Annotated in this window: 51 protein-coding genes, 10 tRNA genes, 1 other RNA gene and 1 riboswitch (2 of these 63 running past the window's edge); of the genes, 29 read left to right on the forward strand and 33 right to left on the reverse strand. The window is 71.1% G+C overall.

Going from position 1 to position 56,277, the window contains the following annotated elements; translation table 11 throughout:
- Window positions 1-233, forward strand: the 3' end of a protein-coding gene (gene trmB, locus J2N69_RS17470; RefSeq protein ID WP_230901620.1) for a tRNA (guanosine(46)-N7)-methyltransferase TrmB. 634 nt of this gene lie to the left of the window's left edge; 233 of the gene's 867 nt are visible here — the last part of the coding sequence; its start codon lies beyond the left edge, outside the window; its stop codon occupies window positions 231-233.
- A 44-nt stretch (window positions 234-277) separates the two neighbouring features.
- Entirely contained in the window at window positions 278-1,642 is a 1,365-nt protein-coding gene (locus J2N69_RS17475; protein WP_230901621.1) for a PrsW family glutamic-type intramembrane protease, read from the forward strand.
- Between the two features lie 52 nt (window positions 1,643-1,694).
- Here the strand turns inward: J2N69_RS17475 and J2N69_RS17480 are convergent, their stop codons facing one another.
- The 4 genes from J2N69_RS17480 to J2N69_RS17495 all read right to left on the reverse strand — a co-directional run bounded on the left by J2N69_RS17480 (window position 1,695) and on the right by J2N69_RS17495 (window position 5,612).
- Window positions 1,695-2,639: an aldo/keto reductase gene (locus tag J2N69_RS17480; RefSeq protein WP_230901622.1), complete on the reverse strand. Its 945-nt coding sequence runs from the start codon at window positions 2,637-2,639 to the stop codon at window positions 1,695-1,697.
- A 90-nt stretch (window positions 2,640-2,729) separates the two neighbouring features.
- Window positions 2,730-3,806 carry a M23 family metallopeptidase gene (locus J2N69_RS17485; RefSeq protein ID WP_230901623.1) on the reverse strand — a complete coding sequence of 359 codons (1,077 nt, stop codon included), beginning with the start codon at window positions 3,804-3,806 and terminating at the stop codon, window positions 2,730-2,732.
- Window positions 3,807-3,817: 11 nt separating this feature from the next.
- A riboswitch (cyclic di-AMP (ydaO/yuaA leader) is annotated at window positions 3,818-3,965 on the reverse strand.
- A 236-nt stretch (window positions 3,966-4,201) separates the two neighbouring features.
- Entirely contained in the window at window positions 4,202-5,359 is a 1,158-nt protein-coding gene (locus J2N69_RS17490) for a PP2C family protein-serine/threonine phosphatase (protein ID WP_230901624.1), read from the reverse strand.
- Window positions 5,360-5,538: 179 nt separating this feature from the next.
- Window positions 5,539-5,612: transfer RNA gene (locus tag J2N69_RS17495), tRNA-Met, on the reverse strand.
- A gap of 155 nt (window positions 5,613-5,767) precedes the next feature.
- Between J2N69_RS17495 and J2N69_RS17500 the strand changes: the two genes are divergently transcribed.
- From J2N69_RS17500 to J2N69_RS17525, 6 genes are all read left to right on the forward strand, one after another.
- A complete protein-coding gene (locus J2N69_RS17500; protein WP_230901625.1) occupies window positions 5,768-6,682 on the forward strand; it encodes an alpha/beta fold hydrolase in 915 nt (304 codons plus the stop codon).
- A gap of 51 nt (window positions 6,683-6,733) precedes the next feature.
- Window positions 6,734-7,480: a MerR family transcriptional regulator gene (locus J2N69_RS17505; RefSeq protein ID WP_230901626.1), complete on the forward strand. Its 747-nt coding sequence runs from the start codon at window positions 6,734-6,736 to the stop codon at window positions 7,478-7,480.
- Window positions 7,481-7,643: 163 nt separating this feature from the next.
- Window positions 7,644-7,913, forward strand: coding sequence for a chaplin (locus J2N69_RS17510; RefSeq protein WP_230901627.1), 270 nt, complete (start codon window positions 7,644-7,646; stop codon window positions 7,911-7,913).
- A gap of 23 nt (window positions 7,914-7,936) precedes the next feature.
- The gene (locus J2N69_RS17515) at window positions 7,937-9,139 is read left to right on the forward strand and encodes a helix-turn-helix domain-containing protein (RefSeq protein WP_230901628.1); all 1,203 of its coding nucleotides are present in this window, start codon (window positions 7,937-7,939) and stop codon (window positions 9,137-9,139) included.
- Window positions 9,140-9,263: 124 nt separating this feature from the next.
- Window positions 9,264-9,635, forward strand: a complete 372-nt coding sequence (locus J2N69_RS17520; protein WP_230901629.1) for a hypothetical protein — start codon at window positions 9,264-9,266, stop codon at window positions 9,633-9,635.
- A complete protein-coding gene (locus tag J2N69_RS17525) occupies window positions 9,632-9,769 on the forward strand; it encodes a hypothetical protein (protein ID WP_230901630.1) in 138 nt (45 codons plus the stop codon). The genes J2N69_RS17520 and J2N69_RS17525 overlap by 4 nt, the downstream gene beginning before the upstream one ends.
- Window positions 9,770-9,817: 48 nt before the next feature.
- On the opposite strand, the gene J2N69_RS17530 is transcribed toward J2N69_RS17525, so the two are convergent.
- From J2N69_RS17530 to J2N69_RS17545, 4 genes are all read right to left on the reverse strand, one after another.
- Window positions 9,818-9,890, reverse strand: a tRNA-Lys gene (locus tag J2N69_RS17530).
- Between the two features lie 177 nt (window positions 9,891-10,067).
- Window positions 10,068-12,368 carry a DEAD/DEAH box helicase gene (locus tag J2N69_RS17535; RefSeq protein ID WP_230901631.1) on the reverse strand — a complete coding sequence of 767 codons (2,301 nt, stop codon included), beginning with the start codon at window positions 12,366-12,368 and terminating at the stop codon, window positions 10,068-10,070.
- A 225-nt stretch (window positions 12,369-12,593) separates the two neighbouring features.
- Entirely contained in the window at window positions 12,594-13,163 is a 570-nt protein-coding gene (locus tag J2N69_RS17540; protein WP_230901632.1) for a hypothetical protein, read from the reverse strand.
- A 123-nt stretch (window positions 13,164-13,286) separates the two neighbouring features.
- Window positions 13,287-13,637, reverse strand: a complete 351-nt coding sequence (locus J2N69_RS17545; protein ID WP_194138288.1) for a metallopeptidase family protein — start codon at window positions 13,635-13,637, stop codon at window positions 13,287-13,289.
- An 83-nt stretch (window positions 13,638-13,720) separates the two neighbouring features.
- Here J2N69_RS17545 and J2N69_RS17550 point away from each other — a divergent pair, with 83 nt between their 5' ends.
- From J2N69_RS17550 to J2N69_RS17565, 4 genes are all read left to right on the forward strand, one after another.
- The gene (locus tag J2N69_RS17550) at window positions 13,721-15,271 is read left to right on the forward strand and encodes a metallophosphoesterase family protein (protein WP_230901633.1); all 1,551 of its coding nucleotides are present in this window, start codon (window positions 13,721-13,723) and stop codon (window positions 15,269-15,271) included.
- A gap of 80 nt (window positions 15,272-15,351) precedes the next feature.
- A tRNA-Glu gene (locus J2N69_RS17555) sits at window positions 15,352-15,424 on the forward strand.
- A gap of 39 nt (window positions 15,425-15,463) precedes the next feature.
- Window positions 15,464-15,538 (forward strand) — tRNA-Asp (locus J2N69_RS17560).
- A gap of 24 nt (window positions 15,539-15,562) precedes the next feature.
- Window positions 15,563-15,636: transfer RNA gene (locus J2N69_RS17565), tRNA-Phe, on the forward strand.
- A 246-nt stretch (window positions 15,637-15,882) separates the two neighbouring features.
- Here J2N69_RS17565 and J2N69_RS17570 read toward each other — a convergent pair.
- The 4 genes from J2N69_RS17570 to J2N69_RS17585 are packed head-to-tail and all read right to left on the reverse strand — an operon-like array spanning window position 15,883 to window position 19,217.
- Complete coding sequence (locus J2N69_RS17570) at window positions 15,883-17,004, reverse strand: ABC-2 transporter permease (RefSeq protein ID WP_230901634.1); 1,122 nt, start codon at window positions 17,002-17,004, stop codon at window positions 15,883-15,885.
- 33 nt (window positions 17,005-17,037) lie between these two features.
- Window positions 17,038-17,964 carry a cytochrome c biogenesis CcdA family protein gene (locus J2N69_RS17575; RefSeq protein ID WP_230901635.1) on the reverse strand — a complete coding sequence of 309 codons (927 nt, stop codon included), beginning with the start codon at window positions 17,962-17,964 and terminating at the stop codon, window positions 17,038-17,040.
- On the reverse strand, window positions 17,961-18,797 hold the full coding sequence (locus tag J2N69_RS17580) for a DsbA family protein (protein ID WP_230901636.1): 837 nt from the start codon (window positions 18,795-18,797) through the stop codon (window positions 17,961-17,963). Before J2N69_RS17580 ends, J2N69_RS17575 begins: the two co-directional genes overlap by 4 nt.
- Before the next feature lie 54 nt (window positions 18,798-18,851).
- The gene (locus J2N69_RS17585; RefSeq protein ID WP_230901637.1) at window positions 18,852-19,217 is read right to left on the reverse strand and encodes a hypothetical protein; all 366 of its coding nucleotides are present in this window, start codon (window positions 19,215-19,217) and stop codon (window positions 18,852-18,854) included.
- An 83-nt stretch (window positions 19,218-19,300) separates the two neighbouring features.
- On the opposite strand from J2N69_RS17585, the gene hrpA reads away from it, so the two are divergent.
- From hrpA to J2N69_RS17600, 3 genes are all read left to right on the forward strand, one after another.
- Window positions 19,301-23,299 (forward strand): ATP-dependent RNA helicase HrpA, encoded by a 3,999-nt coding sequence (hrpA, locus tag J2N69_RS17590; RefSeq protein ID WP_230901638.1) that lies wholly within the window; start codon window positions 19,301-19,303, stop codon window positions 23,297-23,299.
- Between the two features lie 94 nt (window positions 23,300-23,393).
- Window positions 23,394-23,468, forward strand: a tRNA-Asp gene (locus J2N69_RS17595).
- Window positions 23,469-23,732: 264 nt separating this feature from the next.
- Window positions 23,733-24,014 carry a DUF6274 family protein gene (locus tag J2N69_RS17600; RefSeq protein ID WP_230901639.1) on the forward strand — a complete coding sequence of 94 codons (282 nt, stop codon included), beginning with the start codon at window positions 23,733-23,735 and terminating at the stop codon, window positions 24,012-24,014.
- Window positions 24,015-24,513: 499 nt separating this feature from the next.
- On the opposite strand, the gene bldC is transcribed toward J2N69_RS17600, so the two are convergent.
- Window positions 24,514-24,720, reverse strand: coding sequence for a developmental transcriptional regulator BldC (gene bldC, locus J2N69_RS17605; protein WP_003949541.1), 207 nt, complete (start codon window positions 24,718-24,720; stop codon window positions 24,514-24,516).
- Between the two features lie 496 nt (window positions 24,721-25,216).
- Complete coding sequence (locus J2N69_RS17610; protein ID WP_230901640.1) at window positions 25,217-26,068, reverse strand: DUF8083 family protein; 852 nt, start codon at window positions 26,066-26,068, stop codon at window positions 25,217-25,219.
- A gap of 231 nt (window positions 26,069-26,299) precedes the next feature.
- Here J2N69_RS17610 and J2N69_RS17615 point away from each other — a divergent pair, with 231 nt between their 5' ends.
- Window positions 26,300-27,376, forward strand: coding sequence for a Leu/Phe/Val dehydrogenase (locus J2N69_RS17615; RefSeq protein WP_230901641.1), 1,077 nt, complete (start codon window positions 26,300-26,302; stop codon window positions 27,374-27,376).
- A gap of 284 nt (window positions 27,377-27,660) precedes the next feature.
- Window positions 27,661-27,912, forward strand: a complete 252-nt coding sequence (locus tag J2N69_RS17620) for a DUF3073 domain-containing protein (protein ID WP_127911525.1) — start codon at window positions 27,661-27,663, stop codon at window positions 27,910-27,912.
- Between the two features lie 89 nt (window positions 27,913-28,001).
- Here J2N69_RS17620 and purM read toward each other — a convergent pair whose 3' ends face one another.
- The 10 genes from purM to purS all read right to left on the reverse strand — a co-directional run bounded on the left by purM (window position 28,002) and on the right by purS (window position 37,778).
- On the reverse strand, window positions 28,002-29,075 hold the full coding sequence (gene purM, locus J2N69_RS17625; protein WP_230901642.1) for a phosphoribosylformylglycinamidine cyclo-ligase: 1,074 nt from the start codon (window positions 29,073-29,075) through the stop codon (window positions 28,002-28,004).
- A gap of 44 nt (window positions 29,076-29,119) precedes the next feature.
- Window positions 29,120-30,646, reverse strand: coding sequence for an amidophosphoribosyltransferase (purF, locus tag J2N69_RS17630; protein WP_127911523.1), 1,527 nt, complete (start codon window positions 30,644-30,646; stop codon window positions 29,120-29,122).
- Window positions 30,647-30,720: 74 nt separating this feature from the next.
- Window positions 30,721-31,557, reverse strand: coding sequence for an META domain-containing protein (locus tag J2N69_RS17635; protein ID WP_230901643.1), 837 nt, complete (start codon window positions 31,555-31,557; stop codon window positions 30,721-30,723).
- Window positions 31,558-31,609: 52 nt separating this feature from the next.
- Complete coding sequence (locus tag J2N69_RS17640; RefSeq protein ID WP_230901644.1) at window positions 31,610-32,410, reverse strand: maleylpyruvate isomerase family mycothiol-dependent enzyme; 801 nt, start codon at window positions 32,408-32,410, stop codon at window positions 31,610-31,612.
- A 9-nt stretch (window positions 32,411-32,419) separates the two neighbouring features.
- Window positions 32,420-33,058: a TetR/AcrR family transcriptional regulator gene (locus tag J2N69_RS17645; RefSeq protein ID WP_230901645.1), complete on the reverse strand. Its 639-nt coding sequence runs from the start codon at window positions 33,056-33,058 to the stop codon at window positions 32,420-32,422.
- Between the two features lie 5 nt (window positions 33,059-33,063).
- Window positions 33,064-33,891, reverse strand: a complete 828-nt coding sequence (locus tag J2N69_RS17650) for a M23 family metallopeptidase (RefSeq protein ID WP_230901646.1) — start codon at window positions 33,889-33,891, stop codon at window positions 33,064-33,066.
- A gap of 62 nt (window positions 33,892-33,953) precedes the next feature.
- Window positions 33,954-34,454, reverse strand: a complete 501-nt coding sequence (locus tag J2N69_RS17655) for a helix-turn-helix domain-containing protein (RefSeq protein WP_230901647.1) — start codon at window positions 34,452-34,454, stop codon at window positions 33,954-33,956.
- A 134-nt stretch (window positions 34,455-34,588) separates the two neighbouring features.
- Window positions 34,589-36,838: a phosphoribosylformylglycinamidine synthase subunit PurL gene (gene purL, locus J2N69_RS17660; RefSeq protein ID WP_230901648.1), complete on the reverse strand. Its 2,250-nt coding sequence runs from the start codon at window positions 36,836-36,838 to the stop codon at window positions 34,589-34,591.
- Window positions 36,835-37,515 (reverse strand): phosphoribosylformylglycinamidine synthase subunit PurQ, encoded by a 681-nt coding sequence (gene purQ / locus J2N69_RS17665; protein WP_127911518.1) that lies wholly within the window; start codon window positions 37,513-37,515, stop codon window positions 36,835-36,837. Before purQ ends, purL begins: the two co-directional genes overlap by 4 nt.
- A complete protein-coding gene (purS, locus tag J2N69_RS17670; protein WP_205037043.1) occupies window positions 37,512-37,778 on the reverse strand; it encodes a phosphoribosylformylglycinamidine synthase subunit PurS in 267 nt (88 codons plus the stop codon). The genes purQ and purS overlap by 4 nt, the downstream gene beginning before the upstream one ends.
- A gap of 352 nt (window positions 37,779-38,130) precedes the next feature.
- Between purS and J2N69_RS17675 the strand changes: the two genes are divergently transcribed.
- From J2N69_RS17675 to J2N69_RS17710, 8 genes are all read left to right on the forward strand, one after another.
- On the forward strand, window positions 38,131-38,457 hold the full coding sequence (locus J2N69_RS17675) for a histone-like nucleoid-structuring protein Lsr2 (RefSeq protein ID WP_127911516.1): 327 nt from the start codon (window positions 38,131-38,133) through the stop codon (window positions 38,455-38,457).
- 124 nt (window positions 38,458-38,581) lie between these two features.
- Window positions 38,582-38,653: transfer RNA gene (locus J2N69_RS17680), tRNA-Gly, on the forward strand.
- Window positions 38,654-38,732: 79 nt separating this feature from the next.
- Window positions 38,733-38,808, forward strand: a tRNA-Gly gene (locus tag J2N69_RS17685).
- A gap of 146 nt (window positions 38,809-38,954) precedes the next feature.
- Window positions 38,955-39,899 (forward strand): ABC transporter ATP-binding protein, encoded by a 945-nt coding sequence (locus J2N69_RS17690; protein WP_230901649.1) that lies wholly within the window; start codon window positions 38,955-38,957, stop codon window positions 39,897-39,899.
- Window positions 39,896-40,678, forward strand: coding sequence for an ABC transporter permease (locus J2N69_RS17695; RefSeq protein ID WP_230901650.1), 783 nt, complete (start codon window positions 39,896-39,898; stop codon window positions 40,676-40,678). Before J2N69_RS17690 ends, J2N69_RS17695 begins: the two co-directional genes overlap by 4 nt.
- Window positions 40,651-41,955, forward strand: a complete 1,305-nt coding sequence (locus J2N69_RS17700) for a sensor histidine kinase (RefSeq protein ID WP_230901651.1) — start codon at window positions 40,651-40,653, stop codon at window positions 41,953-41,955. Before J2N69_RS17695 ends, J2N69_RS17700 begins: the two co-directional genes overlap by 28 nt.
- A complete protein-coding gene (locus J2N69_RS17705; protein ID WP_127911513.1) occupies window positions 41,952-42,560 on the forward strand; it encodes a response regulator transcription factor in 609 nt (202 codons plus the stop codon). Before J2N69_RS17700 ends, J2N69_RS17705 begins: the two co-directional genes overlap by 4 nt.
- 23 nt (window positions 42,561-42,583) lie before the next feature.
- Window positions 42,584-42,656: transfer RNA gene (locus tag J2N69_RS17710), tRNA-Gly, on the forward strand.
- 58 nt (window positions 42,657-42,714) lie between these two features.
- Here the strand turns inward: J2N69_RS17710 and J2N69_RS17715 are convergent.
- From J2N69_RS17715 to ffs, 6 genes are all read right to left on the reverse strand, one after another.
- The gene (locus J2N69_RS17715; protein ID WP_230901652.1) at window positions 42,715-43,611 is read right to left on the reverse strand and encodes a phosphoribosylaminoimidazolesuccinocarboxamide synthase; all 897 of its coding nucleotides are present in this window, start codon (window positions 43,609-43,611) and stop codon (window positions 42,715-42,717) included.
- Window positions 43,612-43,752: 141 nt separating this feature from the next.
- On the reverse strand, window positions 43,753-45,240 hold the full coding sequence (locus J2N69_RS17720) for a N,N-dimethylformamidase beta subunit family domain-containing protein (RefSeq protein ID WP_230901653.1): 1,488 nt from the start codon (window positions 45,238-45,240) through the stop codon (window positions 43,753-43,755).
- Between the two features lie 171 nt (window positions 45,241-45,411).
- Entirely contained in the window at window positions 45,412-47,478 is a 2,067-nt protein-coding gene (locus tag J2N69_RS17725; protein ID WP_230901654.1) for an ICP22 family protein, read from the reverse strand.
- A gap of 314 nt (window positions 47,479-47,792) precedes the next feature.
- Entirely contained in the window at window positions 47,793-49,046 is a 1,254-nt protein-coding gene (gene purD / locus J2N69_RS17730; RefSeq protein WP_230901655.1) for a phosphoribosylamine--glycine ligase, read from the reverse strand.
- Window positions 49,047-49,994: 948 nt separating this feature from the next.
- Window positions 49,995-52,253, reverse strand: coding sequence for a DNA polymerase III subunit gamma and tau (locus J2N69_RS17735; RefSeq protein WP_230901656.1), 2,259 nt, complete (start codon window positions 52,251-52,253; stop codon window positions 49,995-49,997).
- Window positions 52,254-52,297: 44 nt separating this feature from the next.
- Window positions 52,298-52,396: signal recognition particle sRNA small type (ffs, locus tag J2N69_RS17740), an RNA gene on the reverse strand.
- Window positions 52,397-52,516: 120 nt separating this feature from the next.
- Here ffs and J2N69_RS17745 point away from each other — a divergent pair.
- Together J2N69_RS17745 and J2N69_RS17750 are read left to right on the forward strand one after the other, a co-directional pair.
- A tRNA-Ser gene (locus J2N69_RS17745) sits at window positions 52,517-52,601 on the forward strand.
- Between the two features lie 454 nt (window positions 52,602-53,055).
- Entirely contained in the window at window positions 53,056-53,271 is a 216-nt protein-coding gene (locus J2N69_RS17750) for a hypothetical protein (protein ID WP_230901657.1), read from the forward strand.
- A gap of 163 nt (window positions 53,272-53,434) precedes the next feature.
- On the opposite strand, the gene J2N69_RS17755 is transcribed toward J2N69_RS17750, so the two are convergent.
- Together J2N69_RS17755 and J2N69_RS17760 are read right to left on the reverse strand one after the other, a co-directional pair.
- Complete coding sequence (locus J2N69_RS17755; protein WP_127912645.1) at window positions 53,435-53,716, reverse strand: hypothetical protein; 282 nt, start codon at window positions 53,714-53,716, stop codon at window positions 53,435-53,437.
- A 271-nt stretch (window positions 53,717-53,987) separates the two neighbouring features.
- On the reverse strand, window positions 53,988-54,269 hold the full coding sequence (locus J2N69_RS17760; RefSeq protein WP_230901658.1) for a hypothetical protein: 282 nt from the start codon (window positions 54,267-54,269) through the stop codon (window positions 53,988-53,990).
- A gap of 283 nt (window positions 54,270-54,552) precedes the next feature.
- On the opposite strand from J2N69_RS17760, the gene J2N69_RS17765 reads away from it, so the two are divergent.
- Window positions 54,553-54,840 (forward strand): hypothetical protein, encoded by a 288-nt coding sequence (locus J2N69_RS17765; RefSeq protein WP_230901659.1) that lies wholly within the window; start codon window positions 54,553-54,555, stop codon window positions 54,838-54,840.
- A gap of 289 nt (window positions 54,841-55,129) precedes the next feature.
- Here the strand turns inward: J2N69_RS17765 and J2N69_RS17770 are convergent, their stop codons facing one another.
- Window positions 55,130-55,639, reverse strand: a complete 510-nt coding sequence (locus tag J2N69_RS17770) for a DUF5949 family protein (protein ID WP_230901660.1) — start codon at window positions 55,637-55,639, stop codon at window positions 55,130-55,132.
- A gap of 234 nt (window positions 55,640-55,873) precedes the next feature.
- On the opposite strand from J2N69_RS17770, the gene J2N69_RS17775 reads away from it, so the two are divergent.
- On the forward strand, window positions 55,874-56,277 hold the 5' portion of the coding sequence (locus J2N69_RS17775; protein ID WP_230901661.1) for a hypothetical protein. Its footprint extends 232 nt past the window's final position; only the first 404 of its 636 coding nucleotides appear in the window; it begins with the start codon at window positions 55,874-55,876; the stop codon falls past the right edge of the window.

Below are 56,277 nucleotides of genomic sequence, written 5' to 3' on the forward strand. Positions count from 1 at the left end.
CGGGCGCCCTCCTGCACTGCGCGACGGACTGGGAGCCGTACGCCGAGCAGATGCTGGAGGTACTCACCGCGCACCCCGACTTCGAGAACGCCCAGGAGGGCGGCGGCTTCGCGCCGCGCCCGGACTTCCGCCCCCTCACCCGCTTCGAGGGCCAGGGCCTGAAGAAGGGGCACGTGGTCCACGACCTGCTGTTCCGCCGTGTGGAGCAGCTCGGGACGGGCACCGGCAGGTAAAGGCGCCGTCGCGGCCACCCCCGTCCCTCGTTAGGGTCAACGACGTGGCCACCAGTCCTCCGTATCCGATTCCGCCCGAGGCACCCGCCCCGGGAGAACTCCGACGCGCCCACTGGTGGCAGCGGCGCGCGATACGCGTGGCCGGACTCGTCACGCTGCTCGCGCTGTCCGGCCTCGTCATCCTCGCCCTGGTCAGGAAGCAGACCGGCACCGAGGGCTTCCTCGTCGGGCTCGGCCTGGCCACCGTCCCCGTGCCGCTGCTCGTCGCCGCGTTCCGCTGGCTGGACCGGGTCGCGCCGGCGCCCTGGCGGAACCTCCTCTTCTCCTTCGCGTGGGGTGCCTGCGCCGCCGCGCTCATCGCGATCGTCGCGAACAGCTTCGCGATCCGCTGGATAGCCACCGCCACCGCCGACCCCACCAGCGCCGACACCCTGGGCGCCACCGTCATCGCGCCGATCGTCGAGGAGTCGGCGAAGGCCGCCGCCATCCTGCTCGTCTTCCTCTTCCGCAGACGCGACTTCACCGGCATCGTCGACGGCATGGTCATCGCCGGGGTGACCGCGACGGGCTTCGCGTTCACCGAGAACATCCTCTACCTCGGCAACGCCTTCGTCACCGACCAGCTCAGCCGCGAGAGCGGTGTCGCCTCCGTGACGGCGGCGACGTTCTTCGTACGCGTGGTCATGTCGCCGTTCGCGCACCCGCTCTTCACGGTCCTGACCGGCATCGGCTTCGGCCTCGCCGCCTTCTCCGCGGAGCGCCTGCGCCTGCGCCGCGTGCTGCTGCCGCTCGCCGGACTGCTGCTCGCCATGGGCATGCACGCCCTGTGGAACGGCTCCGCGGTCTTCGGCCAGGTCGGCTTCCTCGCCGTGTACGCGCTCTTCATGCTGCCCTCGTTCGGGCTGCTGACCTGGCTGGCGGTCTGGACGCGCCAGCGCGAACTGCGCGTGGTCCGCGCCGAACTGCCCGCGTATGTGGCGGCGGGCTGGCTCACCCCGCCCGAGCCGTACGCGCTCGGCTCGATGCGGGCTCGGGCGCTGGCCCGCGACTACGCCTCGTACACCTGGGGGAAGGCCGCGGGCCGCGCGGTCCTGGAGTACGAGACGTACGCGACGTCACTGGCGCTGCTGCGCCACCGGGGGCGCCGCGGCCGGGCGGGCGCCGACTTCGTCGTACGCGAGCGGGAGTTGCTCGAACAGCTCTGGGAGCGCCGCGAGCCGGCCCGCCCCGCGCTGGCGTACGCGGCCCGCGCGATCACCCCGGTCATGCGCCCCCTGCCGTACGCGGCGTATGCCCACCCGCACGGCGCGTACCACCCCGCTCCGTACGCCCCCGCCCCGTACGGCCAGCCGCAGCCCTACCCGGCACCGGCGTACGGCCACCCGGTCCACAACCCCTACCGCTCCTAGGCGCCCGAAAGTCCGGAAACCCGGAAGCCCGGAGGCCAGGGAGCCCGGAAGCCTACGCGGAGGCCGCCGTCAGCGCCGTCAGCTCGGCGTCCGTCAGTTCGAGGTCCGCCACCGCGAGCAGCGCCGGCAGCTGCTCGACCGTGCGGGCGGAGGCGATCGGCGCCGCCACGGTGGGCTGGGCCGCGAGCCACGCGAGGGCCACGGTCGCGACCTCCGCCTCATGCGCCTCGGCGATCTCGTCGAGCGCGGCGAGGACCCGGCCGCCCCTCTCGGTGCCCGCGTACTCCTCGGCCCGGCCGCTGCGCGCGCTCTCCACGCGCGTGCCGGGGCGGTACTTGCCGGTGAGGAAGCCGGAGGCGAGCGCGTAGTACGGGACGGCGGCCAGGCCGGAGCGCGAGGCGACCTCCTGGAGGCGGCCCTCGTAGGTGTCGCGGGAGACGAGGTTGTAGTGCGGCTGGAGCGCGACGAAGCGGGCGAGGCCCTCGCGGTCGGAGAAGTCGAGGGACTCCTGGAGCCGCTCGGGCGTGATGTTGGAGGCGGCGATGGCGCGCACCTTGCCGGCCGCGACCAGCTCGTCCAGCGTCCCGATGATCTCCTCCACGGGGACCGACGGGTCGTCGTAGTGCGTGTAGTAGAGGTCGATGTAGTCGGTGCCGAGGCGGCGCAGGGAGGCGTCGGCGGCGCCCTTGATGGTCTCCGGGGCCAGACCGGTGTACTCGGGGTGGGCGCCGACCTTCGTCGCCACGATGACGTCGGAGCGGTTGCCGCGGGCGGTCAGCCACTCGCCGATGAGGGTCTCGGACTCGCCGCCCTTGTTCCCCTCCACCCAGGCCGAGTACACGTCGGCCGTGTCGATGAAGTTGCCGCCCGCCGCGGTGTAGGCGTCGAGGACGGCGAAGGACGCCGCCCGGTCGGCCGTCCACCCGAAGACGTTGCCTCCCAGGGCCAGCGGGAAGACGTCGAGGTCGGATGAGCCAAGAGTGCGAAGAGAAGTCATACGTTCCTCAACGGACCCGGCGGAAACGGAATTCCGTCCGCTCCCCCAAAGGAACGTCAAGCAAAGGAACGTAAGCCCGCGGGCCCCGGGTCAGGGGTTGAGGCCCTTGCTCTGCAGCCAGGCGAGCGGGTCGACGGTGGAGCCGCCCGCGGTGTGCACCTCCATGTGCAGGTGCGGCCCGGTGACGTTGCCGGTCGCGCCCACCCGGCCGATGACATCGCCGGTGCTGACCTTCTGGCCCGCGCTGACGTTCATCGAGGACTGGTGGCAGTACCAGACCTCGGTGCCGTCGCTCAGCTCCAGGACCGTGCGGTAGCCGTACGCCCCCGCCCAGCCGGCTTCCTTGACGGTGCCGGTGTGGACGGCCTTGAGCGGGGTACCCGTCGGAGCGGCGAAGTCGAGACCGGTGTGGTGCCCGGAGGACCACATGGAGCCGGCGACACCGAAGTGGGACGTGATGGTGTACGAGGAGGTGGGCAGCGCGTAGCTCTTGGCGAGCTTGGCCCGGCGTTCGGCCAGGGCCTTGGCCTCGCGGGCCTCCCGCTCCTTCTTCTTCTTGGCGGCGGCCTCGGCGTCGGCCTTGCGCTCCGCCTGCCTCTGCTGGGCGGCGGCCTCCTCGGCGGCCTTCTTGACTGCGGCCTCCTCGGCCGCGCTGCGCACCGCGTCGTCCGCCTGGTCCTGCTGGTTCTCGGCCTGCTGCATGATGCGGGCGCGCAGGGCCTCGCCCGCGTCCGTGGTGCCCTGCTGGGCGTCGGTGTGGCTGACACCGGCCGCGGTGAGCGGGGCGGCCGCGGCGACGGTCTCGGCGCCCGCGGGGGCCGCGGAGTCATCGGAGAGCAGTGCGCCCACGCCGGGCAGGGACTCGGCCGCGGGCAGCGAGTCGGTGACGGCGCCCAGGTCGGGCATGGAGATGGAGACGGGCGGCTTGCCGTCCTGCGCGGTGGCCATGCCGCCCGCGCCGACGGCGGCGATGACGCCGACGCCCAGCACGGTGGAGCTGCGGGCGAGCCCGCCGCCGCCCTTCTTGTGCACACGGTGCCTGCCGCGGACGGGACGGACGGACTCCTCGGTGGGGTTCCATTCCTCCCAGGTCTCCGGGTCGTATCCACCGAAGTCGTCGTCATTCGGTATGTACGCGGCTTGGGGGGCAGGCCGGTTGGACGCCACTGGGGCGCACTCCTTTCCTTCCTTCTCGCCTACCGGGTTAGCTGACGGGTTCGGAGCAGGAAGGTCTCCTACGGACATCTGGCACGGATGCACAGGTGCCCGATTCACCCCAAGTTGGTGGTTCCCCGGCTCCCTTGCGGGATTAGGCGTGTGCGCACGGAGCCGCCTCTAGTGACGGCTGGGACGACCGCGCTGCGTTATCGAACGTTAATAGACAGCGGTGCCGTATTCCAAGCTGTTCCGATTGATCGTTAACGCTCACGGCCGGTACTTATCGGGGCAAGCCGACCCATAGCAGGGCGAGTTGACCCTGTATCAACCCACGAAAGCCGCGTACCGGAACTTCACATTCCCTTGACAGAACGTCAGTTGTCATGCGGACGGCTCCGCTTCGCTCACGGCCGGTGACAGGCCCCCTCCCCCGCGGGCTTCCCGTCCCCCGTGGCCGGCCGCCGCACCGCCAGCAGCGCCATGTCGTCCGTCGTCGCACCCCCGGTGTGCCGCCGTACCTCCTGCGTGAGCGTGGCGAGCAGCGTGTGCGGACCCTCGCGGCCGGGGAAGATCCGCCCGCCGAGCCGGGCCGCCGGGTCGTAGAAGGCCCCGGCCGCGTCGCGCGCCTCCGAGAGCCCGTCCGTGTAGAAGAGCAGCATCGCGCCCGGCGGGAACTCCGACTCGTCCGCCCGGTCCGGCCACGCGCCCAGTTCCCCCATGCCGAGCGGGAGCGCGGGCTCGCTCGGCGTGAGCACGCACAGCCGCCCGTCGCCCCGCAGCAGCAGCGGTTCCGGGTGCCCCCGGTTCACCAGCCGTACGCAGCCCTCGCCGACCCGGATCTCCGCGAGGACGGCGGTGGTGAACCCCTCGAAGGCGTCGAGCCCGTCCCGCCGGGTGCCCTCCCGCGCCAGGGCCCGCTCCAGGCGCTGCGCCACCGCCTCCAGGGTGGTCTCCTGCTCGGCGGCCTCGCGGAAGGCGCCGATGACGACGGCGACGGCGGCCACCGCGCCCATGCCCTTGCCCCGGACATCGCCGACGATGAGCCGTACGCCGTGCGGGGTGTCCTGCACGGCGTACAGGTCGCCGCCGATGAAAGCGTCGGCCTGCGCGGCCTCGTACCGCGCCGCCAGGTCCAGCCCGCCGATGCGGGGGTCGGGCTGCGGCAGGACGGCGCGCTGGGTGGCCTCGGCGATGGAGCGGGCGATGGCGAGCCGGTCGTTGCCGCGGCGCACGACGCGGTTGATGAAGACCGCCAGAGCCGCGACGGTGGCCACGGTGAGCAGTTCGGTGACGGCCTCGGCATGGCCGCCGGCGGAGTTGCCGTAGTGCAGCACGATGACCGCGGCCGAGGCCGCGACGCCCGTCAGGACGGTGCAGAGCAGCGAGTAGAAGGGGGCGGCGATCAGCGGGGCCGCCGTGAAGAGCGGGGCGGCCGTGAACGCGGGCGGGGTCAGGGCGTCGTACACGACCCCCACGACGAGGAGCAGGACGGGCAGGACGCGTACGAGTGTCCGCTCGTGCGCGGTGGCTCCGCTGCCCCCGGTACCTCCACGCTGCCCCACCGCTTGTCTCCCGCCGATCCCGCGCCCGTCGCCGCGCTGCACCCAGGTTTCCCGGCGCGGGGTGCGGGTGCGAGCTGGTGTGGGCCATACGGGTGACGGGACGGGTCGCGCCGGGGCCCGGAAACACCGAAGGCCCGGAGTCCGTGACTGATCACGGACTCCGGGCCTTCGGCCTTCAGTAGCGGGGACAGGATTTGAACCTGCGACCTCTGGGTTATGAGCCCAGCGAGCTACCGAGCTGCTCCACCCCGCGTCGGTGAACCCAACAGTACGCCATCCGAGGGGGTGAGGCGAACCAATAGCCTCCGGGTGCCCCAGCGGCGCCCATCGGCATCCGAGGCTCACGCGGCGGTGGCCCGGCGAAGGGGGCTTGACCCTGACCCAGCGTCAACGTTGGAGCCTCCTCGCATGACGGACGACAGCACTTCCACGGCCGGGTTCACGCCACCGGTCGGAGGGTTCCAGAAGATCGACGGGCGCCGCCTCTTCGTACACCGGACGGGCAGCGGCGGGCCCGCCGTCGTGTTCCTGCCGGGCGCGAGCGCGGTCGGCCTGGACTACGCCGGCGTGCAGCAGGGCGTCGCACGGTTCACCACCGCCGTGGTGTACGACCGCGGCGGCACGGGCTACAGCGACCCCCTCCCGCTGCCGCGCACCGCCGCCGAGGTCGCGGCGGAACTGTACGAGCTGCTGCGCGCCGAGGGCATCCCCGGCCCGTACGTGCTCGCGGCGCACTCCCTCGGCGGTGCCTACGCGCATCGGTTCGCCCAGCTGTACCCGGGGGACGTGGCCGGGCTGGTCTGGCTGGACGCCTTCCACCGCGACTGGGACGACTTCATGCCTGCCGCGGCGTCCCTGGCCGCGGCCGAGCGGATGGCACCGGACTCGGAGCAGCTCGAACAGATGCGCCCGGCCCTGCGCGCGATGCGCGCCGAGCTGCTCGCGGACCACCCGGAGCACCTGCGCCGGCCGCTGCTCGAAGCCAAGGACAGCGACGCCTGGCTCCGCTCCGGGGCCGCCGAGCGGACCGGCCTGGCCGCGCTCGCCGCCGAGCTGAAGGCCGGGCCGGACCTCCCCGACGTACCGGTGGTGGCCCTCACCGTGGTGGGCGACGACCCCGGCACGCGGGCGGCGGCCCCGGACCCGACGCTGCGGCAGATGAACGGAGCCAAGACGGAACTGGACGCCGCCCTGGTGAGCGCGGTCTCGTACGGGGAACAGCGCGTCCTCACCGACACCTTCCACCACCGGCTCTGCTTCGACCGCCCCGACGCCGTGGTCCAGGCGGTCCGCGACGTGGTCGGCCGGGCGGCCCGACCCTAAGATCGCCACGACCACGACCCGACCACGACCAGGCCCGGAGGTGCAGGAACGGTGCTGACGATCGGCCAGCTCGCCGCGGCGGCCGGCGTGACCGTGCGCACCGTGCGCCACTACCACCACTTCGGCCTGCTGCCCGAGCCCGAGCGCGACGCCTCCGGGTACCGCCGTTACGACGCGCAGGCCGCGGTGGACCTCATCCGCATCAGGACCCTCGCCGACGCCGGCGTCCCGCTGGCCCGCATCGACGCGCTGCTGCACGCGCGGCCCGCCGAGTTCGCCTCGGCCATCGCCGACATCGACGCCGAGCTGCGGCGCAAGATCGGCCGCCTCACCGAGTACCGCCGCCGGATCGCCCGGCTGGACAGCGGCGAACGGCTCGTCCTGCCTCCCGAGGTGGTCGCCGTCCTGGACCGGATGCGCGGCCTCGGGGTCAGCGAACGCAGGGTGCGCATGGAGCGCGACTCGTGGATTCTGCTCCAGGCCCTCGACCCGGCCTCCCTGCCGCGGCGGATACGGGACAAGAACGCCCGGTTCGACGACCCGGAGACGACCCGCCTGTATCTCGCCTGCGATCAGGCGGTCGACTGGGACCCGGACGATCCGCGGCTGGACCGGCTCATCGACGAACTGGACGCGTGGGAGACCGGCCACGAACGGGACGACGCTCCCTCGGGAAGCCCGAAGCTGGTCTTCTCCAGGATCTTCGTCGAGGCGTCCCCGTCCTGGCAGCGCATCATCGGAACACTGTCCGACCGCGCCGCCCAGCGCCGCAGGGCCGCCGCCGAGCGGCACGGCTGAGACCGCCAAGGCCCCGGACGGCCCCTGCCACAACCGCGCCCCGGCCGCACCCGGGGGACCACGAACGAGCGATTCCCTTACGGCCACCGGGCCACCGGCATGTCGCCGCCGTGCCCGCCGGGTGAGGCTCCAGGCAGGACGCACACACACTCGGAGGCACCACATGCTCATCCGCAGGCGCCCCCTGGGCGGACGCACGATCTTCGCGACGGCCGCGCTCACCGCGGTCGCCCTTACCGGCGGCACGCAGCCCGCGGCGGCCGACCCCCGCCCCGAGGACAACCTGGTGGCGGTGGTGAGCAACTCGCCAGGCCCCGGGAGCGGCAACCTCGTACAGGCCCCCGTGCAGGGCTCGTTCAACTTCTGCGGCAACACGATCAACGTCATCGGCGTGCCGAGCCCTGCGGTGGGCAACATCTGCGAACCGAACTGACCGGTTCGGCGTACCGTGACAGCGTGGCAACCGACGACCTGGGGCGAACTCTCCGACGCCTGCGTCGCCTGGCCTCCCTGACCCAGGAGGACTTGGCCGAGCGTTCGGGAATATCCGTCGACGTGATCCGGCAGCTCGAACAACGGCGTAAGCACTCGGCACGGCTGCCCACACTTCATGCCCTGGCCAACGGCCTCGGTGTTGAGCTGACGACCCTCCTGGGAGATCCGCCGGCCGTCTCCACCGGAGAGAACGACGGGCCGCGCTTCGTGGCGGTGCGGCGCGCCATCATGCCGGCGCTGTGGGGGGCGCAACCGGCCCCGCCTGGCCCCGACTTCTCACTGGCCACCCTGCGCGAGCGGATCGCGGATGGCTGGACGCAGTATCACGCCGCCGAGTTCGACACGGTGATGAAGGCGCTGCCGGACGTGATCTCCGAGGCGCGCGCCGCCACCCTCGGCGATGACGAAGCCGCCGGGTTCGCCGCGTTGGGCAAGGCCCTCCAGCTTGCCGGGCACGTCGCTGTGCGCATGGGCAAGACGGACCTCGCGCTCATCAGCCTGGAGAGGGCGATAGAGGCCGCGGGGCAGTCCTCCGACCCGCTCCTCCGCCCAATGATCGTCAACTCCGTCGCGTGGGCGTACCAGCGTCAGGGGCGCCTCGACGACGCCCTGAGCATCGCTCTCCACGCCGCCGATGACGTCCAGAGGGGCGGCCGCACGGACACCGCCGACGGCTTGAAGGTCTGGGGCGCACTGACCATGTCGGCTGCCACGTCTGCCGCGCGCGGCAACGACTACACGCGTGCGGCCGCGTTGATGGCGGGCGCCGAGGTCGAAGCGGCTCGTGTCGCCAAGCTGCCGCAGGGCAGCGACAGCCGGATGGTCAGCGTCTTCAGCCCGTCTTCGGTACGGATCGAACGTGTCCGGCTGGCCGTTCAGTACGGGCACCCCGAAGACGCCCTGGCTCTCGCCAAGGGAATGCGGCTGAGCAAGGACACCCCGCCGTCATGGCGGACATGGCTGCTGCTGGACGTGGCTCGCGCCCACACCGACCTCGGGGACGCGGCAGGGGCCGTGAAGGCCTTGGAGGCCCTGCGCCGGGTGGCTCCGACGTGGATGCAGCATCACACCCTGGCCGTGGCCATCGTGCGTGACCTGTGGGCGCTCCCCAACCATCCGGCGGGACTCCGCCCCCTGGCCGAGTTCCTGGGAGTCGGCGACTAGCGTCGCGAAAGTGGGACGTTCCATCCCTGTCACAGTGAGTGGCGAATCGATTCCATGAGTCGGGCAAGACCCCGGCGGCCGCGCGATCGGCCCCGGGGCGTGGCCGACCGACAAGGGAGTCGACATGGGCGACGTTACGATCCCGCTGCCCGGCGGGGGAAGCGGTTCGCAAACACTCCGGGTACCACCGATCGCACTGCCCGATCCGGCCGGACTCGCCGAGGATCAGGTGTGCGGCCGCCGCTGCGTCTGGTGCGCGGCCTGCCTCAACAACAACGAGGCCGTCGACCTCGGCGCCCGCCAGGTGGACGCCCACGGCAGCGGAGCCCACTGGTTCCCGCGCGGCTGCCGCCCCTGCGCCTACACCCACCTCTCCGAGGCATCCCAGGTGCACCGCAAAGCCTGCAAGGTGTGCTCCACCAGCCTCCCGTGGTGCCGCACGGGCCAGACCCTGTTCGGCGCGGCCATGCGGGCCGCCCGGCCGGTGCCGCGATGAGTGGGGCCGCCGTCCGGTACTGCTGGCGCTGCGACGAGCCGATCACCAAGGAGCATCCCGGCACGTCGGCCATGAAGGTGTCCATCTCGGCGGGCGGCGCAGTCGTCTGGCTCCACAAGAAGTGCCCGAGGTGAACACGACGAAAGCCCAGTCGGGACCCTCCCCGAACTGGGCTTTCTCCGTAGACCGTGTGGGACTCGAACCCACAACCAATGGATTAAAAGTCCACTGCTCTGCCAATTGAGCTAACGGTCCTCCGTGGTGCTCCCCCGAGCATAGCGGGACACGCCCCGCCATCCGATCGGGTATCGCCGTCGAAGGCGGAAGAAGTGTGTGCCGATGCCCGGGGCGGGCGTACGGACGCCGATGGGCCCACCCTCTGGAGAGGGTGGGCCCATCGGTTCAACTCGTCACCGCGCGAGGGCGGTTGACTCAGCCGTTGCGCTTCCAGCGCGGCTTGTCGTCACGGCGGCCGAAGGAGCCGGTGCCGGTGCCCGAGCGGTCGCGGTTGTACGCCGGGCGCTCGTGACCACCGGAGCGGAAACCGCCGGAGGGACGGTCGTCGCGACGGTCGCGGTTGAAGGGACGGTCGCTGCCGCGGTGGCCGCCGGCCGGGCGGTCGTCACGGCGGAAGCCGCCACGGTCGCCGCCGCGGTCATCACGACGGTCACGGTTGAAGCCGCCACCGGACGGACGGTCGTCCCGACGGAAGCCACCGCCACGGTTGTCGTCACGACGGTCGCGGTTGAAGCCACCACCCGACGGACGGTCATCCCGACGGAAACCACCACGGTCGCCGCCACGGTCGTCACGACGGTCACGGTTGAAGCCGCCACCGGACGGACGGTCGTCCCGACGGAAGCCACCGCCACGGTTGTCGTCACGACGGTCGCGGTTGAAACCGCCACCCGACGGACGGTCATCCCGACGGAAACCACCACGGTCGCCGCCACGGTCGTCACGACGGTCACGGTTGAAGCCGCCACGGTCACCACCGCGGTCGCCGCGACGGTCACGCTCGTAGTTGCCGCGCTCATCACGCTGCGGACGACGGTTCTCGTACGAGGACGAGGACGAGGCACGCTCCTCGCGGACCGGGCGCTCGGCGGTGGGCTGCTCGGGGACCGACGCGACGGCGGCCTCCACGACGGCCTCGGCCGCGGCTGCGGCCTCGGCGACGGCGGCCTCCGGGTCCTCGCCGCGCTCACGGGCGGCACGCGCGGTGAGGCGGTCGGCCTCCTCACGCAGCTCGGCGGCGCGGCGGGTGGCGCGCTCCAGCTCCTTGGTCAGCTCCTTGACCTCACGCTCGGCCTGGGCCGCGGCATTGCCCGCGGAGTCGGCCTGCACCTCGGTCATCGAGCGGGCGCCGGTGATCTCGGCGACCTCCGGGTCGAAGGTGCCGCCGCCGTTGATGATGTGGCGCGTGGCGTCGACGCCCGCGTCCTCCATCAGGCGGAAGATCTGGCGGCGCTGGTGCGGCAGCGACAGGGAGACGACCGTGCCGGAGCGGCCGGCACGGGCCGTACGACCCGAGCGGTGCAGGTAGTCCTTGTGGTCGCCGGCCGGGTCCACGTTCAGGACCAGGTCGATGCCGTCGACGTGGATGCCGCGGGCGGCGACGTCGGTGGCGACGAGGGCGTTGACGTAGCCCTTCTTGAAGTCCTCAAGAACGCGCGTACGAGCGCCCTGCGTCATGCCGCCGTGCAGCGCGTCGGCCTTCACACCGGAGTCGCAGAGCTGCTCGGCGATGCGGTCGGCGCCCAGCTGGGTGCGGACGAAGATGATCGTGCGGCCCTTGCGCGCGGCGATGGCGGCCGTGACGGGCGCCTTGTCGCGGGGCTTCACGATGAGGATGTGGTGCGTCATGGTCGTGACGTTGCCCTGGGCGCTGTCGACCTCGTGCGTCACCGGGCTGTTCAGGTAGCGCTTGACCAGCGTGGAGATCTCGTTCTCCATCGTGGCCGAGAACAGCATGCGCTGGCCGCCGGACGGAACCTGGTCGAGCAGCTCGGTGACCTCGGGCAGGAAGCCCAGGTCGGACATCTGGTCGGCCTCGTCGAGCACCGCGATCTGGGTGTTCTCCAGCGAGCAGGCGCCGCGGCTGATGATGTCGCGCAGGCGGCCCGGGGTGGCGACGAGGATGTCGACGCCGCGCTCCAGGGCGTAGATCTGGTTGCCCATGGACGTACCGCCACAGACGACCTTCATCTTGAGGCCGAGGACGTCGCCGTAGGGCTGGAGGGCGTCCGCGACCTGCATCGCCAGCTCACGGGTCGGGGTGAGGATGACGCCGCGGGGCTTCTTCTTCTCGGTGCGGCCGCTCTCGGCGAGGGTCGCCAGCATCGGCAGACCGAAGGAGAGGGTCTTGCCGGAGCCGGTGCGGCCACGGCCGAGGATGTCCTTGCCGGCCAGGGCGTCCGGGATGGTCGCGGCCTGGATCGGGAAGGGCGTGGTCACGCCGTTCTGCGCGAGCTTGCGGACGATGCCCTCGGGCAGACCGAGGTCGCCGAAGGTCATCTCGGGCTCGGCGTCGGCGTCGGCCTCAGCGGTGGCGTCGGCGTCGGCGTCGGGGGTGACCTCGGTGACGTCCTCGGCCCCGGAGACCGCGACGGCCTCGACGGCAGCCTCTACGACCTCGTTCTCGACGATCTCGACGATCTCGTTCGTGGCGATCTCGTTCTCGACGATCTCGTTCTCGGGCAGGACGGCGTGGTCAGAACTGAAAATGGACATGCGAAATGCGAAACCTTCCGGAGTCTCGGCACGCGCCCGTCAACTCCGTGATTTCGCAATGGACCGCCTCGATGCGGTCAGCCACGGCAAGGGAGAGTACGCGCCACGCGGCGCTCTTCTGTGTCGGCGCCGGGCAAATGGGATCAAACGATCTACCACCATACGCACCCCCCACCCCATATGGCAAACCGCCCCCACCAAAAGGCCTCCCACCTGCGCAGATGTCTACCGCGGTCCCGCCTCCGGCGACGGTTCCCGCTCGTCACCGTCCGCGCTCCGCCGCTGAAGCTGGGCGCCCTGCCCCGACCCGTCGGCCGAGGAGGAGGGCTCCGGGGTGGTCGGGGCCGGCGTCGGGGACGAGGAGGGCTTCGGCGGCTCGGGCTCCTCGGTCGTCCGGGTCGGGGTCGGCCTGGGCCGCGGCGGGAGGGGCTTGCCGGGCTGTTTCGTCGGCTTCGGGGCGGCCGGTGAGGGCGCCGCGGACTCCGACGGCTCCCCGGCCTCGGGGACCGAGCCGTCGCCCCCGGAGGCGCCGTCCCTCTCGCCCTTGCGCTTGGCCTTGCCTTTGCCCTTGCCTTTGGCCTTGCCCTTGTCCCGGCCCTGCCCGCGCTCACCGCCCGTGGCGATGTCGTCGCCCCGGGCCACCGGCCGGCCGTCGGACACGGCGGTCCCGCCGTCACCCGCGGAGCGCCCGGGCCGCGGCGCGTCCCCGTCGTCACCGATGCTCATGCAGCCCGCGGTCGCCGCGACGGCCACCGCGACCGCGGCCCAACGGACGGGAACGTACAACTGGCGCACGGCCGAGCACCTCCTGGGGCGCTGAGAACGGGGACGCACTGCCCAACTCCCGCGGCCCGCAAGAGGACACGGACGTCACCCGCTCCCGCACACCCGGCCGGACGCGCATCCGCGTCCGTACCCTCACCCGTACCCGAGCGCGTGCAGCCGGTCGTCGTCGATCCCGAAGTGGTGGGCCACCTCGTGCACGACGGTGATCTCCGTCTCGGCGACCACGTCCTCACGCGACTCACACATCCGGAGCGTGGGCCCCCGGTAGATGGTGATGCGGTCCGGCAGGACGCCCGCGTACCACTCGCCCCGGTCGGTCAGCGGCGTCCCTTCGTAGAGCCCGAGCAACTCGGGGTCGTCGGCGGGCGGCTCGTCCTCGACGAAGACGGCCACGTTGTCCATCAACCGCGTCAATTCCGGCGGAATCCGGTCGAGAGCCTCGCCGACCAGTTCCTCGAACTCCTCGCGCGTCATCTCCAGCACTCCCCCATTGTCGGCCACGCCGCTGTCCCCGTCCCGGCACACCTTCCCGCATACCTCCCGCTCCAATTGGGCATACGGGACCAATGGCTCGCGACGTCACGGTCGTCCCGCAGCGCGTACGAAGGGCGGTCCGCGCCCTCCTGGGCCACTACCGCGCCCGCCGCGCCCATCCCGTCAGCGAACTGATCAGCCCGCCGCACCCCTACACCCGCGCCCTCGGCCTGCTCACGGTCGTCCTGCTCGGCGCCTGGCTCGGCCTGCTGATCGTCGGCAGCGTGCGCGCGCCCGTCGGCCCGATGGACACCCGCATGACGCTCCGCCCGTCCCTCACCGGCGGCACGAAGATCAACGTCTCCCCGCTCGGCGCCCTGGAACTGCGCTCCCACATCGCCCCCATCCGCCTCGACGTGGACGTGGACCGCCTCGACCCCGTGCGCTCCCAGGCCCTCGTCGACCACCCGGAGCGGCTCTCGGGGCTCCAGGACGAGGTGGCGCGGGACGTCGGCCACGGCACGCTCGACCTGGCCGTCCGCTCCTGCGTCGCCGTCGTCTCGGGCGCGACCGCACTCGGCCTCGCCGTCTACCGCCGTCCGCGCCGCGCGCTCGCCGCGGGCGGTCTGGCCCTCGCCCTCCTCGCGGCCTCGGGCACGGCGGCGTACGCCACCTGGAACCCCAAGTCCGTCCTGGAACCGAAGTTCTCCGGCCTGCTCAGCAGCGCCCCCTCGGTCGTCGGCAACGCCCGCAGCATCGTCAGCGAATTCGACGTCTACCAGCAGGAGTTGGCACGCCTGGTCACCAACGTGACCAAGCTGTACGACGTCACGTCCACGCTCCCCGCGTACCAGCCGGACCCCACGACCATGCGGGTCCTGCACGTCTCCGACATCCACCTCAACCCGGCGAGCTGGAAGATCATCGCTTCCCTCGTGGAGCAATACGACATCAACGTCATCGTCGACTCCGGCGACACGATGGACCACGGCAGCGCGGCCGAGAACCCCTTCCTCGACCCGATCAAGGAGCTGGGCGTCCCTTACGTGTGGGTGCGCGGCAACCACGACTCGTTCACCACGCAGCGCTACCTGGAGCGCTTCAAGAACGTCCACGTGCTCGACGACGGCAAGGCGGAAACCGTCGCCGGCCTGCGCTTCGCCGGGATCGGCGACCCGCAGTACACCCCCGACCGCTCCGTGAGGCCCGACGGCGACTCCGTCCACCACATGGCCGGCATACGGCTCGCCTCGGCCCTGCGCGCCGAGCGGGCGGCCGGCACCCCGGTCGACGTGGCCATCGCGCACAACCCGACGACGGCGCGCGAGACGGACGGCGAGGTGCCGCTGGTCCTCGCGGGCCACATCCACCGCCAGCAGATGGAGGTCATGGACGGGGGCACGCGGCTGCGCGTCGAGGGATCGACGGGCGGCAGCGGGCTGCGGGCGGTCGAGGGCAAGTACCCCGACCCGGTGGAGGCGTCCGTGCTCTACCTGGACCGTACGACCAAGCGGCTGCAGGCCTGGGACGAGATCAGGCTGGGCGGCCTCGGCCTGACAAAGGCGGAGGTCAGCCGCCATCTCCCCAAGGAGAACCGGCCCGGGGCACCGGCCTCGCCGACCGCGCCGGGGCCCGCCGACTAAACCGTTTTGGCGATAGCTCCCCGCATCCCATATGCTTCTCACGTCCCCGACGCGCTGCAAAGCGCCCAGGTGGGCCCTTAGCCCTCATCGTCTAGTGGCCCAGGACGCCGCCCTTTCAAGGCGGTAGCACGGGTTCGAATCCCGTTGGGGGCACGCAACACCTTGTGCGAGACTAGTGCTCGCACAATGCTTGGTCCTGTGGAGCAGTTTGGAGTGCTCGCCACCCTGTCAAGGTGGAGGCCGCGGGTTCAAATCCCGTCAGGACCGCTTGCGATTCCACGCGGATCGCGTGGCTGGGTAGCTCAGTTGGTACGAGCGATCGCCTGAAAAGCGATAGGTCGCCGGTTCGATCCCGGCCCCAGCCACTTCCCCGAAGGCCCCGTCCCCTGGACGGGGCCTTCGCCGTTCCCGCCTACGCCCCCCGGACGGCAGGCCAGGCAACGACGGCCCGCAGTCGCCGACGCGTCGGAGGGGACGTGGGGGTATGTGCGCGCGGAGCACAGTGGTGGTCATCAGGGAACCGAAGCACCAAAGCACCCGCGCCAAGATGGCGAGCACGGACATACCCCCGCGGCCCCGCCCCACAGAAGAACCCCAGGCGCCCACCCGCACTACCCACCCCGCGCCCCGCCCCGCGAAGCCGCATGCACCGCCCCCACCCCCCGCCCACCCGGATGCCGATGCCGCCACACCCAGAACACCGCCGAGGACACCAACGCCCACCCCCCGAGCACCAGAAACGGAAACGCGTGCTGGTGCCCGCCGAAGTACACCGCCGTGTGCTGCGCGTTGACCGACGCCCCCGGCGGCAGCCACTGCCCGATGTGCCCCAGCACCGAAGGCAGCAGCGGCCACGACACCGCGCCCCCGGACGACGGATTCCCCAGCAGCACCATCAGCCCCCATGTCGGCAGCATCGCCCACCGCCCGAACAACGTGTTGAACATCGTGAAGACCATCCCCGACGCGAACAACGTCAGCGCCAGGATCAGCCACGACTCCACGAACGGCAGCCGCACCGCCCCCAGCCACCAGTCGACGACCGCCGCGATGACGAAGGCCCCCAGCAGCGCGTACAACGCCGTGAAGGCGATCCGCTCCGCCGGATTCAGCCCGCGCGCGTGCACGCTCAGCTGAATCGCCCCCACGAACCCGATGATCACCGCCGCCAGCGAGATGTAGAAGATGGCGAGCCCCCGGGGATCACCCTCCTGCAACGGCTTGATGTCCCGCACCGTGACCGGAACCCCCACCTCCTCGCCCACCTTCGGCGCGGTCTCGGACAGCACCTGCGCGACGGAGGCCCCGGACGCCCCGGAGACGTCCATCGTCACCTTCCGCTCGCCCACATCGAGGATCGCGAAGACCTTCTGCTCCTCCACGTCCCGCCGCGCCGCGGCCACGCTGTCGTACCGCCGCACTTCCAGCGAGGCGTTCAGCGCCTTCTCCATGCCGTCGAGGAAGGCCTTGCCGTGCGCGGCGTCCGGGGTCGGGGACCCGACGACCGCCGTGGGAACGTGATGAGGGGTCGGATTGGCCATCGAGTACGTGTACGAGCCCGCGAAGAGCCCCGCGGCGGCCGCCAGGATGAAGACCAGCACGAGGGCCGGCAGGAAGGGCGACCGCTTGAAGGCGTCCCACCGCTCCCGCCCCGTGGGCACCCGCCCATGCGCACCATGCGGCGGATGCCCCAGCGGCTGCTGACTCTGCTCTCCCGGCTCATGATCAGACATACGAACACGCTAAACCACGCATAAGAGACCTTCTCACCCAGAAGCTGACGAAACAGACTCCGAAGAAGCCGCCTCCGTCGCCGCCTCCGGCCCCACCTCCGTCTCCGCCTCCGGCCCCACCTCCGTCGCCGGCCCCGTCTCCCCTCTCCGCCGCCACCCCCGCACCCCGAGCACGCCTCCCACCAGCACCACTACCCCCACGAGCAGCACCGCATCCGGCACGGCCCGCCCGACACCCCCGGCCCACTGCTCCACCGCGAACGAATCGTCCACGTCCAGCAGACCCGGCAGCGCGGTCGTCCCGTCGTACACGAGGAAGAGCGTCCCGAGCGCGACGAAGAACAACCCCGAGAGCAGCGATGTCGTATGCAGCTCGAACCGCCCGACCCGGAACGCCCTCCCCCGCAGCCACCCGCGCCGCCCCAGCTCGAACCGCTCCCAGAGCAGCGCGAGCACGAACAGCGGCACGGCCATGCCCAGCGCGTAGACAGCCAGGAGCAGCCCCCCGTAGACAGGACTGCCGCTCACCGCCGCCACCGTCAGGACGCTGCCGAGGATCGGCCCGGCACAGAACCCGGCGAGGCCGTACACGGCCCCCAGCGCGTACACCGAGAACGCGGTGGTCGGCCGGATGCGCCCCGACAGCTCCGCCATCCTCCGCGAGGCGAAGCCCATCCCCACGACCTGGAGCGCGCCGAGCCCGATGATCAGCCACCCGGCGACGAGCACCAGCTGGTCACGGTGGCCGAAGAAGAACCGCCCGGCGTAGGACCCGGCGGCGCCCAGGGGGACCAGGGTGGTGGCGAGCCCGGCGTAGAAGATGCCGGTCCGCGCGACGAGCCGGGACGTCGAGTCGATCGAGTACGCGAAGAAGGCGGGCAGCAGCAGGGCGCTGCACGGACTGACGAGCGCGAGCAGCCCGCCCAGGAACGCGGCGAAGTACCCCACATCGGCGGTCACTCGGATCCCCCCTTGGCGCCGGTCTTGCCACCGGCCTCATCGCCACCGGCCTTGCCGCCCGCCTTATCGCCGCCCGCCTTGCCGCCAGCCGCGCCGCCGGCCCGCCCCGCCGCCGCCGCCTCGATCGCCTGCCGGAACACCTCATCCGGCTGCGCGCCCGAGATGGGCCGCCCGTTGACCAGGAAGGACGGCGTGGAGGTGGCGCCGAGGCCGTACGCCTCCTCCTGGTCCTTCCGCACGGCGGCCTTGGCCGCGTCACCGCCCGCGTCGGCGGCGAACCGGTCGAGGTCCTTGACCCCGGCCTCCTTCGCCAGCTCCTTCAGCCGCCCCTCGCCGAAGCCCTTCTCCTTGGACCCCTCGGCGTACGCTGCCTCGTGGAACTGCCAGAAACGCCCCTGCTTCCCCGCCGCCCACGCGCCGCGCGCGGCCCGCTCGGAGTCCGCGCCGAAGATGGGGAAGTTGCGCCATTCGATGCGCAGGACGCCCTTGTCGACGTACTTCTTCACGAGGCCCGGCTCGGTGTCGCGGGCGAACTTCCCGCAGAAGCCGCACTTGAAGTCCGCGTACTCGACCATCACGACGGGCGCGTCCGCGCGGCCCTGCGCGAGGGGGTCCTTGGCGTCGCGCCGGGCGAGCCTCTCCAGCTCGGGGTAGACACCGGCCTGCGGTGCGGCGGAGGGCGCGGCGCCCGCGGCCGCCTCCTTCGAGGTGGTGCCCGGGGAGTCGGCGGGCTTGGTGGCCGTGTAGGAGGCGGCGCCGAGCAGCACGGCGGCGACGGCGAAGCCCGCGCCGATGGCGATGTTCTTCTTTTTGTTGTTGTTGCTCTTCGGCATCAGGAGGTTCTCTCTGTTCCTGTACGTGGTGGAAGGGGCCCGGGTAGGGGGCCCCTACACGCGCAGGACAGAGAGATCCACAGGGGAAGGCGGCGTCAGCGGGGGCGGCCCGCGCAGCGGCGTCGGCTCGAGGACGGCCTGGTCGGCGCTCCAGGCGCCGGACGCCCCATGGGCCTCGTACAGCGCGGGCAGCAGTTCGTGCGCGGAGCCGGACCGCGGCGGCGACACGGGTTGCTGCCCGGCGTCCCCCTGACCGCCCTTGCCGCAGCCGGGCCGCTGGTCATGCCCTGCATACACGTGCGCCACCGTGGAGACCGGCGGCACGGCGGTGTCGGCCACCGCGGGCCCGCAGAACCCCCCCAGCACGACGAGCAGCACCGCCACCAAGGGGCACCACGCCGTACGCGCACGGGACAACATGCCCGGAATCGTACGTGCCGGGCGGTCCCGCCCGTGAAATCGGTTCGCCACTGCCGAGCGGCGGGTGAGATCCTGGACGGCGTATGTCTACGCAGCCCGCCCTCGCCCTCGACACCCTCGCCCCCCGCCTGTCCGGGCTCTCGCTCCGCGATGAGCACCGGATCGGCCGCCGGCTGGAGGGTGCGCGCCGCATCCGCAAGCCCGAGGCCCGCGCCGCCGTCCTCGCCGAGATCGCGGCGGACGTGGAGAAGGCCGAGGCGCGGATGGCCGAGCGCGGCTCCCGCGTGCCCGCGATCACCTATCCCGAGCAGCTCCCGGTCAGCCAGAAGAAGGACGAGATCGCCGACGCGATACGCGACCACCAGGTCGTGATCGTCGCGGGCGAGACCGGTTCCGGCAAGACCACGCAGATCCCCAAGATCTGTCTGGAGCTGGGCCGGGGCGTGCGCGGCATGATCGGCCACACGCAGCCGCGGCGCATCGCCGCCCGCACGGTCGCCGAGCGCGTGGCCGAGGAGATGAAGACCCCGCTCGGCGAGGCCGTCGGCTGGAAGGTCCGCTTCACCGACCAGGTGAACCCGGAGGGCACGTTCATCAAGCTGATGACGGACGGCATCCTGCTGGCCGAGATCCAGACGGACCGCGACCTGCGCGCGTACGACACGATCATCATCGACGAGGCCCACGAGCGGTCCCTCAACATCGACTTCCTGCTCGGCTATCTGGCCCAGCTGCTGCCGAAGCGCCCGGACCTGAAGGTCGTCATCACCTCGGCGACCATCGACCCCGAGCGCTTCTCGCGGCACTTCGGGGACGCGCCGATCGTCGAGGTCAGCGGCCGGACGTACCCCGTGGAGGTGCGCTATCGCCCCCTCCTCGAAGAGGACTCGGACGACTCCGACCGCGACCAGATCACCGCGATCACCGACGCCGTCGAGGAACTCCAGGCCGAGGGGAAGGGTGACATCCTCGTCTTCCTCTCCGGAGAGCGCGAGATCCGCGACACGGCGGACGCGCTGAACAAGAAGAACTACCGGTTCACCGAGGTCCTGCCCCTGTACGCACGGCTCTCGCACGCCGAGCAGCACCGCGTCTTCCAGCAGCACACGGGCAGACGGATCGTCCTCGCGACGAACGTCGCCGAGACCTCCCTGACCGTGCCCGGCATCAAGTACGTGATCGACCCGGGCACGGCCCGCATCTCCCGCTACAGCCACCGTACGAAGGTGCAGCGGCTGCCCATCGAGGCGATCAGCCAGGCCAGCGCCAACCAGCGCAAGGGCCGCTGCGGGCGTACGTCGGACGGCATCTGCATCCGGCTCTACAGCGAGGAGGACTTCCTCTCGCGCCCGGAGTTCACGGACGCGGAGATCCTCCGCACCAACCTCGCCTCCGTCATCCTCCAGATGACCGCGGCCGGCCTCGGCGACATCGAGAAGTTCCCCTTCATCGACCCGCCGGACCACCGCAACATCCGCGACGGCGTCCAGCTCCTCCAGGAACTGGGCGCGCTGGACCCGACCCAGAAGGACGTACGCAAGCGCCTCACCGAGCAGGGCCGCAAGCTGGCGCAGCTCCCGGTGGACCCGCGCCTGGCCCGCATGGTCCTGGAGGCCGACAAGAACGGCTGCGTGCGCGAGGTCATGGTGATCGCGGCGGCGCTCTCCATCCAGGACCCGCGCGAGCGCCCGGCGGAGAAGCAGGCGCAGGCCGACCAGCAGCACGCCCGCTTCAAGGACGAGACGAGCGACTTCCTCGCGTACCTGAACCTGTGGCGGTACGTCCGCGAGCAGCAGAAGGAGCGCGGCTCGTCGTCGTTCCGCCGGATGTGCAAGGCGGAGTACCTCAACTTCCTGCGCATCCGCGAGTGGCAGGACATCTATACGCAGCTGCGCACGGTCGCCAAGCAGATGGGCATCCACCTCAACGAAGAGGACGCCCCCGAGCAGCACGTCCACATCTCCCTCCTCGCCGGCCTCCTCTCCCACATCGGGCTGAAGGACGTGAAGGAGTCGAAGGACAGCGGCAAGGACGCCAAGGACCCCAAGCAGCGCGGCGGCCGGGGCGAGTACATCGGCGCCCGCAACGCCAAGTTCGCGATCTTCCCCGGCTCGGCGCTCTTCAAGAAGCCCCCGCGCTACATCATGTCCGCCGAGCTGGTGGAGACCTCCCGCCTGTGGGCCCGCGTCAACGCGAAGATCGAGCCGGAGTGGGTCGAGCCGCTCGCCCAGCACCTGGTGAAGCGCACCTACAGCGAGCCGCACTGGGAGAAGGACCAGGCCGCGGTGGTGGCGATCGAGAAGGTGACGCTGTACGGCGTCCCGATCGTCACCGACCGCAAGGTGAACTACGGCCGCATCGACCCCGAGGTCTCCCGCGACCTGTTCATCCGCAACGCCCTCGTCGAGGGCGACTGGCGCACGCACCACAAGTTCTTCGCCGCCAACCGCAAGCTGCTGACCGAGGTCGAGGAGCTGGAGCACCGCGCCCGGCGCCGCGACATCCTCGTCGACGACGAGACGCTCTTCGACTTCTACGACCAGCGGGTCCCGGCGGACGTCGTCTCCGGCGCGCACTTCGACTCCTGGTGGAAGAAGAAGCAGCGGGAAGAGCCCGAACTGCTCGACTTCGAGCGGTCGATGCTCATCAACGAGAAGGCCGGTGACGTCTCCAAGGACGACTACCCCGACGCGTGGCGCCAGGGGCCGCTGAAGTTCAAGGTGACGTACCAGTTCGAGCCGGGCGCGGACGCGGACGGCGTCACGGTCCACATCCCGCTCCAGGTCCTGAACCAGGTCACGGACGAGGGCTTCGACTGGCAGATCCCGGGCCTGCGCGAGGACGTGGTCGTCGAGCTGATCCGCTCCCTGCCCAAACCGATCCGCCGCAACTACGTCCCGGCGCCGAACTTCGCGAAGGCGTTCCTGGAGCGGGCGGTTCCGCTGCAGGAGCCGCTGCACGTCACGCTGGCCCGCGAGCTCCAGCGGATGGTCGGGGTGCCGGTCTCGCCCGACGACTTCGATCTGACGCGCGTACCGGACCACTTGAAGATCACGTTCCGGATCACCGACGAGCGGCGCAGGAAGCTCGCCGAGGACAAGGACCTCGAAGCCCTCAAGCTGCGGCTGAAGCCGAAGGCCCGCAAGGCGCTCTCGCAGGCCGCCGCCGCGACGGCCGAGCGCACCGGCGGTGCGGCCGTGGAGCGCACGGGGCTCACGGACTGGAGCATCGGCACGCTCAGCCGCGTGTTCGAGACCCGCAGGGCGGGGCAGCCGGTGAAGGCGTATCCCGCGCTCGTGGACGACGAGGGGCCCGCGGCAGACACTGTGTCCGTACGCCTCTTCGACACCGAGGCCGAGCAGCAGCAGGCGATGTGGAAGGGCACCCGCCGGCTCATCCTGCGCAACATCCCCGTGAACCCCGGCAAATTCGCCTCGGACAAGCTGACGAACCAGCAGAAGCTGGCCCTGTCCGCAAACCCGCACGGCTCCATGCAGGCCCTCTTCGACGACTGCGCGATGGCCGCCGCGGACAAGCTGATCGCGGACTTCGGCGGGCCCGTCTGGGACGAGGAGTCGTACCGCAAGCTCTTCGACAAGGTGCGCGCGGAGATCGTCGACACGACCGTGCGGGCGGTCGGACAGGTGCAGCAGGTGCTGGCCGCCTGGCAGGCCTGTGAGCGGCGCCTGAAGTCGGCGCGGAGCCCGGCGCTCCTCGCCAACCTCGCGGACGTACGGGAGCAGTTGAACTCCCTCATCAAGCCGGGCTTCGTGACGGAGACGGGCCTGCGGCGCCTGCCGGACCTGATGCGGTACATGGTGGCCGCCGACCGCCGCCTCCAGCAGATGCCGACCAACGTCCAGCGGGACACCACGCGCATGGAGAAGGTCCGCGAGATGCGGGACGAGTACCTGTGGCTGCTGGAGCAGCTGCCGCAGGGGCGGCCCGTGCCCAGGGAAGTGCTGGACATCCGCTGGATGATCGAGGAGCTGCGCGTCAGCTACTTCGCGCACGCGCTGGGCACGGCGTACCCCGTCTCGGACAAGCGGATCGTCAAGGCCATCGACGCGGTGGCGCCGTGAGCGGGCGGGCACGCAGGGTGAGTTCGACCGCCGGGCCTGCGCTGCTGTAGAGTCTCGTCTCGCAGCACAACGCACCAACAAGTGCCGCGAGCAAGGTCCTGTGGAGCAGTTTGGAGTGCTCGCCACCCTGTCAAGGTGGAGGCCGCGGGTTCAAATCCCGTCAGGACCGCAGTTGAGGAGAACGGGCCGCATCCCTTGCTGGAGCGGCCCGTTCCGCATTCCCGCACCCGGCGACCACTCCACCCGGCCAGGGGCCGCGCCCGCGGCGCAGCCGCGGAAAGACACAGCAAATCCCGTCAGGACCGCAGTCGAAGAGACGGGCCGCATCGATTCCGATGCGGCCCGTTCTCGTATGCGCATCTTGACTGCGTCACATTCCACCGGTACCCCGGACAGCAGGGAGTCGGCGGCAGACTCCCCCGGGAGGTGACGCATGTCCGCTTCGTCTGTTCCTTCTGCTTCGCCTGCTCCCGCTGCGGCTGTGCGGCACGAGACGCGTGCCCTGCTGCGCGCCCATCTCGCGGCGGCCACGAGCTACCGCCACCTGACGCGGCACTGCGCGATCTGCCACCGGCTCCTGAGGCTCGCCCTGGAGCCCTCCCCGCACCGCCCCGGCGAGCTCGAGGCGCCCGAGGCCGGCTTCGTCCTGGAGAGCCCCGTGGAGGGCGCGGGCGAGAGCACACCCGACGAGGACGAAAGTCCCGCCAAGGCATGACCAATGCCGCCGCGCGGCCCGCTCCCGCGGTGGGAGGGTGAGAGGCGGAGGCTCCGTCGCGCTCCCGAAGTCCCTTTAGCGCAGAGGCATATGACGCAACAAGGCGCGCGGCATGTGACGGGTGTCACCGAACAGGTTTGGGAAACACTCGAACTTACACCCTCCCTACAACCAGCCAATTTAATATGTGCAATTGCACCTCCCCCCGCCGCGCCGCCGCCGTATCCCCCACGGCACCCCACAGCACTCCCCGGAGACCACCAAGGACACCCCTCGGGCACCCCTTCGGCGCATAAAAAAATCGCGCTGGACCCGGCGGAGTCCAGCGCGATCGAACGACTCACCCATGCGGCTCAGGCGTGGGTCCCGTTGGGGCGAGACCCGCGTCGCGTGTAGCTATATGTCGGACGAACGGCCAGGTTGGGGGACCTGACAGCAGTGGTGCTCTTCGTCCGGGTTGTGCGGGTTACTGCTGGTTGAGCGGTACTTCCGGCGTACGTCAGGCCTCGCTGCGCTGCTGCGGGATACCCGCGAGCAGTGCGCGGACCTCAGCCTCGCGGTAACGGCGGTGTCCGCCGAGCGTGCGAATCGACGTGAGCTTGCCAGCCTTTGCCCAACGCGTCACCGTCTTCGGGTCGACGCGGAACATCGTGGCGACCTCAGCCGGGGTCAGCAGCGGCTCGGCATCAGGGGTGCGAGCGGTCATGAGCGGCCTCCTCGGGAGAACCGAACCTTCTCGGTTCATTCCTCTAAATTCTGCACCTTGACCCGCGTTGCCCGAAATGGCGGACGCGAGTCGAGTCGGTTATAGGACGAACGGCTTGTCCTCGGCACTACAACTACACCATCCGTCCAGCCACGTCGGCCAAACCGATGGAATTGCCCTCCCAGGTGTTCATCACCGACGGAAGCCGATGGACCATGCCATAGCGGACAGTCACGCCACCGTGACGATCAGTCACAGAGCGATCATGAGTCAACAGGACCCCCCATAGCGTGCAATGCAGAGCATTCCGCCCTTACTTGGGCGGAAGGAGCCCTCCCCGGACTCCTTGTCCTATTTTGGCATGAGGAGGGGCGATGGGCGCAAGGGCCCCGAAAGTGCGGTCCGTCACGCTTGACACAAAGGCCCGGATCGGGACCTACGTCCCGGCGCCCGCGAACGGCCGGAAGATGACGGCCCCTCAGAGCGACGCGCGGCCTCAGTTCGCGAACTGGAGGTCCCGGACCGCCCGCCACCGCTCCACGAGCCTCGCATACGCCTCGCCCGCCCCCTCGCCGTCGCCGTTGCGCAGGGCCTCGATCCCCTCGGCGACATCCGCGGCCGAGTGGTCCTCGTCCAGCTCGTCGGCGGGCAGGGCGTGCACGAGGCCGCCGTAGTCCAGCTCGACCAGGGAGCGCGGGTGGAACTCCTCCAGCCACCGGCCGACGTCCACGAGGCCCTCGATCAGCGGTGCCTCGTCCAGCGCGTCCCGCAGCGTCTTCAGACCGCGCGCCACCCGGCGCCGGGCCTGGACCATCGGAGTGCGGTAGCGAAGGACCGGCGGCGTGCCCGGCGCCTCCCCCTCACCCGGGTCGTAACAGCGCTCCTCGTCCGAGACGAGCACGAACCAGTGCAGCGGCACCTGCCACGTCGACGTACGAATCCACGGGCGCGCGTCGGGGTTGCGGGCCAGCCACTGCTCGTAGTCCGCGGCCGTCTGGCGGCGCAGCACCGGCGGGAGCACCGCGTCGAGTACCGGCAGGGGCAGCCGGTCGGCCAGCTCCCCCATCGCCTGCCAGCCGCGCAGCCGGGTCCGCCACGGGCAGACGCACAGCACCCCGTCGACCTCCAGGACGAAGGCGTCGCTGCTCTCGTGCACCGGCACGGGCACGGGCGGCGTCGGCACCAGGTCGGCGAGGGAGCGCCGCAGCTCGTCCTGGTACGAGGGGCGGTCCGGGCGGCAGGCGTAGCGCGCCCAGTGGCCGCGCTCCGGCTCCGGGAAGGCGGCCAACGGCTCGTAGACGCGCAAGTAGGAGGCGTACGGGACCGTCACCGATGACACCTTGGGCACGGCTGCTCTCTCCCCCGCGTTCCGGCCGGACAACCCAGAAACCACTGCCGATCGTGCCATGGCCGCGCTCTGCCGCGCCGCTCCGTCACGCGGTCCGCGCTCGGCGAGACGGGTGATCCTCGGCACGAGGCCCTCACGCGCGGTGGACAGGCTCTACTCTCATGCCCATCGGGCCCCCGCCACCCGTACGGGAGCCCGCCCACCGCCGCTACTCGACCGGGAGTCACCACCGTGACCGAAGCAGACAACGGCGTCCTGCACACCCTGTTCCACTCGGAGCAGGGCGGCCATGAGCAAGTAGTGCTCTGCCAGGACCGCGCCAGTGGCCTCAAGGCCGTCATCGCCCTCCACTCCACCGCCCTGGGCCCGGCCCTCGGCGGCACCCGCTTCTATCCGTACGCGAGCGAGGAGGAGGCCGTCGCCGACGCGCTGAACCTCGCGCGCGGGATGTCGTACAAGAACGCCCTGGCCGGGCTCGACCACGGCGGCGGCAAGGCCGTGATCATCGGGGACCCCGAGCAGATCAAGAGCGAGGCCCTGCTCCTCGCCTACGGCCGCTTCGTCGCCTCGCTCGGCGGCCGGTACGTGACGGCCTGCGACGTCGGTACGTACGTCTCCGACATGGACGTCGTCGCCCGCGAGTGCCGCTGGACCACCGGACGCTCCCCGGAGCACGGCGGCGCCGGGGACTCCTCCGTCCTCACCGCCTTCGGCGTCTTCCAGGGCATGCGGGCCTCGGCCCAGCACCTGTGGGGCGACCCGACACTGCGCGATCGCAAGGTCGGGGTCGCGGGTGTCGGCAAGGTCGGCCACCACCTGGTCGAGCACCTCCTGGCGGACGGCGCCGAGGTCGTGATCACCGACGTGCGGGAGGAGTCCGTGCGCCGCGTCCTGGACAAGCACCCGTCGGTGACGGCGGTGGCGGACACGGAGGCCCTGATCCGCACCGAGGGGCTCGACATCTACGCCCCCTGCGCGCTCGGCGGCGCCCTGAACGACGAGTCCGTGGCCGTGCTGACCGCGAAGGTGGTGTGCGGCGCCGCCAACAACCAGCTCGCGCACCCGGGCGTCGAGAAGGACCTCGCCGACCGCGCGATCCTCTACGCGCCGGACTACGTGGTGAACGCCGGCGGCGTGATCCAGGTCGCCGACGAACTGCACGGCTTCGACTTCGAGCGGTGCAAGGCGAAGGCGGCGAACATCTTCGACACCACGCTGACGATATTCGCTCGCGCAAAGCAGGACGGCATTCCGCCGGCCGCGGCGGCCGACAGGATCGCCGAGCAGCGGATGGCCGACGCCCGCTGAGACCGCGTCCGCAGGGCCCGCCGACGCGGTGGAGGAGACAAGACTCACCCCCGTCGGCGGGTCGCCCGGCAAGAAGAGGTTAAAATCGCAGTTGACCAGCGAGGACAGGGCTCCTCGCGGGTTCTGCGCCGAGGCGCGTCCTGCGGGCGACGTACCGTATGGCCGCAGGAGCAGGTACCGTGGAAGCCCTACGGACCGGTCTCTCCGAGGAGAGTCCGTCCTAGATCATGAACGCGTGTCAAGACTCTGGGGCCGTCGAGCCCCGTATCCGAGGGGGTCGAGCCATGGGGCGCGGCCGGGCAAAGGCCAAGCAGACGAAGGTCGCCCGCCAGCTGAAGTACAGCAGCGGCGGGACTGACCTGTCGCGTCTGGCCAATGAGCTGGGCGCTTCGACTTCGCAACAGCCGCCGAATGGCGAGCCGTTCGAGGACGACGAGGAAGACGACCCGTACGCCCAGTACGCGGATCTGTATAACGTCGACGACGACGAGGACTCCGACGAGTCCGGTCCGTCGTCGCAGCGCCGCGGCGCTTGACCTCGTTGTAGCGACTGCACTTCACCCGGTCCGGGGTGGTCACCACTCCGGACCGGGTTTTGTGCTGCCGTGGACCCTCCCGCATCGGGCTACTTGGCGTAGTCACCGATCAGGGCGGCGCCCGTCGCGTGGTCACCGCGGTCGGTGATCTCGCCCGCGACCCAGGCCTCCACGCCGCGGTCGGCGAGGGTGGTGAGCGCCGCGTCCGCCGACTCCTCGGGGACGATCGCGATCATGCCGACGCCCATGTTCAGCGTCTTCTCCAGTTCGAGGCGCTCGACCTTCCCCTGCTTGCCGACCACGTCGAAGACCGCGCCGGGGGTCCACGTCTCGCGGTCGACGATCGCGTGCAGGCCGTCCGGGATGACCCGCGCGAGGTTGGCCGCGAGGCCGCCGCCGGTGATGTGGCTGAAGGCGTGGACGTCCGTGGTGCGGGTGAGCGCGAGGCAGTCCAGCGAGTAGATCTTGGTGGGCTCCAGGAGTTCCTCGCCGAGCGTGCGGCCGAACTCCTCGACGTGGCGGTCCAGCGCCCAGCCCGCGCGGTCGAAGACCACGTGCCGCACGAGCGAGTACCCGTTCGAGTGAAGACCGGAGGCCGCCATGGCGATGACCGCGTCACCCTTACGGATGCGATCGGGGCCGAGGAGGCGGTCGGCCTCGACCGCGCCCGTGCCGGCGCCCGCGACGTCGAAGTCGTCCGGGCCGAGCAGCCCCGGGTGCTCCGCCGTCTCGCCGCCGACCAGCGAGCAGCCGGCGAGGACGCAGCCCTCGGCGATGCCCTTGACGATGGCGGCGACGCGCTCCGGGTGGACCTTGCCCACGCAGATGTAGTCGGTCATGAAGAGCGGCTCGGCGCCGCACACGACGATGTCGTCCATGACCATCGCGACGAGGTCGTGGCCGATGGTGTCGTACACGCCCATCTGGCGGGCGACGTCGACCTTCGTGCCGACCCCGTCGGTGGCGGAGGCGAGCAGGGGGCGCTCGAAGCGCTTGAGCGCGGAGGCGTCGAAGAGCCCGGCGAAGCCGCCGAGGCCGCCGAGGCCCGCGACCTCCGGGCGCTGGGTCTTCTTGACCCACTCCTTCATCAGCTCGACGGCGCGGTCGCCCGCCTCGATGTCGACGCCCGCGCTTGCGTAGCTGGCACCAGTGGTCTCAGACATGACGGTGAGAACTTTCGTGTCGTACTGCTCGTACTGCGGGTGTCTTACGGGCGGCGGATCGCGTCGGCGGCGGCGGTGCCCGCCGGTCCCGCGGCCAGTTCCGTCTCCAGAAGCTGCTTGCCGAGCAGTTCGGGGTCGGGCAGCTCCATCGGGTACTCGCCGTCGAAGCAGGCGCGGCAGAGGTTCGGCTTGTCGATGGTCGTGGCCTCGATCATGCCGTCGATGGAGATGTACGAGAGGGAGTCGGCGCCGAGCGAGGTGCCGATCTCCTCGATGGTCATGCCGTTGGCGATCAGTTCGGCGCGCGTCGCGAAGTCGATGCCGAAGAAGCACGGCCACTTCACGGGCGGCGACGAGATCCGGATGTGGACCTCGGCGGCGCCGGCCTCGCGGAGCATCTTGACCAGGGCGCGCTGGGTGTTGCCGCGGACGATCGAGTCGTCGACGACCACCAGGCGCTTGCCCTTGATGACTTCCTTGAGGGGGTTCAGCTTCAGCCGGATGCCGAGCTGGCGGATCGTCTGCGAGGGCTGGATGAAGGTCCGGCCGACGTAGGCGTTCTTGACCAGGCCCGCGCCGAAGGGGATGCCGGAGGCCTCCGCGTAACCGATCGCGGCGGGGGTGCCGGATTCGGGGGTCGCTATGACCAGGTCGGCCTCGACCGGGGCTTCCTTGGCGAGCTTGCGGCCCATCTCGACGCGCGAGAGGTAGACGTTCCGCCCGGCGATGTCCGTGTCGGGACGGGCCAGGTAGACGTACTCGAAAACGCAGCCCTTGGGCTTCGCTTCTGCGAATCGGGACGTTCGCAGGCCGTTCTCGTCGATGGCGACGAACTCGCCCGGCTCGATCTCGCGGACGTAGGAGGCGCCGCAGATGTCGAGCGCGGCGGACTCGGAGGCGACGACCCAGCCGCGCTCCAGGCGGCCGAGGACCAGCGGGCGGATGCCCTGCGGGTCGCGGCCCGCGTACAGCGTGTGCTCGTCCATGAAGACGAGGGAGAAGGCGCCCTGAACCTGCGGGAGGATCTTCATGGCGGCGTCTTCGATGGTCAGCGGCTTGCCGTCGCCGTCCACCTGCGCGGCGAGGAGCGCCGTGAGGAGGTCGGTGTCGTTGGTGGCCGCCACGCGTGTGGTCCGGCCCTCCTGCTTGGGCAGCTCGGCGACCATCTCGGCCAGCTCGGCCGTGTTGACGAGGTTGCCGTTGTGCCCGAGCGCGATGGAGCCGTGCGCGGTGGCACGGAACGTCGGCTGGGCGTTCTCCCAGACGGAGGCGCCAGTCGTCGAGTAGCGGGCGTGACCGACCGCGATGTGACCCTGGAGCGAGCTGAGAGAGGTTTCGTCGAAGACCTGGGACACGAGGCCCATGTCCTTGAAGACGAGGATCTGGGAGCCGTTGCTGACCGCGATTCCCGCGGATTCCTGGCCCCGATGCTGGAGGGCGTAGAGCCCGAAGTACGTGAGCTTTGCGACCTCTTCGCCCGGAGCCCAGACACCGAAGACGCCGCAAGCGTCCTGGGGGCCCTTCTCGCCGGGAAGCAGATCGTGATTGAGTCGACCGTCACCACGTGGCACATCATCGAGTGTAGGCGAGATCGACCACTGGTCCGAATTGGGGATACGACCCTTGTACGGACGGTGACAACGGCCTACTTGGCGGCGCCGCTCGCGTTGATCACCGTGCCGTCGGCGGCGGTGAGTTTCAGGGTGTCCCGCTCGATCACGTAGCGCGCCGGGCCGTCGAAGAGCTTCAGGAGCCTGCGCTCGGTGGCCATCGTCGCGCCCGGGCACATCTTGCGGGTGGTGGCCGGGACGCCGAAGGTGATGCGGCCGTCCTTCGCCTCTGCCTCGGCGGTGACGTCGTTGCAGCCGAGGTTGCCGCGCACCTTGCCGTCCTCGCCGAAGGTGAGGTGGACCTTGTCGGCCACGTCCTTCGGCAGCGGCGCGGCGCTCTTGGCGTCGCCCACCGCGCGCACCGTCCACTTGGTGCCGGTGAGCGGGGTGTCGGGCTCATCGGGCCGTGAGGTGAAGGCCATGCGGTCTCCCTTGGCGGTGGTGAGGGTCATCCGGGCGCCGTCGACCTTCGCGGTGAGCTTCTCCTTGCCGAGGGCGCGCAGGACGCTCTTCTCGAACCTCATGCGGTTTTCGTCCGTGCAGGCCCGCTTCGTCAGGAGCGGTTCGCCGAACTCCACGGTGTCGCCCTTGATCGTCACGTCGGCGCCGACGGAGTTGCAGCCGAAGCTGCCGCCGGCCCGCCCGTCCTTGCCGATCTTGAGGTGGGCGTCGCCCGGGGCCTCGTACTTCTTGCCGTCCAGGGTGAGGCTGTCGACGGTCCAGCGGACGCCGGTGAGGGGCGGCCCCGGCTGCACGGAGCGGCCGCCGGAGCCGGTTTCGGAGCCGGCTCCCGACTCGGTGCCGCATGCGGTGAGCAGCAGCCCGGCGGAGGCCAGCGCGGTCAGGGTCAGGGTCAGACGCTGCGTGTGCATGGCGATGTGACGGAACAAGTGGGGGTGTTGGTTCCATACGCCCCCCGTTGGGCTACCCCATGATCGGCAGCAGTCCCGACAGGTCGGCGCGCTCCCCGCTCGCGCTGACCTTCGCCGCGTCCAGGGCGCTGGTCCAGTCGGTGCGGCCCGTGGCGAGGCGGACCCAGGTCAGCGGGTCGGTCTCGACGACGTTCGGCGGGGTGCCGCGGGTGTGCCGCGGGCCCTCGACGCACTGCACCACCGCGTACGGGGGAACGCGCACCTCGGTGGAGGCCCCCGGCGCCTTCAGCGCGAGCGCGTCCGCGAGCAGGCGGGCGCAGGCGGCGAGGGCCTGGCGGTCGTACGGCACGTCGAGGCCCGGCACGGCGTCGTTCAAGTCGTCGGTGTGGACGGTGAGTTCGACGGTACGGGTGACCAGGAAGTCGCCGAGGGTCATGGCGCCGAAGCGGGAGGGCACGAGGCGCTCGTCGGGGGCGGCGGCCAGGGACTCCTCGACGCCGGTGAGCGTGCGGGTGAACAGCTCGTCGAGGTCCGCGCCCGCGGTCTCCGCGAGGGCGCGGGTGTCCTCGTCGACCTGGGCGGCGGCGGTGACGGTCACGAACGGCCAGTCCATGAGCGCCACTTCGTGCCGCGCCGGTTCCGGGACGCTCAGGTAGCGGTGGACGGTGCCGAGCACCATCGCGATGTGGGCGGCCAGTTGGTGGACGGTCCAGTCGCCGAGCCGGGTGGGGCGGGCCAGCTGGTCGGGCGTGAGGGTGCGCACCGCCTCTCGTACGGCGCCGAACTGGGCGAGCACGGCGGTGCGGATCTTGGCGGAGTCGTACGTACGCGTGCGCTTCTTGGCCGGTGGCATGGGCCGAGCCTAAGCGTTCCCGGGGTACCCCTGAAGTCCCTTTTCCACCAGATCGAAGGCGCGTTCGGCGGCGTCGGCGCAGCCCTTCGCGATCTCGTCGAGCGAGTCGCCGGCGATGGCGCGCCGGTGGTTCTCCATGATGAGCGCGTTGCGGGCGCCGGTCAGCTGGGCGGCGGCGACCCGGGCGAGGAGCATGTCACCTGTCTCCTCCGCCAGGGCGTCCGCGAGGAGCTGGATGCTGCGCATGTGGAAGATCACCATGCGGTGCGCGAGGGTCGGTGTCTCGTTGACGAGCTGGCGCACCTTGAGGGCGCGCGGGTCACCGCTGAGACCGATCGACGGGTCACGCTCAGCGATCTGGGCCAGGAACTGGCGGCGCACGGCGGCCACCGCGGACTCGCCGGGCCGGCGCTCGCGCACCGCGCGGGCCGGGTCCGCGGCGTGCTCCTCCATCGGGCCGACGATCACGCCTTCCTTGGTGCCGAAGTAGTTGAAGACAGTCATCTTCGACACGTCGGCCGCTTCCGCGATCTGGGCCACGGAGACGTGGTCGAAGCCCCGCTCGGAGCAGAGGTCCACGGCGACGCTCCAGATCCGCGCGGCGGTCTGCCTCTTCTTGCGCGCGCGCAGCCCCAGCTCCTCAGTCATGCGGGTCACGGTACCGGGGTGACGTCCTCGCCCACCGCGAACGTCTCGCCGCCGCCGGGCACCCCGATCCCGCGCCAGCTGAACGGCACGCCCCGCGCCGTGTCCAGGTCGGGTCCGTCCATCAGCTGGAAGTGCAGGTGCGGCTCGGTGGAGTTGCCGGAGTTCCCGCAGCGGGCCAGCAGTTGCCCGGCGGCGACCTCGTCCCCCGCCCGCACGGCCAGCGAGCCCCGCTGCACGTGCGCGTACACGGCGTACACCCCGCCGCCGAGGTCGAGGACGACGTGGTTGCCGACGATGCGCCGCGCTCCGCCGAGCGTCCTGCCGATGCCCTCGATCAGCCAGAAGTACAGGACCCCGGCGAGGGAGCTGCGGCTGAGGTGGTCGCGCTGGCCGTCCTCGGCGTGCACCACGGTGGCGTCGGCCACCGCGAGCAGCGGTGCCCCGAAGGCGGGATAGGCCTGGCCGCGGCGGGCGACGGGCCAGAACCAGACGGGGGTGGGACGCCGGGGCCCCTCCTCCGGCTCGGCCGTGATGTCGATGGCGTACGTCTGGCCGAGGCCGTGCGTACCGTGGCTCGGCACCTTGTCGGCGGGGCTGTTCAGCGCCGACCAGCGGCCGGTGACGGGCGGGTCGACCTCTACGGGGGCCGGGGGCTCCGCGACGATCTCCCGGCTGACGGCCCTGCGCCGGGCGAAGCCGATCGCGAGGACGGCGACGATCGGGACCCAGCCCGCCCAGTACGGGTACGGCAGCTCCACGAAGAATCCGGCGACCACTTGGACGAAGACGTACAGCACCAGCAGGCGCTGAAGCATCCCGGTGAACTTGCGCATACCTATGGACATATCGTTCCCCCTGCTGCGGTTGGTGCGTCTGCTGCGGTCGGTGCGGTCGGTCAGGGACGCGCGGCGGAGAGCATTACGAGCAGCGGCACGACCCGCCCCGCCGGAACCTCGTGGCGACCGCGTCCTGTGCTGTGCAGCCAACCCGCGCCGGTCAGTTGGCGCAGGTGGTGGTAGATCTGGCCGGTCGTGCCGATGTCGTCGAGCGCGGCAAGCTCGGCGGCGGTGCTGGTGCCCGCGAGGATCTCCCGCAGCAGCCGCAGCCGCACGGGATTGCCGAGCGCGGCGAACGAATCGGCCGCCTCGGACCAGTCGTCCTCGAACAGCGACTCGGTGAGCCGGCCGTACTGCCACTCGTACCGGTGCCCGGTGGGCACGCGCACGGCCCCGGTGAACAGGACGGCACCATCCGCGTCCCGCGCCACCGGGTGTCGTGCCTTCAGCGCGTCGAGGGCCCAGAAGTCGCCCTCCTCCACGGCGGGCACGGCCGGGCCCACGCTCTCCAGCTCCGCCATGCGCCGCTCGAGCTCGGCGACGCGTGCCTCAAGATCCATGTGTGGAGCTTACGTAATTACGTAATTTCGATCAAGGCCAACTTTCACCGCAGCCGACCCCGGGCACGACGAAGCCCCCGCCCGGACCGTGCGGTCCGGACGGGGGCTTCCCGGCGGGGAGGAAAGGCAGACCGTCAGGCGAAGAGCCCCGGAATCGTCCCCTCGTGCGCCTCGCGCACCTCGCTCAGCGGCAACGTGAACGCGCCCTGCACCTCGATCGCGTCACCGTCCACCACACCGATGCGCGTGACGGGCAGGCCCCGCGCCCCGCACATGTCGGTGAACCGCAGCTCCTCGCTGCGCGGCACCGCGACGACCGCGCGCCCCGCCGACTCGGAGAACAGGAAGGTGAACGCGTCCAGACCGTCCGGGACGATCAGCCGCGCACCGAGACCGCCGCGCAGACAGGATTCCGCGACCGCCTGCACCAGACCGCCGTCCGACAGGTCGTGCGCGGCGTCGATCATGCCGTCACGGGAGGCCGAGATCAGGATCTCCGCGAGCAGCTTCTCGCGGCCCAGGTCGACCTCGGGCGGCAGTCCGCCGAGGTGGTCGTGGACCACCTGCGACCAGGCCGAACCGCCGAACTCCTCGCGGGTCTCGCCGAGCAGGTAGAGGAGCTGGCCCTCTTCCTTGAACGCGATGGGCGTGCGGCGGGCCACGTCGTCGATCACGCCGAGCACGGCGACGACCGGCGTCGGGTGGATGGCCGCCTCGCCCGTCTGGTTGTAGAGCGAGACGTTGCCGCCGGTCACCGGGGTGCCCAGCTCCAGGCAGCCGTCGGCGAGGCCGCGCACGGCCTCGGCGAACTGCCACATGACGTCCGGGTCCTCGGGCGAACCGAAGTTCAGGCAGTCCGAGACCGCCAGCGGCTTCGCACCGGAGGCGGCGACATTGCGGTACGACTCGGCGAGCGCGAGCTGTGCGCCCTTGTACGGGTCGAGCTTCGCGTACCGGCCGTTGCCGTCGGTGGCGATGGCGACACCGAGGCCCGTCTCCTCGTTGATCCGGATCATCCCGGAGTCCTCGGGCTGGGCGAGGACGGTGTTGCCCTGCACGAAGCGGTCGTACTGGTCGGTGACCCAGGACTTCGCGGCCTGGTTCGGGGCGGCGACCAGCTTGAGGACCTGCTCGCGCAGCTCGTCCGCGTCGGCCGGGCGGGCCAGCTTGTTCGCGTCGTCGGCCTGAAGGGCGTCCTGCCACTGCGGGCGCGCGTACGGGCGTTCGTAGACCGGTCCGTCGTGGGCGACCGTGCGCGGGTCGACATCGACGATCTTCTCGCCGTGCCAGAAGATCTCCAGGCGGTCGCCGTCGGTCACCTCGCCGACGACGGTGGCGATGACGTCCCACTTCTCGCAGATCTCCAGGAACCGGTCGACCTTCTCCGGCTCCACGACGGCGCACATGCGCTCCTGCGACTCACTCATGAGGATCTCCTCGGGAGTGAGCGTGGAGTCGCGCAGCGGTACGTCGTCCAGCTCGACCCGCATGCCGCCGGAGCCGTTCGACGCCAGCTCCGAGGTCGCGCAGGAGAGACCGGCCGCGCCCAGGTCCTGGATGCCGACGACCAGCTTCTCGGCGAAGGCCTCCAGGGTGCACTCGATGAGGAGCTTCTCCTGGAAGGGGTCGCCGACCTGCACGGCGGGACGCTTCGACGGCTTCGTGTCGTCGAAGGTCTCGCTCGCCAGGATCGAGGCGCCGCCGATGCCGTCGCCGCCCGTGCGGGCGCCGTACAGGATGACCTTGTTGCCGGGGCCCGACGCCTTCGCGAGGTGGATGTCCTCGTGCCGCATGACACCGATGGCACCGGCGTTGACCAGCGGGTTGCCTTGGTAGCAGGCGTCGAAGACCAGCTCGCCGCCGATGTTGGGCAGGCCCAGGCAGTTGCCGTAGCCGCCGATGCCGGCGACGACGCCGGGCAGCACGCGCTTGGTGTCGGGGTGGTGGGCGTCGCCCATCCGCAGCGGGTCCACGACCGCGACCGGACGGGCGCCCATCGCGATGATGTCGCGCACGATGCCGCCGACGCCGGTGGCCGCGCCCTGGTAGGGCTCGACGTACGAGGGGTGGTTGTGCGACTCGACCTTGAAGGTGACGGCGTAGCCCTGACCGACGTCCACGACTCCGGCGTTCTCGCCGATGCCGACGAGCATGGCGTCGTTGGCCGGGACCTTCTCGCCGAACTGCCGCAGGTGGACCTTGCTGCTCTTGTACGAGCAGTGCTCGGACCACATGACGGAGTACATGGCCAGCTCGGCGCCGGTCGGGCGGCGGCCGAGGATCTCGCGGACGCGCTCGTACTCGTCCTCTTTCAGGCCCAGTTCGGCCCAGGGCAGCTTGACGTCGGGGGTCTCGGCTGCGTGCTTGACGGTGTCCAGAGTCATGCGGTGACCAGCTTCTTCAGGATCGAGGTGAAGAATCCCAGGCCGTCGGTGCGGCCGGTGCCGACCAGCGGCTCGACGGCGTGCTCGGGGTGCGGCATGAGACCGACGACGTTGCCCGCCTCGTTGGTGATGCCGGCGATGTCACGGAGCGAGCCGTTGGGGTTGCCGTCGAGGTACCGGAAGGCGACGCGGCCCTCGGCCTCCAGCATGTCCAGGGTCCGCTCGTCGGCGGTGTACTGACCGTCGATGTTCTTGAGCGGGATCGAGATCTCCTGGCCGGCGGTGTAGTCGGCGGTCCAGGCGGTCCGGTCGCTCTCCACGCGCAGCTTCTGTTCGCGGCAGATGAAGTGCAGGTGGTTGTTGCGCAGCATCGCGCCCGGCAGGAGGTGCGTCTCGGTGAGGACCTGGAAGCCGTTGCAGATGCCCAGAACGGGCATTCCGGCCTTCGCCTGCTCGATGACGGACTCCATCACCGGCGAGAAACGCGAGATGGCACCGGCCCGCAGATAGTCCCCGTAGGAGAACCCGCCCGGCAGCACCACGGCGTCGACCTGCTTGAGGTCCTTGTCCTTGTGCCACAGCGGCACGGCCTCGGCGCCCGCCACGCGGACGGCGCGCTGGGTGTCGCGGTCGTCGAGGGTTCCGGGGAAAGTGACGACGCCAATTCGAGCGGTCACTTCTCGCCCTCCGCCTTCTCGTCCTCCACCTTTACGACGAAGTCCTCGATCACGGTGTTGGCGAGGAAGGTTTCCGCCATCTCCTGGATACGGGCGAGGGCGGCGTCGTCGACCGGCCCGTCCACCTCCAGTTCGAAACGCTTTCCCTGACGTACGTCGGAGATGCCCTGGAAACCGAGGCGCGGCAGTGCACGCTGCACCGCCTGGCCCTGGGGGTCGAGGATCTCCGGCTTGAGCATGACGTCGACTACGACGCGTGCCACTGGCACTCCCGGTGTGTGGTGCTTGCGTGTGCTGCTTGCAAGGTGCTGAGCAGGTCCCTTCAGACTACCGGCACAAAATTTCTACTCGCGTAGATTCGTAGAAAGCTACGTGATGGCGGTCACGTTCCGGTGATCCGGCAGGTATCGAAGGGGGTACCTTCACCAGGAATCCAGGAAAAGATCACGGATCGACATTGCGCCCTGACACGCGGAGATATTCGGACGGACTTCCCGATTCAATGCCCGGCACTGTACAAAGGAAATGGCAATAGTCGATACTTTCCCAAAACAGCCGGACAGTCGGCGTCACCGCACGTCAGCGTGGTGGAGCCGCACGAAGGGACCGATATTCGTGGCGCAGCGTGTCGTAGTCACTCTCTTTGACGACATGGACGGCGGGGAAGCGGCGGAAACGGTCGCGTTCGGTCTTGACGGCAAGTCGTACGAGATCGACCTCAGCCAAACCAACGCCAAGAAACTCCGCACGGCGCTCGCCCCCTTCCTGGAGGCGGCCCGCAAGCAGTCGAAGTCCGGGAAGGCGTACCGGCACACCGCCGTCTCCCCCGACCCGTCGGCCGTACGGGCCTGGGCCCGCTCGCACCAGATGGACGTGCCGCCGCGCGGCCGCATCCCCAAGCGGGTCTACGAAGCCTTCGAGGCCTTCGAGGCGGCCCACTGACCCGGGGCCCCGTCCGGTCCCCGAGCCCCTCGCGGCAACCGACTTGCGCTGCACCCCCGCTGGTCAGCTAGAGTCTGGAGCACGCCGAGGGGCAAGGCCGAAAGGCCGGACCTCACGGAGTCGTGCGGGTGTAGTTCAGTAGTAGAACATCCCCCTTCCAGGGGGAAGGCGCAGTGTGCAATTCCTGTCACCCGCTCCGCATCGCTTCCCGACCAGTCACCTGGTTGCGGTAAGCTGGTGCTCGCGCCGATCAGTGAGAGCTGGTCGGAGGCAATGCGAACGTAGCTCAGTTGGTAGAGCGCAACCTTGCCAAGGTTGAGGTCGCGAGTTCGAACCTCGTCGTTCGCTCCAGTGAGAAGGTCCCGGTCGATCCGACCGGGACCTTTTTCGTGCGCGACGAGCCGGGCACCCCATGACCGACGGGTTCTGACATTTGTCATGAGGGCCGGTGACAACGCGCACTGCTCCCGCGCCCCGGGCCGGGAGACGCTCTACCCATGACTGACCAAGTGATCGACGTGACCGATCTTCGGCGCGTGTACGGGGGCGGTTTCGAGGCGGTACGCGGAGTCTCCTTCGGCGTGGGCCGCGGCGAGCTGTTCGCGCTGCTCGGCACCAACGGCGCCGGCAAGACCTCCACCATGGAGCTGCTCGAAGGCCTCGCGGCACCCGCCGGCGGACGGGTCCGGGTGCTCGGGCACGACCCGTACACCGAACGGGGCGCGGTGCGGCCCCGCATCGGCGTGATGCTCCAGGAGGGCGGCTTCCCCGCCGAGCTGACGGTCACCGAGACCGTGCGGATGTGGGCCGGCTGCACCAGCGGGGCCCGGCCCCCGGCGGAGGCCCTGGAGATCGTCGGGCTCGGCAAGCGGGCCGGCGTACGCGTGAAGCAGTTGTCCGGCGGCGAGAAGCGGCGGCTCGACCTGGCCATGGCGCTCATCGGACGGCCCGAGGTGCTCTTCCTCGACGAGCCCACCACGGGGCTCGACGCGGAAGGGCGCCGCGAGACCTGGGAGTTGGTCCGCGCACTGCGGGACAACGGCACGACCGTGCTGCTCACCACGCACTACCTGGAAGAGGCCGAGGAACTCGCCGACCGGCTCGCCATCCTGCACGAGGGGCGGATCGCCGCCGAGGGAAGCGTCGCCGACGTGGTCGCCGCGCAGCCCTCCCACGTCTCCTTCGACCTGCCCGAGGGGTACTTCGTCGGCGACCTGCCGCCCCTGGCCGCGCTGGGCGTGAGCGGACACGAGATCGCGGGGCGGCGCGTGCGGCTGCGTACGCATGAGCTGCAACGCGCCGCCACCGGACTGCTGTTGTGGGCCCGGGACGCGCGGGTCGAACTGGGGGCGCTCGACGTGCGGGCGGCCTCGCTGGAAGAAGCGTTCCTGCGGATCGCGCGGGACAGCGAGCAGGCCGGGACCAAGGAGATGGCGGTATGAGCACGGTGGCCGTGACGACGACTCCGGCGGGGCGGATGCGGGCGCTCGCGCGCGCCGAGCTGACGCTCCTCGGCAGGAGCAAGGGAACGCTGTTCGCGGCGATGTTCGTGCCGTTCGTGCTGCCGGTCAGCATGCGGCAGGCCGCCACCGAGATGGACCTGAAGGGCACCGGGCTCTCCGTCGGCACCGTCGTGCTGCCGAGCGCCCTCGGCTTCTCGCTGCTCTTCGCCGTGTACGCCACGCTGACCGGCGTCTACGTCGCCCGGCGCGAGGAACTGGTGCTCAAGCGGCTGCGCACCGGCGAGCTGCGGGACACCGAGATACTCGCGGGCGCCGCGCTGCCCTCGGTCACGATCGGCATCGTGCAGTGCCTGGTGCTCAGCGCGGGCTGCGCGGTGCTCCTGGACGCCGGGGCGCCGAGCGCGCCCCACCTCGTGCTCCTCGGCATCGTCGCGGGCCTCGTGATGTTCGCCGCGCTGGCGGCCGTCACCGGAAGCTTCAGCAGGTCCACCGAGTCCGCCCAGGTCATGAGCATGCCGCCGATCTTCGTGTCGATGATCGGCTCCGGGCTCTTCATCCCGTTCGAAGTCATGCCCGACAAGGTCGCCGCGGTCTGCGAGCTGCTCCCGCTCTCGTCGGTCATGGAACTGATCCGCGGCGGCTGGGCCGGCCACCTCTCGACGGGCGACGCGCTCGGCGCCCTCGCCACGGCGGTGGCCTGGACCCTGCTGTCGGTGTTTGCTGTACGACGATGGTTCCGCTGGGAACCCCGGCACTGAGGGAGGCGGTCCGCGTGGTGGGCCGGATACGGGCCTGGCAGCGTGGCTGGCAGGCCCGGAGCAAGATCGAGAAGGTCGAGTTCCAGAGCATGGTCATGTGGCACGCCATGCCCTGGCTCTTCTTCCTCAGCTGGGGCTCGGTGCCGCTGGGCCTGAGCCTGGCCCATGAACCCGCCGCGCAGATCACCGGCTGGACGCTGATCGCGGTGGCCGCCGTGCAGAGCGTGCACGTCAACCGGTCCCTGCGGCGGTCGGTCGACCACTACCTGAAGCGGGCGGACCTGCCGCGCCGCGACCTCGCCGTCTCCGGTGCCCTGCTGGCCCTCGCGCTGGGGCTCGTCCTCGTCCTCGAAGCGGTCGACGGCGTCACCGACGGGATGATCGGCTTCACGACGCTGTACTTGGTCGTGCCGTTCGGCCAGGCGCTCGCCTTCGCCGTGCCGGTCCGCAGGTTCCTGCTCCACATCGCGCAGATCGACGTCTTCGTCGTGGCCGCGCTCGCCGCCGTCGGCGTACGCGACGCGCGGCTCGCGGGGTTCGCCGGCCTCATCGCGTTCGCCGGCCTCCTGACGCTGATCTCCGCGCGCTGCGGCGCCTGGACGCTCTCCGTGATGTGGGAGGCCGACCGGTCCCGCGAGGTGGAGGCGCGGCTCGCGGTCGCCGAGGAGCGGCTGCGGTTCGGGCGGGACCTGCACGACGTCATGGGCCGCAACCTCGCCGTCATCGCCCTCAAGAGCGAGCTGGCGGTGCAGCTCGCGCGCCGCGGGCGGCCCGAGGCCGTGGACCAGATGGTCGAGGTGCAGCGGATCGCGCAGGAGTCGCAGCGGGAGGTGCGGGAAGTGGTGCGGGGCTACCGCGAGATCGACCTCGGGGTGGAACTCCTCGGCGCGCAGGGCGTCTTGGAGGCGGCCGGCATCACCTGCCGGGTCACCGGCTCGGCGGCGGGGCTGCCCGCTCCCGTGCAGTCCGCGCTCGGCTGGGTGGTGCGGGAGGCGGCCACCAACGTGCTGCGGCACGGCGACGCCACCCGGTGCGACATCACCCTGGCGGTGACGGATGACCGTACGACACTGACCGTCGAGAACGACGGCGTGCCCGATGCCGTGCCCTCGGGCGGTGGCTCGGGCCTCGCCGGGCTCCGGGAACGGCTCGCCGAGGTCGACGGCACCCTCGACTTCGCCGCCCGGGACGGCCGCTTCCACCTGATCGCGGCGGTGCCGCCCCACCCCGGGAGCGCGGCGCCCGCACCGGCCGACCGGAGCGAGGTCCTGCTGTGAGCCTGCGCGTCCTGCTCGCCGACGACGAGCACCTCATCCGCGGCGCCCTCGCCGCGCTCCTCGCCCTGGAGGACGATCTCGCGGTCGTCGCCGAGGCGGCCACCGGACCCGAGGCGCTCGCCATGGCGCGGGCCCACCGCCCCGATGTCGCCGTGCTCGACCTCCAGATGCCGGGCGCCGACGGTGTGAGTGTGGCCACATCCCTGCGGGACGAGCTGCCGCACTGCCGGACCATGATCGTGACGAGTCACGGCAGACCGGGACATCTCAAGCGGGCCCTCGCGGCAGGCGTACGCGGCTTCGTGCCGAAGACGGTCAGCGCCCAGCGGCTCGCCGAGATCATCCGCACCGTGCACGCCGGAAACCGTTACGTGGACCCGGAGTTGGCCGCCGACGCCATCTCCGCCGGAGACTCGCCGCTGACCGCGCGCGAGGCCGAGGTCCTCGAACTCGCCGCCGACGGGGCGCCGGTCGCGGAGATCGCCGAGCGCGCCGCGCTCTCCCCCGGGACCGTCCGCAACTACCTCTCCTCGGCGGCCACCAAGCTCGGGGCGGAGAACCGGCATACGGCGGTGCGTCTCGCACGCGAGCGAGGTTGGGTATAGTGGTCCTCGCGTTACGGCGCAACGCGGACGTAGCTCAGTTGGTAGAGCGCAACCTTGCCAAGGTTGAGGTCGCCAGTTCGAACCTGGTCGTCCGCTCAGATGAAAGGCCCCGCTCCTCGGAGCGGGGCCTTTCGCGTTCTTCCCTCGCGTACGGCTACCAGGACGTCCCGGTCAGCCGCTCGTACGCCTCGATGTACTTGGCGCGGGTGGCGTCCACCACGTCCTGCGGCAGCGGCGGCGGTGGCTGTTCGCTCTCGCGGTCCCAGCCCGAGGCCGGCGAGGTCAGCCAGTCCCGTACGAACTGCTTGTCGAACGACGGCTGGGCGCGGCCCGGCTCCCACTGGTCGGCGGGCCAGAACCGCGAGGAGTCCGGCGTCAGGACCTCGTCGCCGATGAACAGCGCCCCGTCCTCGAAGCCGAACTCGAACTTGGTGTCGGCGAGGATCAGGCCGCGCTCGCGCGCGATGTTCCGGGCCCTGCTGTAGACGGCGAGCGTCGCCTGGCGCAGCTGCGCGGCGGTCTCCGGGCCGACCTGGCGGGCGACGTCCTCGTAGCTCACGTTCTCGTCGTGCTCGCCGACGGCGGCCTTCGCGGCGGGCGTGAAGATCGGGCCGGGCAGTTCCGAGCCGTTGACCAGGCCCTCGGGCAGCGCGAGGCCGCAGACGGTGCGGGTCTGGTTGTACTCCAACAGGCCCGAGCCGGTGAGGTAGCCGCGGGCCACGCACTCGACCGGGACCATCTCCAGGGACTTGCAGACGAGGGTGCGGCCCTCCCAGTCGGCGGGGGCGCCCTGCGGCAGGTCGGTGGAGACGACGTGGTTCGGGATGATGTCCGCGAGCTGGTCGAACCACCACAGGGAGAGCCGGGTGAGGACGCGGCCCTTGCCGGGGATCTCCGAGGGCAGCACCCAGTCATAGGCGGAGAGCCGGTCGCTGGCGACCATGATGAGCTGGCCCGCCTCGTTCCGGTACAGGTCACGCACCTTGCCGGTATGGAGGTGGACCAGGCCCGGCACGTGCAGCGGCTCGGGCTTTTCTACGAATCCGGACACGGTTCCCTCCAGTGTTTCCGACCAAGTGATGTCGATTCTCCCGTATCGAGGAAGAGGTCTTGGCCAGGGGTCGGACCCGGGCCGTGCGGGGGCCCCGGGGGCGGGGCCGGATCGGGCCCCGGATCGGCCCTGCCGGAATGATCAGTCCCGCTTGCAGATGCGGTCCAGAAGGTTGGCCGTGGCGCGCTGTACCCGTGCGTCGACGTGACCCGGGCGGTCGAGCGCCGGGGACCAGGCGAAGGTGCCGGAGGCGAAGACGAGGGCGCCCGAGGGGGCGCGGTAGAGCGAGGACTCCTGGTGGCGCGTGACGCCCTCCGCGTCCGCGTACGGCGAGTGGGCGAGCAGGATGCGGCCCTGGTGCTCGGGGAGCGCCGTGCGCGGGAAGTAGCGGTCGGCCTCGCCCGCGACCAGGCCCTCGATCTCGTCGCCCTCATGCGCTCCGGTCGCCTCCCACAGCCAGTGGTCGGCGTTGCGGACGACCAGGGGGTGCGGTTCGGGGACGCGGCCCGCGTACTGGATACCGAGCAGTTGCTGTTCGGCGGTGTTGTCGCCGTCCCGCTCGCGCCAGAGCGCGGACTTGCCGGGGCCGCGGCGCTTGCGGCAGGTCAGCAGGCGGTCCGGGACGCCGGACGGGGAGGGGCCCAACTCCACCTGCCAGTACATGGTGTTGGCGGAGAGGAAGACCAGGGAGGTGCCGCCGTCGCGGGCCAGTTCCGTGGTGCGGCGCATCGCCGGCGACCAGTACTCGTCGTGGCCCGGGAAGACCAGGCCCCGGTAGCGGGTGGGGTCGATGCGGCCCGCGTGCAGGTCACGGGCGTCGGCGTACGCCAGGTCGTAGCCGTACCGCTCGGCCCAGCGGATGAAGTCGTAGGCATGGCCGACGTGCAGGGGCAGGCCCGCGCCCGCGTACGGCCGGTCGAAGGAGACCGTGACGGCGGCCTCGCTCTCGCCGAGGAGACGGCCCTCCTCGTCCCACGCGTGATAGAGGCTGGCGCCCGTGCGGCCGTCCTCCGGATAGAGGTTGTACGCCTGCCACGTCACGTCCGGGAGCAGGAGCAGGAGGTCGGCGGGGTGGCTGTCGCGGACCGTGAAGGGCACGTGCGAGCGGTAGCCGTCGGCGGTGGTGAGCACCGCCACGTACGCCCCGATGTTCCAGTAGCTCGGGATCTGCAGGCGCCAGGAGAGCCACCAGTGGTGGCAGGAGACCGTGCGGTCCGCGGTGAGCGGGGGCGGCTGGACGATGCCGGACAGGCGCGGGCTGGTCGTGATCTTGCTGGCGCCGTCGCCGCCGTAGTGCCCGATGCGGTAGATGTCGACGCTGAACTGCTGGGGCGGGTCCACCGTGACGTGGAAGTCGATCGCCTCACCCGGGGCGGCGGCGCCGGTGGAGGTGAAGCCCTTGATCTGGCGGCGCACGTCGTCGGCGGTCCGGGGGGCGCCGGTGCGGGGCGCCGGGATGTTCGCCCCCGGGGCCGACGCGTGGTCGACGTACCAGGGCACGACCTTGCCCGTGTCGTCGAAGTAGTGCTCGGAACCTCGCAGCCAGGGCAGCGGCCCCTGACCGAAGGGGTCCGACACGGCGTGCGCCAGCGCGCCCGATTCCCAGCGGCGGATCGGCTCCTGCCCCATGTCTTCCCCTCCCTCGCTCCCCCGAGCCTGCGGCGCCGGTTGGTGCCCGCGGTCCGGCGACGGTACCCAGCACATCACATTACGCACGCACTCCGTCACCGTTCGTCGCTAATTGACGGAACCGGAAGGGAAGCTTCCGGATCTGGACGCGGGACGGGCGTGGCGGTCGGGTCAGACGAGACGGACCGGTTTCTCCTGTCTGACGCCGAGACGCGCGAGCCACTCCCGCAGCGGGGACGGGTCGCCGTGCTCGACGAGGCGCTGGACGCGCGGCGCGAGGTCGGCCGCGCGCTCCCCGTCGACCAGCAGGGCGGGGCCGTCCAGCCAGTCGAGGCCCGGGGTGGCGCCGGCGGTGTCCACGGCCGCGCAGCAGACCATCGCCGTGACGTGGTCGGCCAGCAGCTCACGGCCCGTGCGGGGCGGCTGGAGCGGGAACAGCGGCAGCGCGCCGTCATCCCAGAGCGCCTCGTCCGGCCCCTGCCCCGCGGGAGCCGGGCGCGGCGGGGCGGCGGCTTCCTCGCGGGCCAGCTCGGCGCTGAGCCCGGCGGCGAGCACACCGCTGGGGCCTTCGTCGCGGAGATCGGGTCCATCGGAGTCATCGGGGGCGCCGGAGTCGCGGAAGTCGTCGGTGTCGCCGGAGTCGTTGGAGTGCCCATCGGGGCGGACAAGGGAGCGGACGTCGGAACGGGTGTCGGGGCGGGCGTCGGGGTCGGCAGCGGAAGCAGGGCCCGCGCGGAGCGCGTCCAGGCCGGTGTCACGGGCCTGCTCGGCATCCGGGCCGTCACCGCCACCCCGTACGCCCGGACGACCCGCGCCGTCACCCTCCGCCGCCGCAGAGGCCTCGTACGCCTCATCAGGTGCTCCACCCAGATGCTCCCCATCCAGCCCATGCTCCCCACGCACCCCATGCGCCGCTCCCTGTACCTCCACGGTGGTGGTCAGGTGGTCCAGGACGCGGGCGAGCGTCGGGCCCTCGGGGTCGGGGCCGGTGGGGTCCGCGCGGTGGCCGACGCCCAGGGAGTCCAGGACGCGGTGCAGGCGGGCGGCGTCCATGCGCCACTTGCGGTCCACGACCTCGTCCGGATACTCCTGCCAGGCCACCGGTGCCCAGTCCGGGCCCGTCTCCGCGGGGCCGCCGTGGAAGAGGCGGGCGGCGAGCAGCGACGCCGCCTCGTCCACCGAACCCGGCTCCTCCAGCAGGTCGCAGGCGGGACGCTCGCCCAGCCGGGAGGCGAAGCCTTCGGCCAGGCGGTCCCTGCGGGACAGCTCGGTGAGCGCGGAGACCACACCCGCGTCCAGCCGCGAGGGCCAGCGGCCCATCCGCCAGGCGGGCAGCGCGACCCGGGTCAGCAGCCGGTCCCAGCCCGCGTACGCGAGGCCGACCTGCTCCTGGGCGACGATCCGCACGCCGTAGTCCACGGTCTGGGCGCGCTCGGCGGCGGCCGCGGCGACCCCTCGCTCCATCTCGGCGGCATGCACCCGGCAGTTGCGCAGGAGCAGCCGGGCGACCCAGCCGACACCGGCCAGCACCGTGCGCGTCAGTGGGCCGCGCCCTGGGGCCGCGGCGACCGCGACCGCCGCGTCGAGCCCGCGCACGAAGCGCCGGGCGGCCGCTATGTCGGGGTGCGCGGAAGGGCCCGTGCCCGCCACGACCGGGGCGAGCACCGCCCGCAGCTCGCCCACCCGCATCCACCACAGGAACGGCGAGCCGATCACGAGCACGGGCGCGGCGGAGGAACGCCGCTCGGGGGCGCGGACGTCGCCCGCGTCACCGGAGGCCCCACCGCTCGTGGCGGAGGTGTCGCGGTCCCGCGCGGGCGGGTTATGTGCCGGATGGGTGCGGTCCTCCAGCCAGCTGTCACAGTCGGGGGTGAGCGCTATCGCCGAGGGCGCGGGCACGTCCAGCCGGTCGGCGAGGTCACGGACCAGGCGGTACAGGTCGGGGGCGGACTCCTCGGCGACCGGGACCGTGGGGCTCAGCGCGGGCCTGGCCCGGGCGACGACCAGCGCGACGCCCGCCGCGGCGAGCAGCACGAGCACGGCGAGCACCGTCACCACCCAGCGCACGACGTCCCAACTCGCCCCGTCGACATGGCCCGTGGCCCCACCGGCGAGCAGCACGACGGCGGCGGCCGCGGGCAACAGGGCCACGGCCAGCGCCCGGCTGCGCAGCCGCAGCACGGCGAGGGCCCGGGAGCGCGCGGCCTGCGCGCCGACCTCCACACCCGTACCTGACACGACCGATGGCACCCCCTGCTGCCTACTGCTCGGCCGCCGGCCTGGGCCGACGGCACACATCAATGGCGTTGCTCTTGCTCACTCCCCCACTGTGGCACCCGCCACTGACATCGCAATGCCGGTGGTCTGTTTGGCTCTGGGCGCCCGGAACGCTTGCGCCGCACCCTAGTTGGGGTACCGGTCGCCGTCAGCCGGATGGGCCAGCGGTCACTCGATGGAATGGCTTTGGCTAAAGGTGGCTGCCAAAAGGCCCCGGACCGAGTGTCGGTTCCGGGGCCTGAAGTCGGCTGGACGTCACGCGGACGCGGGGCGGGTCACGCCTCCGCGGCCGCCTTCGCCGCGATGTCCGTACGGTGCTGCGAGCCGTCGAGGCGGATGCGGGACAGCGCGGCGTACGCGCGCTCGCGGGCCTGCGTGAGGCCGTCGCCGGTCGCCGTCACGGACAGCACCCGGCCGCCCGCGCTGACGACGGCGTCGCCGTCGCGCCGGGTGCCGGCGTGCAGGACGTACGCATGGGGGGCATCCTGTGCCGCCACCGCGTCGAGGCCCTCGATGGGGTCGCCCGTGCGAGGCGTGCCGGGGTAGTTGTGCGAGGCGACGACCACGGTCACCGCGGCGTCGTCGCTCCAGCGCAGCGGGGGCAGGTCGGCCAGGTTGCCGGTGGCCGCGGCCATCAGGAGCCCGGCCAGCGGGGTCTTGAGGCGGGCGAGGACCACCTGGGTCTCGGGGTCGCCGAAGCGGGCGTTGAACTCGATCACGCGTACGCCCCGGCTGGTGATCGCGAGGCCCGCGTAGAGCAGTCCGGCGAAGGGCGTGCCGCGGCGGCGCAGCTCGTCGACGGTCGGCTGGAGCACGCTCGCCATGACGTCGTCGACCAGCTTGGGGTCGGCCCACGGGAGCGGCGAGTACGCGCCCATGCCTCCGGTGTTCGGCCCCTGGTCCCCGTCCAGCGCCCGCTTGAAGTCCTGGGCGGGCTGCAACGGCACGACGGTCTCGCCGTCGGTGATCGCGAAGAGGGAGACCTCCGGGCCGTCGAGGAACTCCTCGATGACCACGCGGTCGCAGGCGAGGGCGTGCGCGCGGGCCGCCTCGATGTCGTCGGTGACGACGACGCCCTTGCCGGCGGCGAGCCCGTCGTCCTTGACGACGTACGGCGCCCCGAAGGCGTCGAGGGCCTCGTCGATCTCCGCCGCGGTGGTGCAGACGTAGGACCGGGCGGTCGGCACGCTCGCGCCCGCCATCACGTCCTTGGCGAACGCCTTGGAGCCTTCCAGCTGGGCGGCTTCCTTGGAGGGGCCGAAGCACGGGATACCGGCGGCGCGCACGGCGTCGGCGACACCGGCGACCAGCGGGGCCTCCGGCCCCACGACGACCAGCCCGGCGCCGAGTTCGGCCGCCAGCGCGGCCACGGCGGCGCCGTCGAGGGCGTCGACCTGGTGGGTCTCGGCCACTTCGGCGGTCCCGGCGTTGCCGGGGGCGCAGTGCAGCTCGGAGACGTCGGGGTCGAGGGACAGAGAGCGGCACAGGGCGTGTTCGCGGGCACCACTGCCGATGACGAGGACCTTCACGGTGGTCAGCCTAGCCCGCGGCTCGGCATGCCTTTGTACGGGCTGCCGAGTCGGACTTTCCTGCCTCTTGTACGTTCATACAGTTCGCGGGGGTTATCGGGAGGCTCGGGGGTGGGTGGCTCTGCCGCGTGCCCTCGGGGTTCCCGGGAGGCGTCGGGGGCGGGTGGTTCTGCCGCGTGCCGTCGAGTCGCTCGTCACCACGCGGGGGTGGCCGCTCGGGCGGGGCCGGGACGCTGGGGTCGGCCTTGACGCTCGGGCGGGGCCCGGACGCTGGGGCGGACCCGGACGCTCAGACCGCGCGGAGGAGCAGGCCACCCGGAGGAGCAGGCTGGCCCGGACGCTCAGGCCAGCCTGGAAGCTCGGACCGCTCGGGAGAGCAAGTCCGCCCGGGGCTCAGGCCGGCAACGGATGCTCGGGCGGGCCCGGACACTCAGACCGCCTCAGACGCTCAGACCGCACGGAGGAGCAAGCCCGCCCGGACGCTCAGGCTGAGCCAAACGCTCGGGCGGACGCGGACGCTCGGGCCGGCCTGGACGCACGGGGGCCTGGGCGCACGGGCGGGTCCGGGCATTCAGGCCACACGGAGGAGTAGGCCCGCCCGGACGCTCAGGCGGGCCCGGACTCAGGCTGGCCGGATGCTCAGGCCGCGCGGAGGAGCAGGCTGGCCCGGACACTCAGGTCGGCCCAGACGCTCAGACCGCACGGAAGAGCAAGCCCGCCCTGACGCTCCGGCCGGCAACGGATGCTCGGGCCGGCAACGGGCGCTCAAGGCAGGCAACGAATGCTCGGAGCGGCCCAGACACTCAGGCCGGCGCCGGACGCCCGGCCTGGCCAGCCGCTCAGGCGGGCGGCGGACGCTCCGGCCAGCAACGGACGCTCAGGCCGCCCGGACACCCGGCCTGGCCGCACGCTCAAGCGGGCGGCCGACGCTCCGGCCGGCCCGGTCACCTACTCGTTCGGATACTCGTCGACCACCGTCGCGCCCAGCTCCCGGACGATCAGGTCGTGGCCGGAGAGGGCGGATTCGACCAGGTCCGGGTCGTCGTCCGCGGGGATGTCGTCCTCGGGGGACACATGCTCCGGGACGGGGGCGGAACGGGGAGGCTGGGTCGGCTCCGGGGCCGGGGTGGGCCGAGTCTGCGGGGCCGGGGCCGGAGCGGGGGCCGCAGAGGGCTGGGCGGGCTGGTACTGCGGGGCCGCCGGGCGGGAGGGCGCGGGGGCACCGCCGCCGAAGTTGCCCGCGGCCGGCGGGGGCGCGGAGCCGCCCGACGGGTCGACGATCGCCTCGACCTTCCACTGCACCCCGAACTGCTCGGACAGCGCCTGCCGCAGTACGTCCTCACTGCCGCTGCTGGCGAAGTTGTCCCGCGCCCCGGCGTTGACGAAGCCGATCTGAAGCGTCGTGCCGTCGAAGCCCGCCACCTGGGCGTTCTGGCTGAGCAGAATCCAGGTGAAGCGGCGGCGGTTCTTCACCGCCTCGAGGATGTTGGGCCACAGGCTGCGCGGGTCCGGGCCGCCCGCGGGAGCGGCCTGCGGGGCCATGGGCGCGGGGGCCTGCGGCTGAGCGGGGGCCTGGCGCGCCACCGGGGCGGAAGCCTGCGGCGGCGCGGAAGCGGGGGCTCCGCTGCTCGTGGGCGCCGCGGTGGGCCAGCCGCCCGGCCTGGGCGCGGACTCCGCAGCGGGAGCGGCAGGGGGCGGCGCCGCGGGGCCGCTGCCCGGCGCCGAAGCGGTCGGCCAGCCGCCCGGCCGCCGCTCACCCGAAGGAGCGGCGGGTGCCGAAGGCTGGGGCGTGGGAGGCGCGGCGGGGGCGGCAGGGGCAGGCGGTGCGGCCGCTTCCGGGGCGGGCGCGCCCTGCGGTGCCCCTTGCCCTCGTACCGCAGCGCGCGCGGCGGCGGGACCGCCCCCCGGAGGAACCGGCGGTCCTTGGGGAGCCGGGCCGGGGCCGCCCGGGGCCATGGCCACCGGCGGCTGCTGCATGCCCGCGTGCGCCTCGGCACTCGGCACGTACGCCATGGCGGGGCCGGGGCCCTGGCCGCCCGCCACGAAGTTCCCGCCGCGCTCCAGGCGGTCGAGGCGGGCCATGACGGAACGCTCGTCGTCGTACGCGGCCGGGAGCAGGACGCGGGCGCAGATCAGCTCCAGCTGGAGCCGCGGCGAGGTGGCGCCGCGCATCTCCGTCAGGCCTTCGTTGACGATGTCGGCGGCGCGGCTCAGCTCGGCGCCCCCGAAGACCTCGGCCTGTGCCTGCATGCGCTCCACGACGTCGGCGGGAGCGTCGATGAGCCCCTTCTCGGCGGCGTCCGGCACGGCAGCGAGGATCACCAGGTCCCGCAGCCGCTCCAGGAGGTCGGCGACGAAGCGCCGGGGGTCGTTGCCGCCCTCGATGACGCGGTCGACGATCTCGAAGGCGGCGGCGCCGTCTCCGGAGGCGAAGGCCTCGACGACGGAGTCGAGCAGCGAACTGTCCGTATACCCGAGCAGGGAGGTCGCCATGGCATACGTCACACCCGCCTCGCCCGCGCTGGCCAGCAGCTGGTCCATGACGGACATCGAGTCACGCACGGAACCGGCGCCGGCCCGCACGACCAGCGGAAGCACGCCGTCCTCGACGGCCATGCCCTCGCGCCCGCAGACCTCGGCGAGATAGCTCCGCAGCGTGCCGGGCGGCACCAGCCGGAACGGGTAGTGGTGCGTACGCGAGCGGATCGTGCCGATGACCTTCTCGGGCTCGGTCGTCGCGAAGATGAACTTGAGGTGCTCCGGGGGCTCCTCGACCACCTTCAGCAGGGCATTGAAGCCCGCCGGGGTGACCATGTGGGCCTCGTCGATGATGTAGATCTTGTACCGGCTGCTGGCGGGGCCGAAGAAGGCCTTCTCGCGCAGGTCACGGGCATCGTCCACGCCTCCGTGCGACGCGGCGTCGATCTCGATGACGTCGATCGAGCCCGGGCCGTTCCTCGCCAGGTCGTGGCAGGACTGGCACTCGCCACAGGGGGTGGGGGTGGGACCTTGCTCACAGTTGAGACAGCGGGCCAGGATGCGCGCGCTCGTCGTCTTGCCGCAGCCGCGCGGGCCACTGAACAGGTACGCGTGATTGACCCGGTTGTTCCGCAGCGCCTGCTGCAGCGGGTCGGTCACATGCTCCTGCCCGATGACCTCGGCGAACGACTCCGGGCGATAACGGCGGTACAACGCGAGAGACGACACGCATACGAGGTTATAGGCGACCACTGACAACCCGGACCGCCCCAACGCAAAGCGCCCCTCACGCACCCGCCAGAGCCGACCTACCCTTGCTGCCTTCCGGCCCTGGGGGAGTTCAGTCAGATAGCGCCACGTGAGGGGCTGAGCCCCACCCTAGCGGATACCGGGGGCCCAAAGCGACGCCGGGAGGGCCCCACCGGAGCCCGCGAAGCCCTCGACCGGATCGTGTTCGCGAGCACTGCCCAACGTCTTGTATTGTTTGCGGCGGAGGATTCGCCTAGTGGCCTAGGGCGCACGCTTGGAAAGCGTGTTGGGGGCAACCCCTCACGAGTTCGAATCTCGTATCCTCCGCACCCGCCCGCAAGGGCAACCGAAGGCCCCGACCGCATTGCGGCCGGGGCCTTCGCCGTTCCGTGGCCGCAGTCCTGGCCGCGGCGCCGTCGGCGGACTCCCGGCCGAGACGGTCGACGGCCGCCACCGCCATCAGCCACCAGACCAACGCCACCTGGCCCGCAGAACACCCGGCGGCGAGGCCACCGGCCACGCACCGCACCGCGCGGACACCGTCCGCTTCGAGCACCGCGCGGTCGGCCGCGTCACCCTTTGGCACGGAGTCCCTGCGTGCGCGGCGGTTACACCATCTGGCGGGAGGAATGCCCTCGCGTTGCGACCAATTGGCGCAATGAGCCTTTCCGAAGGAGTGGCTCGGGCGTCTTCGGCTCCGCACAGGCGTGGAGCAAGGGAAAGAATCGCCACAAATGCTTCCCCAAACGGGGCGGCACGGACATTCGACCCGAAGGCAGAAATGATCAAGAAGGTTATTACCTGCGCGGCCATCGTTGCCGCCGCCATGGCAGTCGGTACGAGCTCGGCCGCTGCCAACGACCGCGACGGTGACGACCGTAAGCACCGCTTCAGTGCCGAATGGGGCGGCGGGAACTTCGACATCCTCAAGTCCTCGTCCGGCACCGGAATCTTCAGCGGTTCGGGCCACCACGGCGAAGTCCACGGCCACCGCTGAGTAGTCGCCGTACCGCTCGGCTCTCCACGGGACGTTCTCATCGACCGTGAAGAGTCGACGGCACAAAAGAATTAGCGCAGAAACAAACGCCGGGGCCGCTGTTGAAGAACAGCGGCCCCGGTGTCCGTAGTAGGGCCTCGCCTACCGCCGGACTGCGTCGGCGTCAGTCGATGACGGCGCCAAGGATGGGCAGCGCGGGAGCGGACGAGTCGTCGTAGACCTTCGACTTCTGGCGGATCTCGTTGCACTGGAAGGCACGGGCCTCGTCCAGCACCTCGATGGTCAGGACGTCGATGTCCTGGACCGTCGGGCAGATGTCGCGGATGATCTCGATGTTCTGCGAGTAGTGCCCGTGAACCTCCTCGTCGGCCATGGCCGGGGTGACGGCCATACCAGTGGCGGTCAGCGTCAGCATCGAGCCGGCGAGAATCTTCTTGGCGTTCATTGTTATGTGCCTTCCTTGCGTCCGGGTAGCTGTGGCGCTTTCAGTGGGCGCCGACAGATTCACTAACTGTGCTGCGGCGGCCGGGGTTGCGACCCGCTAAACTCATTCACTCTTTTGCAGCAACGGGTTTCCGCAGGTGATGAGCCCGAGGTCCGATTGGTCGGCCGGCCATATGCAATGGGCCCCGGGCTCGCGGTCGTACCGCGTGCCCGGGGCCCATTTCCCTCTATAAAGGGTAATGACAAGAGCGCCGCAAGGGCGCCCAAGCTGTTTAGTTGACGACCTGGCCGAGCAGCGGCAGCGCCGGGGCCGACGAGCTGTCGTGGACCTTCGACTTCTGGCGGATCTCGTTGCACTGGAAGGCACGGGCCTCGTCCAGCACCTCGATGGTCAGGACGTCGATGTCCTGGATCGTCGGGCAGATGTCGCGGATTACCTCGATGCTCTGCGAGTAGTGACCGTGCACTTCCTCGTCGGCCATGGCCGGGGTGACGGCCATACCGGTGGCGGTCAGGGTCAGCATGGAACCGGCGACAATCTTCTTCACACTCATGGTGTGTACCTTCCTAGCATTAGTGGGCGTCTCCCAGTGAGTGCGCCAGCACCACCCATAACTGGGGTCACCGCCATCACGTTTCTGCGGAAGGCCCACAATCACCCGGTTACCGCATCCATACGTCTTATCAAACATAGCGTCATCACACTTTTGGACAGTCTGAGCGTGCAATTGGGTGAAAGGCGCTCCGAGCACGCAACCTCCGGCACCGCTCGACGGTTGGGTCCCGCGTCGGCACCCGGACCGGGTGCTATTTCATCCGGGAAGGAGCGCTCAGAAAATGAACTCGAAGAACAAGAAGGTGCTGGCGGGGACGATGCTGACCCTGGCGGCCACGGGCATGGCGGTCACGCCGGCCTCGGCCGACGAGGAGGTCCACGGCCACTACTCGCAGAACATCGAAATCATTCGGGACGTCTGCCCGACGATCCAGGACATCGACGTCCTGACCATCGAGGTGCTGGACGAGGCCCGTGCCTTCCAGTGCAACGAGATCCGCCAGAAGTCGAAGGTCCACGACGACTCGTCCGCTCCGGCGCTGCCGCTCCTCGGCGCGGTCCACAACTGAGACCCTTTTCCGCGTCTCGGCTTCGTACCGCCGCGTGACGCATCGGAATTCGCCAGGTGACACATGGATGTCAGCGGCACTGTGAGGGTGACCACTGCCTGGTGAAACCCGGTACGGGACTCTGTGCGGCGGGACAGCGATTGCCCCGGGTGGTGACGGTAACCGTCACCACCCGGGGCAAAGCCATGCGTACGTATAAAGAGCATGCGTAGGTATAAAGAGCGAGACAAGCGGAACGCCCTCGGGGACAGAGGGATGTCTCCGAGGGCGTTCGCGCTTACGTGAATTGTCAGGTGCGGACCCTGCGCACAGGGACGAGGCAGCGGGCGCTGGTCGGCACCATCTGCTCGTCGGAGACGAACGCGCGCAGCTGCTCCGCGCCGACCGGCTTTCCCTGCACGGCCTCGGGCCACGGGCGCAGCGCGCACATCAGGTAGGCCGAGCCGGTTTCGTAGGCCGCCTTCTGCCACTGCGGGGAGACCGGGCACTGGACGTGCAGGAAGGGCAGGCTGAGTACCGCCTGCTCGGCCTCCACCAGCAGGGAGACGGAGCTTCGGGTCTCGCGCGTCAGGTCCGTCACGTTCGCGCCGATCGGGAGGCCCGCCTTCTCCAGCTCCGCCCGCAGCGCCTTCGTGCCCGCCTCGGGCCCCTCGCGGCCGTCCCCGCGCGAGCACACCAGCAGGAACGGCGTCGCGGGTCCGTCGGAGTCGGGCGCGGGTTCGTTGGCCCACGGGATGATGATGAGGGTGCCCAGGAGGGAGCCCTGCTGCTCTGGCGTCACGGCGGTGGAAGAGGTCATGCCCGCGGATGCTAGTGGCGCCTTCCTGGTCCTTCGGGTGCGTTTACACCCGTTCGGCCCATACCCGGGGGACTGATTCCCCCGGCCGGGTAACCGACGCCGCGATCCAGGCCGCGGCCGCACGCGTGCTCCTCGGGGGCGAGGGGTACTCAGCCACGGCCTTTTCGTACGCCACGGACCCGCTGACGCTCCGCCTGGAGGAGCTCCAGTTCGTGGCGGACGAGGGGCCCCTGTGTGAGCGCCGCGGTCAGCGGCAAGCCGCTCCTGGTCGACGACTTCAGGCGCCCGCTGACGCGCTGGCCGTCGTTCGAAGCCGCCATGGGGGACGAGCTGGGGGAGATCGGGGCCGTCCACGTCCTCTCCCTGACCTTCGACGACAAGGTGTTCGGGACGGTGGAACTCATGCGCCGTGAGCCGGTCTCTCCGGAGGACGACGCGACCGACAGGGAGATGGTCCGGCAGGCGCAGGCGGCAGCACGCGTCATGCTGCCCTCCTTCTGGCGGCTGCTCGCCCACGGAGAACTGCCGCTGTGGAAGCCGTCCGACCAGATCGACACCCACTGGGGCACCACCCATCAGGCCAGCGGCAAGCTCGCCGCCCACCTGGACATCTCCCCCGAGGAGGCTCTCGCGCGCCT

It is taken from the genome of Streptomyces huasconensis (assembly GCF_021028635.1).
Taxonomy (GTDB): Bacteria; Actinomycetota; Actinomycetes; order Streptomycetales; family Streptomycetaceae; genus Streptomyces; species Streptomyces huasconensis.

Excerpts from the sequence above, each read along its gene's own strand:
- J2N69_RS17480 (WP_230901622.1), bottom strand. The coding sequence starts at position 2,639 with ATGACTTCTCTTCGCACTCTTGGCTCATCCGACCTCGACGTCTTCCCG.
- J2N69_RS17500 (WP_230901625.1), top strand. The coding sequence starts at position 5,768 with ATGACGGACGACAGCACTTCCACGGCCGGGTTCACGCCACCGGTCGGA.
- J2N69_RS17510 (WP_230901627.1), top strand. The coding sequence starts at position 7,644 with ATGCTCATCCGCAGGCGCCCCCTGGGCGGACGCACGATCTTCGCGACG.
- J2N69_RS17520 (WP_230901629.1), top strand. The coding sequence starts at position 9,264 with ATGGGCGACGTTACGATCCCGCTGCCCGGCGGGGGAAGCGGTTCGCAA.
- J2N69_RS17525 (WP_230901630.1), top strand. The coding sequence starts at position 9,632 with ATGAGTGGGGCCGCCGTCCGGTACTGCTGGCGCTGCGACGAGCCGATC.
- J2N69_RS17535 (WP_230901631.1), bottom strand. The coding sequence starts at position 12,368 with ATGTCCATTTTCAGTTCTGACCACGCCGTCCTGCCCGAGAACGAGATC.
- J2N69_RS17550 (WP_230901633.1), top strand. The coding sequence starts at position 13,721 with ATGGCTCGCGACGTCACGGTCGTCCCGCAGCGCGTACGAAGGGCGGTC.
- J2N69_RS17570 (WP_230901634.1), bottom strand. The coding sequence starts at position 17,004 with ATGTCTGATCATGAGCCGGGAGAGCAGAGTCAGCAGCCGCTGGGGCAT.
- J2N69_RS17580 (WP_230901636.1), bottom strand. The coding sequence starts at position 18,797 with ATGCCGAAGAGCAACAACAACAAAAAGAAGAACATCGCCATCGGCGCG.
- J2N69_RS17585 (WP_230901637.1), bottom strand. The coding sequence starts at position 19,217 with ATGTTGTCCCGTGCGCGTACGGCGTGGTGCCCCTTGGTGGCGGTGCTG.
- hrpA (WP_230901638.1), top strand. The coding sequence starts at position 19,301 with ATGTCTACGCAGCCCGCCCTCGCCCTCGACACCCTCGCCCCCCGCCTG.
- J2N69_RS17600 (WP_230901639.1), top strand. The coding sequence starts at position 23,733 with ATGTCCGCTTCGTCTGTTCCTTCTGCTTCGCCTGCTCCCGCTGCGGCT.
- bldC (WP_003949541.1), bottom strand. The coding sequence starts at position 24,720 with ATGACCGCTCGCACCCCTGATGCCGAGCCGCTGCTGACCCCGGCTGAG.
- J2N69_RS17620 (WP_127911525.1), top strand. The coding sequence starts at position 27,661 with ATGGGGCGCGGCCGGGCAAAGGCCAAGCAGACGAAGGTCGCCCGCCAG.
- purM (WP_230901642.1), bottom strand. The coding sequence starts at position 29,075 with ATGTCTGAGACCACTGGTGCCAGCTACGCAAGCGCGGGCGTCGACATC.
- J2N69_RS17635 (WP_230901643.1), bottom strand. The coding sequence starts at position 31,557 with ATGCACACGCAGCGTCTGACCCTGACCCTGACCGCGCTGGCCTCCGCC.
- J2N69_RS17640 (WP_230901644.1), bottom strand. The coding sequence starts at position 32,410 with ATGCCACCGGCCAAGAAGCGCACGCGTACGTACGACTCCGCCAAGATC.
- J2N69_RS17645 (WP_230901645.1), bottom strand. The coding sequence starts at position 33,058 with ATGACTGAGGAGCTGGGGCTGCGCGCGCGCAAGAAGAGGCAGACCGCC.
- J2N69_RS17650 (WP_230901646.1), bottom strand. The coding sequence starts at position 33,891 with ATGCGCAAGTTCACCGGGATGCTTCAGCGCCTGCTGGTGCTGTACGTC.
- J2N69_RS17655 (WP_230901647.1), bottom strand. The coding sequence starts at position 34,454 with ATGGATCTTGAGGCACGCGTCGCCGAGCTCGAGCGGCGCATGGCGGAG.
- purL (WP_230901648.1), bottom strand. The coding sequence starts at position 36,838 with ATGACTCTGGACACCGTCAAGCACGCAGCCGAGACCCCCGACGTCAAG.
- J2N69_RS17690 (WP_230901649.1), top strand. The coding sequence starts at position 38,955 with ATGACTGACCAAGTGATCGACGTGACCGATCTTCGGCGCGTGTACGGG.
- J2N69_RS17695 (WP_230901650.1), top strand. The coding sequence starts at position 39,896 with ATGAGCACGGTGGCCGTGACGACGACTCCGGCGGGGCGGATGCGGGCG.
- J2N69_RS17700 (WP_230901651.1), top strand. The coding sequence starts at position 40,651 with ATGGTTCCGCTGGGAACCCCGGCACTGAGGGAGGCGGTCCGCGTGGTG.
- J2N69_RS17720 (WP_230901653.1), bottom strand. The coding sequence starts at position 45,240 with ATGGGGCAGGAGCCGATCCGCCGCTGGGAATCGGGCGCGCTGGCGCAC.
- J2N69_RS17750 (WP_230901657.1), top strand. The coding sequence starts at position 53,056 with ATGATCAAGAAGGTTATTACCTGCGCGGCCATCGTTGCCGCCGCCATG.
- J2N69_RS17755 (WP_127912645.1), bottom strand. The coding sequence starts at position 53,716 with ATGAACGCCAAGAAGATTCTCGCCGGCTCGATGCTGACGCTGACCGCC.
- J2N69_RS17760 (WP_230901658.1), bottom strand. The coding sequence starts at position 54,269 with ATGAGTGTGAAGAAGATTGTCGCCGGTTCCATGCTGACCCTGACCGCC.
- J2N69_RS17765 (WP_230901659.1), top strand. The coding sequence starts at position 54,553 with ATGAACTCGAAGAACAAGAAGGTGCTGGCGGGGACGATGCTGACCCTG.
- J2N69_RS17770 (WP_230901660.1), bottom strand. The coding sequence starts at position 55,639 with ATGACCTCTTCCACCGCCGTGACGCCAGAGCAGCAGGGCTCCCTCCTG.